Consider the following 57671-nt stretch of genomic DNA (forward strand, 5'->3'; position numbering starts at 1 on the left):
GAAATCAAGAGAAGAAGCGGAAAGCTCTCCATTGGAGAGATCCTTTGCAAACAAATGATAATCGAATAGGCTGAAATCTTCTTTTCTATTCCTGAATACCTGTAGAACCATCGGGTAATTCAGCGTGGAAACAGCATCATATTCGCTTTGTGAAAGCGATAGAAGCTGATCACACAAAGCCCCCTCATCCTGATTAAGCATAATGGGTTTCCTGTCAGTCGGTATACAGGCCCCACCGTAGGGGAATAAAAAACCGAGCGGATAGGCACAGATAAAGGTTGTTTTACCCCTTGGAACCTGAATGGAGACCGAATGCACATCTTTACCGATATAACGCTTCTGCACACCACCTGACCCATCAGACCAACAGAGGGTGTACCAAAGACTTTTCGTTGCGGCATCTTCCCAAGGGTGTTTGCCTGCAAGTGTTACTTGTATGGAAAACAGGGAGATTGGGTCCAGACTACAGCTACAGGTGACAAAAAAAATAAATAAAAGTAGAATTTTTTTCACAAAGAGAAGAGAAGAAAACAAAGCTATATCGCTTTAATGATAGCCTAAAACCTATTACACATAGCAATTTTATCTATTATAACCGATTCTCAAGCATTCGAAGTTGCTGTAGATAATCGTTTCTGTAGCGCTCGAAAAGGGTTCTAAAGGCTTCGGTTCTATAATCAGCATAGGTCCAGGGAAGTGCATTGAAACAGTGTCCATGATAGATAAGGGTTGTCTCGGCATAGATCCCGTCATGAAGGGGAATCCTATGGGATCGGTTTTTAGTGGTAGCCAGGATAAAACTTCCGGCAGAGAGAATCCCGGGATCGAGATTGATCTTTCGATTACCCTTGTCTGCAAATAGTTGCTCGATCTCGTTGGTTTCAAGCTTTATCGTTGCCAGCAAAGAAGGGTCGACAAGGTCCTTAAACACAATAAAACAACGAAAGGGTTGCCCTCCCATTTCCTTGTTGTAATAATCGGTAAACAGGAAAGGAACGTGTTCGCTTTCCTCCTGTATGGGACCGAACCGCTGCACGAGTGTCTCGATGAGACGCTCATGCAAGGATTCGTCGGAGGACAGTACTCCCATTACCAGCTTTTGGAGTTCAAACTGGCATAACCTGCCCATTTCAAAGAGCCGCCGTAAAGGTACCGAGGACCCGAGCCGAGGAACAGCAACCCTTCAATTCATCCAAGGCAATTGTAAAGGCGCCTTCCTCCCCAAGCTCAGTCTCGACGAAGAAGGAGTATTCCCACGGCTTTCCGGGAATCGGCCTCGATTCCAGTTTCTTCATATTAAGGCCATGCTTGGAAAGAATGGACAAGGCTTCAAACAGAGCTCCCGGATGATCACCTACGGTAAACTGGAGCGAAGCCCTGTTCACTGGGGCAGCAGACCGGAAAAGGGAAGCGTTCTCCTCCCTGCAGATAATATAAAACCTTGTATAGTTACGGGGGTTGCTTTCAATCCCTTCACTCAAGATTTCCATATCATGGAATCTGGCAGCCGGTGCTCCGGCAATAGCAGCTTTTGTCGGGTCGAGTGTCTTTTTCACGAAAGAAACAGACCCAGCGGTATCGAAGAAGGGCACAGCCTCTGCCCAAGGCATCTCGTTTTTCAAGAAATCTGCACACTGGGCAAGCCCTTGCGGATGGGAATAGATATGGGTAATCTGCTCCTTCTTTGTACCGGGAAGGACAATGAGGTTATGAATGATGCGAACCTGTTGCTCCCCGACCACCTGTATTCCTGGATGGCTGATGAGCAAATCGAGGTTATCGTTGATTGTTCCCCCCAGGGTATTCTCAACAGGGACTACCCCATAGGCAGCTTTTCCCTGCATGACTGCATCAAAAACATCGGCAAAGGATTTACAAGGCAGAACCGATGATTTCTCGTCGAAAGCCCTGCGAACGGCAAGTTCACTGTATGCACCACGTTCCCCCTGGAAGGCTATGGCTTGGTTGAAAGTAGAATACGCTTCTCCCTGTTTCTGGGTAAGGGAAGAAGGGATAATGCGTGGAATTCTCTCAAGCGATTTCCCGACAACAGGGGCAAGCGCCTGGATATCACGCATCAGTTTCTCAAACTGAGAGGGATAAAGAGACTGGGGACCGTCACTGAAAGCTTTTTCAGGATGGTCATGCACTTCCACGATAAGGCCGGAAGCTCCACTGGCAACGATGGCAAGACTCATAGGATTAACCATATCCCTGAGACCTGTAGCATGGCTGGGGTCCCCGATAACAGGCAGGTGTGTCATTTTCTGGACTACAGGGATGGCACTACAATCGAGCGTATTTCGGGTAGCACGCTCAAATGTGCGGATACCCCGCTCACACAGGACTATCTGGTCAGTCCCGCTAGCCATGAGGTATTCTGCGGCCATGAGCCATTCTTCGAGCGTTGCGCACAGGCCCCTTTTCAAGAGGACCGGCATACCTGTCTTTCCGACTGCCTTGAGCAATTCGAAATTCTGCATATTCCTTGCCCCGATCTGGAACATGTCAATATAGTTTTTCATGAGGTCAACATCGGAAGGACTCACGATTTCTGTGGTTACCGGCATGCCGTACTTTTCGCCGGCTTCCTTGAGGTATTGCAGACCCTCTTCACCAAGACCTTGGAATGCATAGGGGGAAGTCCGGGGTTTGAACGCCCCACCTCGTAAAATTACCGCACCGGCTTCACGCACCAGACCGGCAATGGTAGAAATCTGCTCACGCGACTCGATGGCGCAGGGACCTGCCATGACAGCAATCCTGTTTCCCCCGATCTTCACGTTACCGACCGTTACGATGGTGTCTTCTTTTTTCAGTTCCCTCGAGGCAAGTTTATAGGGTTTGCTGATAGGGACTACACTCGCAACACCGTCAAGCATCTCTACTTCACGGATATCGAGACCGCTCTGACCTACTGCCCCGAAGACAGTCTCTTCCTGTCCAATGATTTCCTTTACAGTATAACCTTTGTTTTCCAGAAAGGACCTGAGGCTCTCGCGTTGTGCTTCATGTATATTTTTCTTGAGTACGATAATCATGGGACAACGCTAGAATGTATCAAAAAAAAGGTCAAGGGAACATTGCCTTTTTCAGCTCATCATGGTATCAGAATTATCATGGAAGACCAATATTGGGTAGATTTGTTTTCCCGCTTTGGGTCAACGATCAAGAAGGAAGGAGGGAAACTCCCTTCTGTCTCGGCAATTGCCTTGGAAAAACAGGACCCTTTCAGGGTTCTTGTCTCTACGCTCATATCACTGAGGACCAAGGATGAGGTGACCTTACAGGCAAGCAGGAAACTTTTTTCCCTCGCAGATACACCTCATGCCATGCTCTTGCTTGGGCAAAAAGCCATCGAAGAAGCTATCTACCCTGCCGGTTTCTATAAGACGAAGGCAAAGAACCTACTTGCCATAAGCGAAATCCTGGAAATGACCTACAATGGGAAGGTCCCCTCTTCCAGCGAAAAACTCCTTCAGCTTCCGGGGGTAGGGATAAAAACGGCAAACCTTACGCTGAACCTGGGATTCGGGATCGAGGCAATCTGCGTGGATTGCCATGTACACCAGATTGCAAACAGGATGGGCTGGGTTGCTACAAAAACGCCCGAGCAGACAGAACAGGCCCTCCAGACTGTCATGCCAAAGCGTTTTTGGATTCCACTCAACGAACTTTTGGTCGTTTACGGACAATATATCTGTACCTCGGTAAGCCCTTGGTGCAGCAAGTGCAGCGAAACGGCAACCTGTTTGAAAAACGGGGTAAAGAAAGAGCGGTAAGCTTATGCCAAAGCCTTCTTGCATACCTCATAGGTGGCAAAAAGAACTATGAGATGATACATGAACATCTCTATCCAGGAAATCCAAGATTTGGCATCATATCCACGAAACCCCGGTGCAAAATCGGCAAAGAATACTATGGCAACCCAGATTACCAGAATCGCAATCATGCCACCTTTTACAAAAACAGGGGAAAGACCTTTGGCAAATAAGGGAACAAAAAGAAGGATGCCCCCTAGAAGGACTACCGTAGACAAGATATAGACCATTGCATCAGAGTCAAAGGCATTGAAAAGACTTCCGATAGCTTCAGAACTTCCCCCGTTGACCAAGCCCTGAAGACCCATGCTGATATACAGCAGGGCAATTACGATACGCAGCAGAACCGAAGAAGTTTTTTTGTCAGCCATTAAGAATCTCCCTGTTTGAACATATGATTATCGGTCAATACACATCCTTGACTACACGGGACACAGACTCTGCCTTGCCAAGGGTGTAAAAATGAACTCCGGGAACTCCGTTGGCAATAAGGTCGGTAGCTTGTTTCTTGCACCAATATACCCCAACCTCCTTCACATCCTGCAAGGTTTTTGCCTGGGAAAGCAAATCTACCAGTTCAGAGGGAAAATCCACGTGAAAGGTCTGGGGTATGGTCAAAAGGTCCCTTTTGCTTCCAATGGGCTTTATCCCTGGAATAATGGGGACCGTAATGCCGGCTTTCCTAGCTTCATCGACAAAACGATAATATACCGCATTGTCGAAAAACATCTGGGTAACGATATAACCGGCCCCGCAATCAACTTTTCTCTTGAGGTTTGCCATATCGTTGCTAAGGTTCGGGGCCTCCCCGTGTTTTTCAGGATAGCCTGCAACGCCAACACAAAAATTGGTTTTCTGCGGGTTTTTCAACTCATGGTCGAGATATATTCCGTTATTTAGGGCAATGATCTGGGAAACCATCTGATCGGAATGGTCGTATCCGCCCTCAACCGGGACAAACCGCTTCTGCCCTACAGGGGGGTCTCCCCTTAAAGCAAGCACGTTGTCTATGCCAAGAAAGTTCAATTCGACCAAGGTATCCTCAATCTCGTCCGCATTCATGCCACCGCAGATCAGATGAGCGACAACTGGGATATTGAACGTGTACTGGATCAACGCAGAAAGGGCAACGGTCCCTGGACGCTTATGCACCGTTTTCCGCTGCAACAGCCCATCGGGACGTTCGATATAGACGACTTCCCTCTGGTGGTTCGTAACATTGATATATGCCGGCTCGAAAACACTGAGTTGCCTTACGGTGTCAAGCAAGGTCTCTGCATTCCCCCCTTTAAGGGGAGGTACAAGTTCAAAGGTAAACAAAGGCTTTTTTGCCTGGCTGAGTATGTCTGTTACTTTCATGTTAGTTATTATTCCATACCTTGAAGGATTGTGGCAAGGTCAGGGGCGGAAAGCCCTTTTGCCTTGGCATACTGGTCAAGTTGTTCCTGCGATACGTTTCCGACACTGAAATATCTAGGGTCATCGCCCCCGAACACCATGGCACAGATACTTGAAGAAGGATCCATGGCAAAGTTCTCGGTCAAACGTACCCCGATTGCATCGGTAGCCCCGAGCAAATCAAAAATACCCTTCTTTTCACTATGATCGCTCCAAGCAGGATACCCAGGGGCCGGACGAATGAAGCCCAGATTCTTTGAACCCCACCGGTCTGCGAGGAACCGCTCGGTTTTTTCGGCGAGCACTTCCACCAACCGGTCACAGATCAGCTGCAAGGACAGTGCGCGGTAGTCATCCCCCTTCTCTTTGAGTTCCTTCAGATATTCACCGATGGAAAGGGAAGAACTCACCACAAACAACCCGACAGTATCAGATTCCTTTGCCACATAATCGGCAAGGCACAACCCTGTCGACTCATTGCGGAGAAAATGAAATTTTCCTGTACCGGCCGAGACAGTCATGCGGTCGCTTGTTGCAGGGAACAGTCCACATACAGCCTTGCAGCCGGATTCGAGAAGCCGGATGATTTGAGGATCGGCTAACATTTCCAAGGCATCGCTTATCAGTTTTTCAGATTCACTGGTTCCAACAGGGACTTTCCAGGAAGTGCTGTACATCTTCCAGTTAACCAACGGAAGCAATTCATCAAGGGCAAAGTGGTCGATCGTAAAAATCCCATAATTCTTTGCAGGTGTGCCCAAAGCTTTCTGCTGCACCAAAGAAAGCGCTTGGGTATACCCTACGGAAGGCAAGGATACGGCAGTCCTCGGATATCGGGCAAAAAAAGTATCGTTGCGTAACAGCTCATACCGTTTTGAGAGTTCAGCTAGATACTCACCTTTTTGGGCACCCACGACTTTCTGGGCTGCAAGGGCCATGGAAGAAGCATCCTTGGTCTGGATAACCGCGCTGCTATACAAAGGTGCCAGTTTCACGGCAGTGTGCAATTCGCTGGTGGTAGCTCCCCCTACAAACAGGGGAATGGTGCAACCATTGGCCTCAAAAAGGGAGACAACAGAGGCCATCTCTTTCAACGAAGGGGTTATCAGGCCACTGAGACCTACCAGGTCAGCTTTATGTTCCAAGGCAGATGCAAGGATTTTCTGGGGAGGAACCATAACCCCAAGGTCGATAACTTCAAAGTTATTGCAGGTAAGGATGAGATTGACAATGTTTTTCCCAATGTCGTGGACATCCCCTTTTACCGTAGCCATAACCGCAATCTTTTTCTTTTGAAAGCCTATTTTATTGTTTACATCAGTCAAATAGGCAGTAATCCTAGGTTCTAGGATATCAACAGCGAGTTTCATCGTTCTTGCACTTCGGACAACCTGAGGCAGAAACAGCTTGCCCTCGCCAAAGAGCTTCCCAACTTTTTTCATGCCATACATCAAAGGCCCCTCGACAAGTTGTATGGGATCCATGCTATCCAAGGATGCCAAGTCAGTCTGGAGGAACGTGTTTTCACCATGAAAAATGGCTTCAGCCAACCTCTCTTCCGGACCGAGTGACTTCCATGCCTCTTCCTTTGTCTTTTCCTTGGTTTGCGTAGGCTTGGTAAGTTCCCCGCTCAGGGCAAGGTCAATGAGATTTTGCCGCGCTTGGGCAGCTTTTGTATCCTCAGGAAGCAAAGCTTTTCCAATAATTGCCCGGGCATGGGGAGGAATTGAGTCAAGGTTTCTGTCTGCTCCTGGATTGATGATGGCCATATCCAGTTTCGCGAAAGCAAGGAACATGGCATGCATTGCATTTCTCAAGACATCGTTTCCCCGGAAGGAAAATGAAAGATTGCTGATTCCTCCGCTTGTATGGGCAAACGGAAGATTTTCCTTGATCCAGAGAGAAGCCCGGATAAAATCCTTGGCATAGAGATCATGTTCATCTATCCCGGTCGCTATGGAAAGTACATTTGCATCGAAGATAATGTCCTCGGGCTTGATACCTGCCTGTACCAACAAGTCATAGCTGCGCTTGGCGATCGCAATTTTGCGTTCATAATGGTCAGCCTGTCCTTTTTCATCAAACAACATGACTACCATTGCGCACCCATAGGAAGCAATGAGGCGGGCATGGGAAAGGAATTTTTCCTCTCCTTCCTTCAGGCTTATGGAATTCACAATTCCTTTACCCTGGATTTCCCCTAACGCTATTTCAATGACCTCCCAATCCGAAGAGTCAATCATAACAGGGACTTTTGAAACCGAAGGATCACTGGCCACCTGACGAAGAAAAGCGACCATGGCCTTCGGGGCATCTAACATTGAGGCATCCATGCAGATATCAATGACCTGTGCACCCTGTGCAATCTGGTTCCGGGCTACAGAAAGCGCTTCTTCCCAGTTCTCTTCCTTGATCAGTCGGGCAAATTTTTTCGAACCGGCTACATTGGTTCTTTCCCCTATAACCAGAAAGGACCCATCCCTGACTTCGAGTCTCTCCAACCCGGAGAGGACAAGAACCGGGGGCCTTTCGTTTTTCACATGCACCTTGGCCCTATTGGTGGCCTCTTTGAGAGCCTGTATGTGCTCAGGGGTTGTGCCACAGCAGCCACCAACGATATTCAGGCATCCTTTCCCTAGCACGGGAGCCATCTGGTCTGCCAATTGCCTTGGGGTCAAGGTATAGTGACCTTCTTTGTCAGGGAACCCTGCATTGGGGTGCGCACTTACAAAAAATGGGGATATTGCGCTCAGTTTTTCAATAAGGGGAACCATCTGCTCTGGGCCGGTTGAACAATTCAAACCAAGCGAGAAAATCGGGAAAGGAGCCAAAGAAGAAACAAAGGCTTCCAAAGTCTGTCCGCTCAAAGTCCTTCCGCTCAAATCGCTGAAGGTTACGCTTACCATGACAGGGACTTTGCGTTCCTTTTCTTCCATTGCTTTGAAACAGGAACGTATGGCAGCCTTTGCTGCAAGGGTATCGAAAACAGTTTCGATGAGAAGCAGGTCGACACCACCGTCAAGCAAAACGCCAGCCTGCTGCAAATACATTTCCTCGAAACCCTTAAAATCGCTTTTCCTGAAAGAAGGGTCATCGACATCAGAGGAAAAGGCGAGGCTTCTGTTGGTAGGTCCCAGGGTTCCTGCAATGAATGCGTACTTTTCCTGGGTACGTTCAAAATCGGCAGCAGCCTCCCTTGCTATTTCACAGGCAGCCCGGTTCAGGGTTTCCACTTCACTTGAAAGCCCATACTCCTCGAGGTTGAAACTATTGGCACAGAAGGTATTGGTAGTAATGATGTCGGAGCCTGCCTGCAGGTACTGTGTATGGATGTCAAAGATCACATCGCCCCTGGTGAGGGAAAGCAGTTCATTGCATCCGACGGCCTTTATGTCCTCCAGGTAAAAATCCTCATCTCTGAGACCTTGATTCTGAATCATAGTCCCCATGGCTCCATCGAGAACCAGAACCCGCTCAGAGAGGAGTTTCAAAAGATATTGCTGTCTATCCATACTTAGGTACGTACCTCCAACTGGCCGCAAAGAGCCAATTTGTCATCAAGTAACACAACTGCCGATATGATATCGGGCAGCTGATTCATTTCATTGCAAATTTCCTGTACATCGCGGGGGGTCTTTACCCTGTTGCAGAAAGCTGTTGCATAGGCATCGGCAAGGGCTGCATCGAAACAGGCTACCATAACGGCATCGGCTTTGCCGAAACTGTAGGAATGGCCTATCTTCCCCGATGAAGTACAGATACCAATAGGACTGTGAAGAGGGTCTACAACCAGAGAAAGCTTGCCTGAAAGTGCATTACCTGGTGCAAATAGTTTAACAGATAGCTCTTCCAGGACATCAATGTATAAATCCCCGCCATTCTCCACAACAATTTCCGTTAGCGCAAACCTTTCTTTCAGATAGCTGCCAACAGATTGCGCCACCGCCCCAGCCACGCTTGCCATGGGACCAGTCCCAGAGGCAAGGGAAGCCCTGAACATGGAACTAAGGAAAGGAGTTGCCACCCCTTTCTGGCTAATTGGGCTATAACTCGTCAGAAATGTTTTATCAGGATAATTGATAATCTCATTTCGGAGTTTCCTCAGGTACCTTGCCGCTTCCAAGGTAAAAGAATGCGAATCTACCGAAGATGGTTGAAATCCGATCCAGAGATCGCTTTCCCCAACTGAAAGGGAAACTGAATTGAAACGGGTAGCACCCATCCTCTGGCGGTAGGTTCGACTCTCATACATGCTTCTATGCCTCTTTCTCCGTCGAAAGTGCAAAAAGCTTCATGGGGCAGGCATGGACACAAAGTCCGCAGACCACACAAAGCGAAGCATCATAGGCAAGGTGCCAATCTTTGTCCATCGACAATGCTTTGGAGAAACAGACGGCAGTACAACTACCACAGTTGATGCAGCCAGCCTCTTCAAAGATGAGTTCCTTGACCATCTCGGAAACGGTTACGCCAACTCCCAAGAGCCATTGCACACTATCGCCAATGGCCTTCTCCGTTCCGGAGAGTTCGACAATAAGCTTTCCGCCCTTTCCTGAGGCCACATCGGCATTCAGTATATTGATGTCAACATCGTAGGTCCTGACAAGTTTCCCGACCAGCGGCAGCTCTACCAAGGTAGGTGAAAATCTCAAAGCATAGCGTTTTTTCATTGCATACCACCTTCACGGGGAATCAAGGGTTTGACAAAACTGTCCTGTGGAAACATTTTAACCGGTTCGCTGAGGAAGAATTTCCTGTCCCGTATCCAGCCGTTCAACTCTTCGGCAATTTTCCTTGCCTTACTCAACGAGGACATAGGAGCTGTCTTAACTTCTTTTCCATTGAGCAGAACAGAACCACTCTGCAGCTGCTTGTAGGTTACCTTACCCACAGTGGCATGGTCTGGAGTCCCATAGTCACTGATGACTGTTTCAATCTGGCTGTTATTGATAGCAAGGTGTTTTGCCATGGCAACGTCCAGGACAGGAATGGGAATCCCGATTCCTACAAACATCGAGACACCATATTTCTCGTAGTACGCAGAACGGATATATTCGGTGGACATTTCCTTGGCGTTCCCCACGACAGCAAGGGTAGCCCCGCTTCCGACTGGAATCCCGAATTCATTTCGGGGACGCTTCATATTGAACTGGGTTCCGTTCCAAATTACATATCCTTCTGTCCCACCAAGGAAGATTCTCGTTCCAAGGCCGATAGTCTTGAGATAGGGGTCGTTGAGAAGGGGACTCAATTCTCCACTGGTTGAGTAGGTTATGTTGTTATTGTTTGGCAGCAAACAGCCCATATACGTATACTTCATCTTGCTGGTACTGTTTGTTGCGGCTGCATAGTTCTGATAAGCATTACGAGGATTGAACAAGTAGAATTCGTTTACCGTATCTTTGTTGATCCAGGTATCGATTTCCTTGGTAGGATAACAATCAGTGCCCTTTCCCCGTGCATGGAGACGGACTTCCTTTCCCGCTATCAAATCCTCTATGACGTTGGCACCACCATAGGTGCAATCGAATTTCGACTCTGCGGTAGCCCCTATATAACTGTCTACAGCGGCAAGTCCTTCATAGATATTGACCCCGTTGAGGGTAATCTCTTCCATACGGATCCCAGGGGACCAGTGACCAAAATTAATCATGGCACCTGACGAACACATGGGGCCGAATGTTGCAGTGGTTACGATATCGACTTCTTGCGCAAGTTGCTCGATATCTGTTTTCTCAGCCATCCGGGAAAATTCCTCGGCTGTGACTACAACGACCGTTCCGGCTTTGATCTTTTCATTAATCTGGGCAACCGTTTTTGCCATAGAAACTCCTTCGATTGATACAATAGGCTTTCACATTGACAAACCGTCAATTGTCATTACAGGGATCAAATGGTAAGCGGGGACTTCGTAGGGATGGGCTTCTAACATTGCCTGGACGGCCGATGCCACATGTTCTTCATCCACAACCAATTCTAACCGCCACTCCTCAACTTGTTCAAGCGCCCCGACCTCTCCAATGAAGGGAGAACTACCTTTACAGGGCATAAACTGACCGGTTCCGAGTGTTTGCCAGCTGCATTGCTCATATCCGCCGAGTATTCCGGCCCCTGCTGAGAACAAGGCTTCCTTTACACATTGCAGGTGGGTTTCGGGAACATAACAAACAAGAACATACATCTTTTTCTTTCCCCTTTATTTAGATACTATAGCGATATGGTAAAACTAATCGTATTCCTCGGCAACCCGGGAAAGAACTACTCCAATACGCGTCATAACGTAGGGTGGATGCTAGCTGACCGGATGTACCCATCTACACTGTGGCAACAGAAATTTCATGCAGAGACTGCATCTGAAGGGGCTTTCCGCCTTATCAAACCCCAGACCTATATGAATGAAAGCGGGATCTCTGTCCGTGCCTGCTGTGATTTTTTCCAGATCAAGGCAGAAGAAGTTGTGGTTGTCCATGACGACCTTGAACTTCCCTTTGGTACGGTAAGAATCCAGAAAGGCGGGGGGCTTCAGGGCCACAATGGCCTCCGTTCGATTAAAACCCATCTTGGCAGTGACTGTTTTCTCAGGCTTCGCATAGGTATAGGAAGACCGCAGAGAGGGGATATTGCAACCTTTGTCCTGACCCCCTTTTCGAAGGAAGAGGCTCCGGTGTTGCCCTTGATACTTGGTAAGGCAGAAAGGCTTCTTACAGGTGATTTTTCAACACTTCCGGTAACAGATTCTTTAGAATAACCTCTCCACTTTTCAACAAAGGGGTTACAACATGTATATTGCATGATATACTTTTTGAGGAAACTTTCTCCCTATATGTGAGAAAACCACCATAAGTTGGGAGGCGTGAATTGATAGCACGAGACCTTCGCATTTCAATCCGTACACGGACTGAAATGGATTTTTTTTTAGCATTGTTTCCTTCAAATTCCGGTTTGGATGGCTTATATAAACAGGCAAGTGAATTGGCCCATACTTACAATTCCATGGTCCACAAACGACAGGGAAAAGAATACCTGTCAGCTGGAAGACTGCATGCAACTGCAGTTCTTCATCTAATCTACCAAACGGTATTGAGCAGATATCTTGAAGAGACCGAACCTGATTTCTTCACCCGACTGACAACGCTGGTTTCCAAAAACCATGCAACCCAGGATGTGCTGGCATTCTATGTAAAGGAATTCCCATCCCCTTTACTCATCGAGCAGGAGCCGCCCCTTACTTTTTACATGGAAGAATCCCTACGGGGTTACTTTGTGCACCAGGTAATGATAGAAAACCCCGCACTGGTAAAAGCGGCAAAGCCTTTTATCAGTCCTGAAGGTCTCTCGTTCCCCCGTGCATCCCAGGCCCTGACGGCCCTTCTTGGCGGTTATTCCCAAGGGGCTGCCCAGATGACTAACAGCGAAGAGGATATTTTCTCTTTTTTGACCCATCCTGCGAAACTCTATCCGGATTCGCTCACTGAACAGATCCAATTCATTTCAGAAACCTGGGGTGATTTCCTACCCTTCGAAATGACACAATTGCTTTTAAGGTCCATCGATTACGTACAGGAAGAGGATAAACCCCATTTCTTCCCAGGGCAGGACGCTGGAGGGAAAGGCACTACAGAAGTTCCCGACTATAGCATCATCATGGAGGAATACGAGGCTTTCTCCGCTGACCGGAACTGGATGCCGAATGTTGTCATGATTGCAAAAAGCTCGCTGGTTTGGCTCGACCAGCTATCCAAGTCGTATGGGTACCCAATTACTACCCTATCAGACATACCCGACCAGGAACTGGACCGGTTGCACCAGCAAGGATTCACGGCCTTGTGGCTGATCGGTCTCTGGGAGCGTAGCAATGCGTCCAAGAAAATCAAGAACCTTTGCGGAAACCCTGAGGCTGAGGCTTCAGCCTATTCCTTGAAAAACTATGAAATAGCCAACGCCATTGGGGGATGGCCTGCATTGGAAAACCTACGTCAGCGTTGTGCCGAGCGAAACCTCAGGCTTGCAAGTGACATGGTTCCCAACCATTGCGGTATCGATGGGGACTGGGTCTTTGAACACAGCGAATATTTCATTCAGCAAGATACCGCTCCCTTCCCTTCGTATACCTATAATGGGCCCAACCTTTCAGATAATGACCACATCGAGATCAAACTCGAAGACCATTACTATGATCGTACCGATGCTGCCGTGACGTTCCGCAGAAAAGACCTGCAAACAGGAAAAACCAGCTATATCTACCATGGTAATGACGGGACTTCGATGCCTTGGAATGACACTGCACAGCTCGATTACCTTAATGCTGAAACCAGAGAGGCTGTCTACCAACAAATCAAGCATGTAGCAAAAAACTTTCAGATCATTCGTTTCGATGCTGCCATGACCCTTGCAAAGAAGCATATACAGAGACTCTGGTACCCAACCCCTGGAAACGGCGGAGATATTGCAGGAAGGGCGAACTTTGGGCTTAGCGACAGAGAGTTCAATGAAAGGATTCCCCACGAATTCTGGCGAGAAGTCGTTGACAGATTGAGTGAAGAGCTCCCGGATACCTTGCTTTTAGCTGAGGCCTTCTGGATGATGGAAGGTTATTTTGTAAGAACCCTGGGAATGCATAGGGTCTACAACAGCGCATTTATGAATATGCTCAAGAACCAGGAAAACCAGAAATACAGGGAAACTATCAAAAATACCATTTCCTTTGAACCGGAAATACTGAAACGCTTCGTAAATTTCATGAACAACCCTGATGAAGATACTGCCATTGCCCAGTTCGGGGATGGAGATAAGTACTTCGGGGTATGTACGTTGTTGTCAACGATGCCAGGCCTTCCCATGTATGGCCATGGCCAAATCGAAGGCTACAAAGAAAAATATGGGATGGAATACCGCAGGGCCTATTGGGACGAGAAACCCAACCAGAACCTCATTGAAGAACATAGACGGAGAATTTTTCCTCTCTTGAAAAAGCGCTACCTGTTCAGCGGTATCGACTATTTCCAGTTATTTGACCTAGTCGACAATTCAAAAGTCCAGGAATCGGCCTTCTGCTATATCAACGGTACGGAAAACGAACGTGCAGTCGTGCTATTCAACAACCAATATGAAGCTGTCGAGGGGTGGATAAAAACCTCTTCCCCCAAAATGGTGAAACATAACAACGGGGAAAAATATACCGAAGAGGTTTCACTTGCTGAAGCTGTAGGGTTGACCGTTGGGGGACGGAGATATGTTTTATATGAATCCTTCCCAGAAAAACTCACCTACCTGAGACCCTCCCTAAGGGTTTTTGACGAGGGAGCACAGATTCATCTCAATGGCTACGAGGTCAAGATTTTCCTGCATATCAGGGAAGTGGAGGATATCGATGGAACCTACGGGGAACTCTATGCCTTGCTTGACGGAAAAGGAATCGCAAATATTGAACAGGAAATTCTGGCTCTTCGCCTGAGACCTGTTTTCAAAGTCATGGAACCTTTGCATAGCGAACAATTTTCAAAACTTTTGGTTGCCAGCATCCAAGGCAAAGCAACCCCCCAGCATGAAAGAAAGTTGATATTGACCCTTGCCGAGGTCTATACCCATCTCAATGCAATCGTTGAGACGCTGCATCCTTCCGCAATAAAGGCTCTGCCCTGTCTTCCCCTGGAAATAAACCCCTCACAAATGCTTGCAGAAATCCAACGGTTCACTACTCTCTTCAAGAAAGGGATCGAAAGTTCCTATTTTTGCCAGGGAGCCGCTATCATGGACGAGTTTCCGACGATTATGGCTGCATCGATGTTTCTCAAACCCTTCATTAAAGAAACTGACAGCATAGCTGATGCAATGAAAGCCAGCGACCAGCTGTTACTGCAGAGATTTTTCTCTGATTTCTTATCTGAGGCTGGATTTAGGGATTCACAGGCAAGAAAAGCCTGTCATAGTGCCGCAATCCTTGCCTCTGCAAGCTACGTTATCGCAGACACGGAAAACGACCCGAAAAAAATACTAGGGATATTACTGGAAGACGAAGCACTGAGAACGTACGCGAATTGCAATGAGTACCAAGGAATAACCTGGTACAAGAAGGAGGCAATGCAAGAGATTATTTTTCTAACGGCCCTGTCAATGCAGGTACTCAAAGGGAAAAAGGATACTTCAGCTTTTGTTCGGGTATTGACTGAAGCAGAAACCTCTGCCGAATACCAGCTCAACAAGTTGCTCAGTTAAGGTCCGATCAATCTGTGTTTATCCTCTTTGGCCTATGTTTGATTGACTTGACGCTACTGATAAGATACTCTTGGTAACTATGAAGACGTGGATAACTTATCTGGCTGCAACTGCCTTGGGGTTGGCTGCAACACTATTATTCGGGGATATGGAGACATTCAGGCAAGCGATGTATACCATCACTGCCCTTTTTGTTCAGGTTGGTGGATTCGTTTTGATTCCACTGGTTTTTTTTGGATTCTCATCAGGAATCGCTTCCTTGCGAAAAGATGCAAAGGGGGCGGTATTTGCCCGAACGTCCATACTTTGGAGTATTATCTCTACTCTCTTGCTTGCAATCTGCGGGGCTTTGGCATTTAGGCTTTTCCCTGTATCCTTCCCTGCAAGCAGCACAGCAGGTACCGATCCATCGGTAATAAAAACGGTAGCTAGCCAATCAATCTCGACGCTTTTCAATTCCATGCTTCCGGTCAACCCTTTCTATTCCCTGTCTTCTGCAGAAAGCTTCCTTCTTCCCGTCCTCGTGATCGCATGCATCTTTGGCTATTTTTTGAAGCCAAACGTTGAAGTTATCAGGCCAGCCTACGTAACCATGAATTCCCTCAGTGAAACAATGTTCCGTCTTGCCAGGTCCTATGCAATGATTGGCCATTTCTTCATCTTTTTCGCTTCTTCCTACTGGTTCTCCCGATTGCAGGCAGAAGGTACCATTTTTGTTTCTGCAAAATTTCTCCTGCTTCTGATGATTGCCACAGTAATCGTTGTCTTGGGGATATTGCCACTTCTCTTTTCCTTATTGACGAAATTCAAGGTTAATCCCTACAGATTGATATACCGGATGCTTTCACCTGCAATAGCGGCACTCTTTACCGGAAGCATTTTCTTTACCAGCCCCATGACCATCTCTCTTTCAAGGCATAACCTAGGGTGTCAGAAACGAGTCAGTGCCACGGCAGTCCCCTTGTATACACTTATTGGACGGGGAGGGTCGGCTATGGTCGCAACGGCAAGCATCTCATCCTTGCTCTATGCTGCCCTAGGGACAATACCTACTGGCAAAGTCCTTTTGTTCGTAGCCCTTTGCTGTGCAGGAGTCTCCTATGCAAGCTCTCTTTACCTGGGTTATGAGGTGTTCTTCATTGCAATCATTGCGTTGAAATGGCTGAAGATCGATCTATACGGTGCCGAAATGACACTCATTGGGATTATGCCTCTGTTGAACGGCATTGGGGTATTGATTGATTCCTTTGTTGCTGCACTGGGGACCAGTTATACGTGTCAGAGGATGGGGACCAGGGTTGAGACCGCCTACCCTGACATAATCTAAACTAAAATGGCAAAAAACGTTCGTTTCGTGTTATTGGCTATCCAAGGGATACTGACAATACTCTTTATCCTACTCATTTCCTATTCCCTGTATCTTGCCTTCGCTCAAGGGACGGAGGTTATGTCTCTGCTTCCATATTTTATCCCCGCCTTGATCCATTTGCTCATCACCTTTACCGCAGCGCTTTTGCTGAGCCTTTTCTATAGGACAAACATAGGGGCAGAAGCCCAATTCCTCCCGATATTGTTCTTGGTAATTGCATTGGAGAATGTAAAGATACTTCCGATATTTTTCAATTCTACCCATTTTTTGATGCTTAATTACGAGTGGATCGCTATCGTTTTCCAGTTTTGCTTTCTTTTTTCATCCTTCCTGTTTCTTGCCTCAAGCTTATTCATCCAGAACATGAATGCGACAAAGATGGGTCAATATGTATTCGTAGCGGCCTCTTGGTCACTATTTCTTTCCATAATCGTGCCTATCTCCACAAATGCAAGTTCCTATTACAAGGTAATCTCCATAGCAAGCAAACCGTTTGTAGCCGTTGGGGTATTTATAAGCCTTCTGGCTATCATGACGTTCTTGCTCTCATTCGTCCGGGACAAAGACCAGAGACATTTCCTCGCACGCTGTGTTTCATTTGCCTTTATCATTGCAGGAAACACTACGATAACGCTTGCCCAGAACCTGCCTACCATGATTATTGGTCTGGTATTATACACCTTCGGTATCATTACTTTGCTTCTGATTACTCGTACCTACCATATCTGGGCATAACGTATCATTGCTCTCGGTCAGATACATACCATTCAATAACAAAGATTCCATTGCCCTGGCAAATAAAGAGTAGTCTTGTACAAAAAAGAAAATCCTTCCTTGATGCAAGGAAGGAAAAACAGTGGAAGATAGCTACGTTTCTAGTATTGGAAGAGTATCAAGAAAGCGTAGCATTATCTGGAACTTTACCTTTTTGCTTTGCGCGAAAGGTGATCAGCGAGAAGACACACAGGGCAATTACCAATCCAGCAATATCGGCAACAGGGTCGGGAACCAGGAGAAGAATCGCCGTAAAGAACATCAAAACCCGCAATCCAAGGTTGAGGGGTAGCATGCACCAGCCTTCAAAGGAAGAAGCCATGAGCAAGACAGCAAAGACAGCAATGGCGATTGCATAGAGAGTCGCCCCTATTGATGTTTCCACTATCAGCAAGCCGGGGTAATAGATAAACAGGAAAGGAATGATAAACCCTGCGATACCAAGCTGAAAAGCCTTCATCCCGGTTCTCATAGAATCAGACTCGGCAATACCTGAGGCTGCATAGGCAGCCATGGCTACCGGTGGGGTGATAAACGAAATGATTGCAAAATAAAACACAAACAGGTTGGAGGCAAGGAGACCTATACCCGCTTGCAACAACGCCGGGGAGGCGACAGTCGCTGCAATGACATAGGCAGCGGTTGAAGGCAATCCCATCCCAAGGATGATACAGGCTATCATAGTCAAGAAAAGCATCATAAACAGGTTTCCATGCGAGAGCTGGAAAACAATCTGCGCAAAACGGACCCCCAGACCAGTCATACTGACAATTCCGATAACAATCCCTGCCGAAGCACAGGCAATGGTTACCGGTACAGAAGACTTTGCCGCATGTAGGCATACAGCCTTCAATTCTGCCCAGGGAAACCTGTGCTCATGGGCAAGGGTTCTCACTATACCGATTATCAAGATGGAACCGATGGCAAACAATGCGGAATAGCTTGCGGAAAAACCAAAACCCAACAGACAGAAAATCAAGACAGCCAAGGGCAGAAGGTGAAAATACCCTTGTTTCATAATTATTCTCGCGTTCAATAGTTTTGCATTTTTTTCTGGCTGGATCCCAAGACGGCCAGCTTCAAAATAGACAGCCGCACCCAGACTGAGGTAATACAATATACCGGGAACCAAAGCAGCAAGGATAATAGTCGAATAGGCAATCCCTGTCATATCGGCCATGACAAAGGCTGCGGCGCCCATAACTGGAGGAAGAATCTGACCCCCTGTCGAAGCAACGGCCTCCACGGCACCTGCATATTCCTTCGAATAGCCGACTTTCTTCATCAGGGGAATGGTGAAAGTCCCGGTCGTCACGACATTAGCTACCGCAGAACCATTGATAGACCCCATCAGGGCGCTGGATAAAACAGAAGCCTCAGCAGGGCCTCCTCGCATTTTTCCGGTAAGTGCATAGGCAAGGTCAATAAAAAACTTACCTGAGCCGAATTTATCCAGCAACTCCCCGAAAATGATATACAGCACTACAAAAGAAACGGCAGCCCCGATCGGCGTACCGAAAATACCTTCATTGGTCCAACAGACATAGCTGGTGATATATTCAAGGCTGTACCCGCGATGGGCGATTACATTCGGCAGATAGGGACCAAGTACCGCATAGGAGAGAAATACCAGGGCAATGACCGGAAGGGCAAGGCCGATAGCCTGACGGGAGGTCTCCAAAATCAGGAGAAGCAGCAGGAACCCTACGACCATATCCAGTGAAGTTATGCCCCAGATGCCTTTCTCACGGATGACATCGGGAGTTGTCTGTGTCAGGTAATAGACCCCGAGGGCCAAGACAACCAGTAAAAATATTGACGAAAAGATTTTTTTTCCGATAGGTTGTTCTTTCTGGAGGCGATAGAGATACCAGACAAGCATCAGGGAAAAAAGATGAATTACCCTGGACTGCATCACACTTACTGAGGTGTTCATGGTAATGTACAGGTGAAAAAGACATATTGCTACAGAAAGGATAAAAAGGATATGCCGCAGGGTTTTTCCTTTTACTGATTGCTGGTTTTGCACGGATACTATCTCCATTAATGAGAAAACTCAGAACAAGGGTAGTCCCTGGATTTCCTTAAAGGAATATCCAGGGCAACCCCATACCAGTTCGAAATTACCGGGACTCGGGGGGTATCAAGCTTTGATCAATGGTGAAGCCTTTTTCCCTGAAATAGGTAAGGGCACCGGGATGCATAGGTACAGAAAGCTCTGCAAGCGCAGTATCAAAGACAACCTGTTTTGAAACAGAGGCCGTGACACTACCCCATTCCTCTCTGTTTTCCCAGATAGCTTTCACCATCCGATATACTTCATCTTCGCTGAGGCCTGCTTTTGTCGATGTCAGCATGATAATCCTGCTGATAGGAACAGTAATTACCGAATCTACATTGGCATACGTTCCGGCGGGAATCTCAAAGCGAGTCCAGAAGGGGAACGCCTCATAGAAAGCGGGATCGGTAAAGGAAATCATCTTCACTTTTGCAGAGGTGGTGAGATCCATCAACGCGGCCGATTTAAGAGGGTGTGTACAAATGAATGCCGCAATCTTATTATCTTTGAGAGCCGAAACTGCCTCACTCTCAGGAATAAACTGCGGTTTGATATCATCGTACGACAAACCGTAGTAGTCAAGGATCATCCTTGCTGCCATTTCCCCGCCGGAACCGGCAGCCCCAACACCAATTGCCTTGCCCTTAAAATCCTGTATGCTGTTAATAGGACTATCGCTCAGGGCGAAAACCTGGATATAACTGTAGATGGTACTGAACAAGGACCGAAGATCATCTGCTTTCCGCTTCTCGAAATCCCCCTTGCCATTGAAAGCAAGCCAAGCGATTTCACTTTGCGAAATTCCCATCGCAAGTTTTCCAGAGGTAAGGTTCCTGACGTTTTCAACCGAGGCAGCAGTTGCTTCACCGGTACAGGCAATCCCCTCGACATGCTTGGTAATGGTCTCAGCCATAGCCACCCCCATGGGATACAAAGACCCTGCAGTCCCTGCAGTCCCTATGGAAAGCCTCTTTAAAGATGATCCTGCAACGGTAGAGGAACTCTCCTGTCCTCCCTGTGCAAAACCCCCTGTAATACAGAGCAGAAAAACCAGAAGTACCGAAAATAGTTTTTTCATGAAAATCTTCTCCTTTTTTCTAGATGCATTGTATGTCAGCATTGAGCGAAGTCATCAATTCAAAGAAGTTTGGGAAGGAAACAGCAGCATATTCGGCATTCTCAATTTCCGACGTTCCCTCGGCAATCAAAGCGGCAACAGTAGATGCCATTACGATACGATGGTCATGATGCCCTGAAATGGCTGTACCATGGAGATGAGAATGATAGATTGTCAGAGAATCAGGGGTCTCCTCAAACCGCGCACCCATCTTAGTCAATTCTTCCTTGATGGATTTGGCCCTGTCAGTCTCTTTCAGGCGACAGGCCCCAATGTTCTCAAGAACCGTCTTTCCCTGGGCATAACACCCAAGCACAGCAAGAATGGGGACTGCATCAGGTGTTCCGCTACAGTCAATCGTGATACCCTGTAAGGGATTTCCCCCTTCGATCACGATACCGCCCCTACCGTTATCAATAACAGTGACAGAGGCACCCATATCTTTAAGTATTTGCACAAAAGCAGTCTCTCCTGCGAAATCCCCAAGGTCAAGACCTTTGAAGGTAACTTTCGACCCTTTGGTTATGGCAGAGGCAATCATAGGGTACCCAGAGGAACCCCAATCGCCAGGAAGCGTATAGGTAAAAGCTTTGAACTTTTGATTCCCCCGGACAAAGAACTCGTCATATCCCCTGTTCTCAACCTCAATGCCGGCAATTTTCAGCATTCCAATGGTCATATCCACATAGGGGCGCTCAAGCAAATCGGTTTCTTCGATGGTCGTATCACCTTCAGCTAGGGCACAGGCACAGAGAAAGGGAGTCATCCACTGGGAGTTTACCCCAGGCAAGGAAACCCTCCCGCCTTTGATGGGACCCTTGACTACAACAGGCGCACTACCCGTACCACGGGTAGAGAAGGCTTTTCCACCGAGGGCATTGATTGCGTCAAGCATAGGCTGGGCAGGACGATAGCAAATCTGGTAATCACCGGTCAAAACACTGTATCCAGGGATTAGGGAACAGAGAGCGAGGACAAAATAAAAACCGGTACCGGAGTTCTCCGCGTCAAGAACACATGCAGGCACAGCCAGGGTTCCTCCGGTACCTTCAATAATCCATTTCGTATTGTCACTTGTATCAATTTTCGCCCCAAGGGCTCGCATCATGTTTACTATCGAGAAACTGTCTAAATTGGTAAGGGGATTGACCAAGGTCGAAACTCCTTCAGCAAGAGAACCGAATATGATTCCGCGGGCAGTTCCCGACTTGTTTCCTGGTATGGTTGCTGAACCCGACAGAGTTGAGGCTTTGACTATAAATTTCAAAATTACCATCCTCCAAAACTTCAATTGATTAACGTTTTCACTTAACAAACACAATCATACCACAGAGTTTGTATCTGTCAAATTAAATAAAATTTATTTTATTTTATTATATATTAATAATTTATATATTTTCTACTGCATTTATATTGAAATATATTCAGTTGAAAATAAAAGAACATATCGTAATTTTAAATAATATTGATTAACATTTCCATTATTTAATTGAGTGTTTCATTGTTCTTGTGTATACTATATGCCATGAGCAATACAGAAAAACCCCTCTATTCCATCAAGGACATTTCCAGACTCAGCGGAGTCTCTATCGCTACCTTATCCAGATATTTCAATGGCCAGTCCATTAGGCTTTCCAACGAAGAGAAAGTGAAGAAAGTGCTTGAAGAAACAGGATATCGACCGAGTATTGCGGCTCGTTTCATGAAGGGGAGCTCATCAGGGGTAATTGGATTGATCGTACCGGAGATTAACCATCCTTTCTTTGCCATGATCGCGGAAGGTGTCATGCAGGAAGCAAGGAGCAAGGGGCAATTGGTTCTCTGTGGTTCAAGTGCCGGTTCCATCGATATCGAAAGACAGGTAATCGACCAGTTTTCCCAGTCAATCCTAGATGGATTGATTTACATACCGGTAGCAAAAGCAGAAAACCTACCTGCAATCGAGAATTTCAGGAATCTTCCCTTGGTCATTACCGCCAGAAAGAATATCATCAAGGGGGTACCCCATATTTATCATGACGGGGAAAAAGGCGGCTATCTTTCCACTCGGTACCTCATCCAGCTGGGAAGAAAGCGAATAGGGTTTATTGCAAGCTTCTGGGACCCGCCTTGCGCAAACACCGAGCTACTCTCTTTCATGGAACAGCCTGCAAGCAACACCTTTTCCTCTGTCGACCGTTTCAGGGGATATGTAAAGGCCTTGAAGGAAGCAAACATACCCTATGACCCTGATCTGGTTGTCGTAACCGGCTACGGACATAAAAGCGGCGTCGATGCGGCAACCTCCCTCATCGGTCGTTTTTCAGGATGCAACGGGATCATTGCCATGACCCAGGCAGTGGCAAACGGTTGTGCCTCCCAGTTCAAGAGACAAGGGTATACAATCCCTTCCGATATTTCCATAATCCTCTTTGATGCAAACGAAAGCAAAGCAGACTATACGTTCACCAGTATAGAATTGCATTTGATTGAGATGGGAAGGGAGTCAGTAAGATCGCTTAATGGCCTCATAGAAGGGAAACCGGTAAGCAGCATCTGCCTTGACGTAGAGCTTTGTGTACGTGACACCACTGCAATATTGAAACACACCTAAAGACATTTCAACAATCTACCAGAAGGGAATCAAAAAGAAGCTTCTTGAATTTTTGCCCATCAATCTTTTCGATTATGGTGGCATTGGAACTTTTTCCCAACACATTCTGCCAGTCGATGACCAATTGTCCCTGGGTTACCGAGTCATCGCAGCTCATCTGGCAGAAAGCCTCTCTTTGCTTCTCAATAATGGATGGATGCAAAAATGCAATCATTGCCGTAGGATCTGGAAGGTCGAATCCAATACGCCCCCAATATTTAGCATTGAGTTCCACAAGGGTCTTGTTGCACCTTAACGCAAACCGTGAGGTCTCAGATCCTTTTTCAAGGGTTTTCATGTCCTTTTCGTTTAAAAAGGTCTCATCGGTACTCACATCCCATCCAATAAACTGTGGTTTCAGGTTTGCATCAAGGACAATCTGGGCGGCATGGGGATCAACAAACAAATTGAATTCTGCAACTGGGGTAATATTACCGATCTTGCTACCGGCTCCCCCCATGACCCACACACTTGACAGGAGGGAAGAAAGGTTTGGCTCCAAAATGGCAGCAAGGGCCAGATTGGTCAGGGGACCAAGGGTTATCAAGTCAATCTCACCGGGATATTTTCTTGCCAAGCTGACAATGGCATTGGCGGCATGTTCCTCCTGGGCAACCCCCTTTTGACTGGGAAGCAGCATTTCTCCCATTCCATCTGAACCATGGACATACTCTGAGGTGAACAACTCCTTACACAAAGGCTTTTGCGCCCCCATATAGACCGGAGGCTCATAGGTTCCAGCTTTTTCAATGCTGACAAAGGCATTCTTTACACAAAGTTCCAGAGGGAGGTTTCCCGCAACAACGGTAATAGCCTCAATCACAACATCACTTTGACGCAAGGCATACAACAAGGCAACCACATCATCAGATGCAGTATCAGTATCAATAACAATCCGTCTTCTCTGCATACTTCTCTCCTTTTCGACTGTCTTATGGTACAGTATTAAGGAATCTGAGAAAAACCTACAGGACATTTGTCCCAAGAAGGATCAATAGCATGGAAATCCCGGATCGTACGGCAACCTATGCATTTGGAAGACTTTTACAAGAACGGTTAAAATCAAGGCATTTTCTTCCAAACCAAAGAATTATTACAGAAGGCGAGAAGCTTGGACAGGTATTCCTCCTGTGCTCAGGCATAGTACGAGTGTCCCTTATTACCAGCCAGGGAGAATCGGTAGTACTCAGTATCGAACGTCCTCCAAGTGTTTTGGGAGCCATGGAGATGCTACAGGGAAATCTTTCCCTCTCATCAGTCGAAGCAGTCTCTGAAGTGACTTGCCTTTCCATGTCAGAAGAAGCTTTCCACCGATACGGGAACAATGACCTACAATTTCTCTCTCTCCTGGCAAAAGACCTCTCAGGGAAACTCTTAAAAACATCAGACCTTTCTGCAAGGAAAAACACGCCGGTACGCAACCGGGTCGCCTGGTATCTGTTGCATTCCTTTGACAATGGGGAAGTCCAGCTCAATAAAAATGATATGGCTTCATTTCTAGGCACCACGGAACGGCATCTAAACCGCCAGTTGAAATTCTTCAAGGACAGTGGGGTGGCCTGTTTTCCTACAATCCTGGACAAAGAAACCTTACAATCCTTTACCCAGGATGTATGAGTCCTATACTGACCAAAAAGGGTCATCCCGCTTCCACGGGACAACCCTTTTGGTCAGTTATTTAGCAAATATCACCCTACTTAGTTCAGGTTGATAATACTCTTGTCGTAATCCTCAGGGGCATCATATCCCATCAAGTTCATACAAGTAGCAGGAATGCTGCTGATTCCCAGCCCTGCATTCAGTTCCTTGGAGTATTCTCCATTGTATGCACTGTCAACGATGATACAGGGAACAGGGTTGAGCGAATGGGAGGTCTTCGACTGGGGATCCCCGTTTTCCTTGAACTTCACATCGCCGTTCTTTGCATGTTCAAACATATCGTCGGCGTTTCCGTGGTCTGCAGTAATTACCATGACCCCGCCAGCCTTCGATACAGCCTGGTAGATACGGCCGATTTGCAAATCCATGGCTTCCATGGAACAGACAACAGCCTCAAAATTCCCTGTATGCCCGACCATATCACCGTTGGGGAAATTCAATTTGATAAAGTCCCATTTTCCCGCTTCCACCTCAGCGATAACCCGGTCTGCAATCTCTGCACATTTCATCCAGGGCCTTTGCTCGAACGGAAGGATATCCGAAGGAATCTCTACATATTCTTCCAGCTTATCATCAAACTTTCCGCTCCGGTTGCCATTGAAGAAATAGGTGACATGGCCGAACTTCTGGGTCTCACTGATAGAGAATTGTTTGACAGAAGAGGCACACAGGTATTCTGCCATGGTCTTGTCAATAGCCGGTGGCTGGACAAGGTACTGGGCAGGAAGATGCAAGTCCCCGTCATACTCCATCATACCTGCATACTCAACGGCAGGACGGCGCTTGCGGTCGAACTCGGTAAGGTTTTCAGCTTCAAAGGCCTTGGTAATCTCCAGGGCACGGTCACCGCGGAAATTGAAAAGGATAACACTATCGCCATCTTCGATGGTACCAACCGGTTTCCCGTCTTTTGCAATGACAAACGGAGGCAGGTCCTGGTCAATCGCGCCGGTTTCTGCACGCAAGGTATTTATCGCCTCATGAGCGCTTGAAAAAGAACGGCCTTCACCAAGGACATGGGTTTCCCAACCTTTTTTCACCATATCCCAATTTGCATTATAACGGTCCATGGTGATTACCATTCTTCCACCGCCACTTGCGATCATGGCATCAAAGGATTCGTCGCTTAGTTCCTTCAAGAAAGCTGCGAACGGATCAAAGAACTCGAGGGCACTGAGTTCACCTACGTCGCGACCGTCGAGAAGCGCGTGGACCCTGACCTTTTTTACCCCGTCCGCCTTTGCCTGCAGGACCATTGCCTTGAGGTTCTCGATATTCGAGTGAACGTTTCCATCGCTAAGCAAACCGATAAAATGCAGGGTTGAGTTCTTGGTCTTGGTATTTCCGATCAACTTTGTCCAGGTATTGCCTTGAAACATAGCCTTGGTTTCAATGGAAGAGGCAACAAGCTTTGCCCCTTGGGCAAAGACGCGACCGCAACCCATGGCATTGTGTCCCACTTCGCTATTTCCCATATCATCATCGGAAGGGAGCCCTACTGCCAAACCATGGGCTTTCAGTTTTGTCCAGGGGGAAGTCTTGTACAATTTATTGAGGTTGTTCGTCAAAGCAGCGGCAACGCCGTCGCCTTCCTTATATTTTCCAAAGCCAACGCCATCCATGATGACAAGGACTACCGGACCCTTGCGGGAAATTTTCCCGTTCTTTTTCAATGCATCAACCATATCTGAGACTCCTTGTTCTTTTAGTTTTATTCTATAGGGGAAGCGTCGAAGCCCTCAAATACGCCTGGGCCTCAGCATCTACCAAATCCTTCAATTCTTCAAACACCCATTGGTGGTACTGGTCCACCATGGAAATCTCCATCTTACTGAGCATAGCCTTGTCTATCAATTTGCGTTCCAACGGACAAAGGGTCAATACCTCAAATCCATAGAACTGGCCAAACTCAGTTTTCACATCTTCCTGGACAACTACAAGGTTTTCTATGCGAATCCCATGTTTGCCTTCCTTGTACAGTCCGGGTTCATCACTGAGTATCATGCCGGGCTTCAAGGGGATATCGATGGGTTTTGTATTGATTACCTGGGGTCCCTCGTGCACATTGAGTCTAAACCCTACCCCGTGGCCTGTACCATGGAAATAAGTCATCCCATTCTGCCACAGGAATTGCCTGGCAAGGATGTCGAGCTGATAACCACAGGTTCCCTGGGGAAAGCGTACGGAGGCCAATGCCAGATTTCCCTTCAGCACCAATGTATAGTCGTGCCTCTGTTCTTCTGTAGCCTCACCAAAGAGAATGGTCCTGGTTATATCGGTCATGCCGAATTCATACATTCCACCGGTATCGAGAACAAGCAGGCCGTTTTTCTCAATTTTGGCTGAACTTTCTTTGGTAGCACTGTAATGACACATTGCCCCATGTTCACCAAAACCGGAAATAGGGCCAAAGGATTCACCAATACAGCCTTTATTCCGGAGCCTTTGTTGCAAAAGCAAATCAGAGACTGCTATTTCATCATACTGGGGGTTTTCAGTATCGAGACGTGCAAAAAAATTCACCATTGCAACGCCATCCAGCAGATGAGCCCTTCGCATACCCTCAAGCTCAGTCTCGTTTTTACAGGCTTTCAGGTCGGTCGTAAAATCCCTGCCTGTTACAATTTTAGCCTTCCCCAAAGCTGTGGAAACCAACATATTGGTCTTTTCGGGATTACAATACACTGTATCGCTTTCCTTGATGACCGAAGCTATTGTTTCACTGGCTTTTTCGTAGGGAACAATAGTCAAATCCTCCCCGACAGAAGCGAGAAGATCGGGGGAGAACCTCGAAGGATCGGTAAAAAGCCAGGCTTTATCTGTTCCGAGAAGCAAATAGGAAAGGAAGACAGGGCTATAGGAAATATCATTCCCCCTGAGGTTCGTTACCCAGGCAATATCATCAAGGGATGAAATAAGTGTATAGGTACAATTCTTCTGGACCATCGCCAGTCGGACCATGGTGGTCTTCTGCAAACGGGTGAACCCAGCAACCCCTGCCTCGAGTTCAAGAAGCGCTGTATTGGGCACTGCAGGTCTATCAAGCCATATTTCATCGAGATAGTCAGGACAGGAAATCAGCTCTACACCCCTTTCAAGGAAAGCCATTTCCATTTTTTCCTTTGCAGAAACCATCAGAGTAGCACCGTCGATGCCTACCTTGCTCTTCTCGTCCATTGTCTGGGCAAGATAGGAAACAGGGTCGAGCACGTTGGGAGTATCGAGTTTCATGAGGGTAAAACAGCTGTTTTCAATCTGTTTCGCTCCTTGGATAAAATAGCGGGAATCGACCCAAAGAAGCGCCTGGTCCTTGGTTATGACCACAGTACCGGCACTGCCGGAAAACCCACTTATCCATTCGCGACTTCTCCAGCGGGGGCATACATATTCACTCTGGTGAGGATCGGTTCCATTGACAATCCAAGCATCCAAACCTTCACGTTCCATAATCAAGCGTAATGCCTGAACCCTTTTATCTATAGTCTGCATCCCATTCTCCTTGTCTGATATCATACAGTTTTTTGAGATTTGTGTTTCAGCAAAACAAGGAAACCAATCCCAAAAAGAACCATTGCAAGACAAAATAACTGTCCCATAGAAAAATTAAATACCGATTGGAAGAGAGCAATATTGCTATGCTCTTTCCCCAAAGCCAGAACATACCCGATGTTTTCATCCGGAGACCTGAAATACTCCAGGACAAACCTCACAGCCCCATACCCTATAAGGTAGGAGCAAAAACCAAAACCGTGGGGTTGTTTTGTTCTTTTCGGGCGGATAACGAACCAAAGGAACAAAAACAGCAACACCCCTTCAAAGAGTGCTTCGTATAATTGGGAAGGGTGACGGGGCAAATTCAACAATTGACCCTGGGTATAGGGGATGGAAAGCGTATCGGCAATCTCCCTTACCCATGCATAATTTGTGGAAAAGCGCGAAGCCCCAGGAAATACCATTGCCCAGCTTTTGGTGGAAACCCTGCCAAACAGCTCACCATTGATAAAATTTCCCAGCCTGCCAAACGTATACCCCAATGGGACAGCATAACAGACAGTGTCTGCCAGATGCAAAAAATCCAACTTGTTTTTCCGTTTGAAAACCCAAGCCCCAACAACGGCCCCGACAAGTCCCCCATGGTAACTCATACCAGGCAAGCCTACGAAACTACCGTTCGAGAAAGGCCAGAAAATCATCCAGGGATGGGTCCAGTAATACCAGGTTCCATCATAGACCAACACCGAGAACAGTCGTGCACCGACAACAAGGCCGATGATACAGGAAAGAACCAGGTTCAAGGACTGGTCACTATCGAGGTTGATTTCCTTTTTCTGTGCCTGCAAACGAATTAAACCATAGGAAATCGAAAACGCAACCACATACATCAAGCCATACCATCGAAACGGCAAACCAGGGATTATTTCCGGGGAAATCCAACTGGGAAAGGTAATAAATAGGGTCATGCGGCAAGTGTAATGTGCAATACACACGTGGTCAATACTGCAAAGAGTAGCCACTTTTGCTATATTCATGTATATTTGGAAGTATGAAAAGAAATTCAATACCGAGTCTATGCCTCACTCTCTTATTGATCCTTACAGCAATTCCGGCTTTTTCAACCGGAACTTTGGAACAAGTAGTGGCATCACCGGTCAACATGACCCAGCAAGTGGTAACTGATGACAGGATCTCGACTGATATACAATCGATTGAACGCCTCTACCGATATGTCGACAGCATCTATTATGAGGATGTCGACAAAGAAAAAGTTTTTGAGGGCCTTGCTTCCGCTATGATTGCCTCACTGGGCGATCGCTATTCATTCTACATACCTCCTTCGGAGGCCGGTGATTATGAAGAGGGAAACATTGGCATTTATGGGGGGATCGGAACCTATCTCAACAAACCCTCCCCGGAATTCATGGATCCCAAAGACCCCTCATCCTACATGATCACTATCATAACCCCGTTCCCAGGGTCCCCGGCCCAAAGGGCAGGCTTGATGGCAGGAGACCTGATTAGCCATATCGATGGGGAAAAGGTAGATGATCTGACCAGCAGCGAAGCCAGCAAGAAGCTCAGGGGAGAACCAAACACTGAGGTAACGATAACTGTTTACCGGAATGGCTCATCCTTTGACCTGACGCTGAAAAGGGAAAAGATTTCGACCCCGACTGTGGAAGGCGAAGTCATCGACGGGGATATCGGGTATATAATCCTCTATGAATATACTCCCCAGACCGGCGTACAATTGCAGAAAAAAGTTACCGAACTAACCAAAAAGCAGATAAAAGGCCTCATCATTGACGAGCGCAATAATTCAGGCGGGGCTGTAGACGGAGCCTTACAGTCTGCAAACATTTTCTTGCCGGCAGGAAAAACACTGGTAACCATACAAGGCAAGAAAGGTACCAATAATGACCAACGCTATATTTCCACAGGTACCCAGAGTTTCCCTGAGGACATACCAATAGTCATTCTTACCAATGGAGGTTCGGCGTCGTCCTCGGAAATCTTTGCCGCTGCCTTGCATGACAACGATAGAGCCACTTTGATCGGTACAAAAACCTTCGGCAAAGGAATTGTGCAGGATGTGTTCAAATTCGGGGAAGGCTTCGCCCAGATCACTACAGCCCATTACTACACCCCTGATAATAAAAACATACATGGCCTTGGCATCGAACCAGATATCCTTGTCGAAGGCATTGAACTGAAAGACGAACAAATACCAGCGTATGAACAGCTGATGAATGACAAGGTTATCGCTAACTTTGCAAAAGAACATCCTGATTTTACCGTAGAGAATATCAGGTTGTTTGCAGAACAGAACAAAGATAGGGGAATAGACTCAGACATTCTCTCAATACTGATGAGAAATGAATATTATTCGAAGATCCCCTATGACAAGAGACCTCTCGGTGACTTGGTTTTCGATACCCAGCTCAAGCGCGGTGTCGACTTTTTAAGGACAGGTAAATGAGGCAATACCTCCTAGGGCCTTCCTTTTCGGGACAAACGACATTTACCGTTTCCAAAAAGGAAAGCCAGTACCTGACCAGGGTTTTACGAATCAAGGAAGGTCAATGCTTTGCCGGCATAGACCGTAACGGGACAATCTGGGACCTGCAGATGGAATCGGTCGGCAAAGAATCCTGCACTCTTTCCTGCCAGAAGGCAGCAGAGGGAAAAGCAAAACAGACAACCGATTCCATGCCTTCCTATGGAGGTCCCTTTCCTAGGATTTTTCTCTACCAATGCATTTGCAAAGGCAAAAAGATCGAACAAATCGTTCGGCAGGCAACTGAGATTGGGGTAGAGGAAATCACGTTGGTCCAGAGCAGATACTGTGTCAGTGATTTTTCCAACAAAACGGAAAAAACTGTCTCTGTCAGGGGCGAGCGCCTTGAAGCACAAATCAAGGAAGCCATACAGCAGAGCGGATCACCGATTGCGACGCATATCGGTGAGAAAACGATCAAACTGGAAGATCTCCCAAAACACTGGAATGACAGAGGCCTTGCGATTTTTTTCCATCAGAGTGAGATATCCCAGCAAACCAGCCTTGGAAAACTTCTGGAAACGGTCCCGATTTCGACCCCTATCGCTGTAATCATAGGCTCAGAGGGAGGATTCTCTGACGAAGAGTGTCTGTTTTTGGAAACCTCAGGTTTCAAACCGGTTTTATTAAAAACAAATATTCTCAGGGCTGAGACTGCTGCAACCTATGCCATTTCCGCCATACAGGTTTTACTGACTGAAAAAGAAACCCAATAAGAAAAATAAACCGTGACACCTCTCCTTGTTGTAGTGTAAATTTTTCCGTAACATTTTTAGAATATTTCCCAACGGGACCCCCTAGCAGATTAATATCTCATCACCTGGCAATTACCAAGGGAATCCCTCTGTATATTCAGGAGATTTGAAATGTCATGTATTATCATTTCAACGGATTGGAGATTCAAGGAGAAATTCAAGAACCGCTTTCCAAAAAACTTTCTCATAGCTTTCAGTTTGGCTACAAAATTGATTCAGTCGGCGGAAAGAGGTTTATTTGACGGTGACGACTATATTGTCGTAGATGAAAAACTGGGGAATTACAGCCAGACTTTCCTGATAGGAGAGCTGCAAAAGGCACACAACACCACAGAAGTCTTCCTTTTCATTGACAAGGGGAACCACGGCCCTGAACTTCCATTGGTAGACTTCCCTATAAAAATAGTGTTCAAGGACTCCCTGGATTACCCTAAGTTTTTCGAATCCCTGGAAGCATCCCGCGCTTCAACAGGCCAGAGGGCTGAACAAACCAACCGATGTTTTCGTAATTGCCTGATAGGCGAAAGCGATTGCATGCATGAAGTCCGGGAAAAATTGGCTTTGTACTCCATTTCCCCCTGCTCGATACATCTCTGTGGCGAAACAGGAACCGGCAAAGAAATTGCAGCAAACTCAATACATTCGGCAATGTATCCGTCGAGAAACATAGTAAGTATAAATAGTTCCCTACTGGGAGGGTCTCTCGGGGATTCTATATTTTTCGGCCATGCAAAAGGCGCTTTTACCGATGGAAGAACCGAAGTCCAGGGACTTGTAGAGGAAGCCAACGGTTCGAGTCGTTTTTGGATGAAATAGAGAACCTTTCCTTAGGTTCTCAGGCAAATATGCTCAGGCTTCTGGAAACGGGACAATACCGAAGGCTGGGAGACCCCCAGATACGATATTCCTCCTTCAGGCTCATTACGGCATCAAACAAGAATCTCCAGGAATTGATTGAAAGAAACCTCATCAGGAGAGATTTCTTCTATAGGATTACCGACACAACAATCAGGCTTCCCCCCTTACGGGAACATAGGCAAGATATTCGGGAACTGACAGATTTTTACCTACAAAACCATTTCCCTGAAAAATTTCTCGATAACGAAGATTTGATGCTTTTCGAACGGTATAACTGGCCTGGCAATGTACGGCAACTCTTCTCCACACTCAAACGTTGCGGGGTAAGAAGCGGGGATAAAGCGAGGATAGAAGTAAGCTTTGAAGACTTCGTCTAGCATTGGATTATCCACCAGTTATCCACAAGCCAAATTAGTTTGTCATAAGTTCTTAGATGATATTCCCTTGTTTTTAAATACAGTGTCACCAAGAATTATCTCATACTGAAAGTAAAAGGACAGCTTGTGGATAACTTGTTAACAACTTATGAAAGCAACACTTCTTACAAACCTTTCCAACCTACTAAAAACCTAATAATAATTATATAGAAACTAAAGCAAATCTGTTACAAATTAAAATAATTAATTCTTTACAAAGGAATTAGTTGTCACTTTACCTGTATGAGTCAAAATAAAGCCATTGGTTATGCTCTCCTTCTGGCTGGGAAAGGGTCTATACAAGGTGTTATTTTTGTCTTGTGGATAACCTGTGGATAAGTATAAAAGATTATATAGGAACTCTAGTAAAAACAGGGACTTACAATACCTTTTCAATAGCAAGACCAAGACCAAGGAGTTTCTGGGAAAGAGCTTCGTATCCCCGTTCGATCTGGTATATATTCTCAATCCTGGTGACTCCCTCAGCACAGGAAGCCGCAATGACAAGAGCCATACCTGCCCGGACATCGGGACTTGTCACAATTGAGCCATGCAACCTACTCGGACCATTCACCACAGCACGGTGAGGATCACACAAAATGATATCGGCACCCATACGAATCAGCCAGTCGACAAAAAACATTCGTGACTCGAACATTTTCTCATGTACCAGGATGGAACCTTTCATTTGTGTCGCACAGACAGTAATGATGCTTAAAAGATCCGGGGGAAAACCCGGCCAAGGGGAATCATCGACTTTCCCCGTATGTCCACCGACTTCCCTGTATAACAAACGTTTCTGCTTTCGGGGAATAAGAATTGAGGTAGGCCCGTCGATGAGAAAATCCAACCCTATGCGTTGGAAACCCAAGCGAATCATCCGAAGATGTTCAACTTGGACACCCCTAAGCAAAATTTCTCCGCCGCTTGCACCTGCTAAGCCGATGAACGACCCGGTTTCCATAAAATCGCTACCGAGGGTAAAGCTACAGCCATGCAGTCGTTTCTTTCCTGTGATTCTCAGCAAATTCGACCCTATACCTTCGATCTTGCAACCCATCAGGTTCAACATCATGCACAGGTCCTGGACATGGGGTTCACTTGCAGCATTCAAGACAACGCTTTCCCCCTCGGCAAGGGATGCAGCCATTATCACATTCTCGGTAGCCGTAACAGAAGTCTCATCAAGAAAAACGGTATTTCCTTTCAACCTGGAATGATTTGCATGGATATATAAAGAACCATCTTCCTCGAGACTGCAGGTAGCATCCAACGATGAAAGACCCAGAAAATGGGTATCCAACCTCCGCAATCCGATAACATCTCCCCCCGGAGGGGTCAACCTCGCCTCTTGGCATATTGCCAGCAAAGGACCGAGGAACAGGATGGAACCTCTTACAGCCTCTACAAGCTCTTCACTGAGAAACCCTTTGCGTGTACCGCTGGTGATGTCCAGGGTGTGGGAATCGACAACTACTACCGAAGAACCGATACCTTTGAGAAGCTTACACATGACAGAGACATCCTCGATGTCAGGTACATTGCAAAGGCGGACGGTATCGTCGGTAAGCAACGTGGCGGCAAGACAAGGCAAGGCGGCATTTTTATTGCCACTTATCGTTATTTCACCACTGGCAGGTTTACCACCCTTAATTAGATAGGCCCCCATCGTTATCCCCCAGACAATGGTACCTTCTCAGCTAGGAATTAACAAGGCCGATGTTGCTACAATTCATAAAAGGGTGGTACTATACCTATACATGAAGCAAACGGAAAAAAGGGTCTATGGCATTGGCAACCCCCTCATTGACATCATAGTTAGCGTCGAAGAGCAAGATCTTGTAGATCTGGGGATCCATAAGGGAACCATGGCTCTGATCGGTGAAGAAAGGATGAAAGAACTCCTTGCTTTCAGCAAAACAAAAGAAACCTCATTTTCATGCGGGGGTTCATGCCCGAATACAATCATAGCACTTGCTTCACTGGGGATTGAAACCACCTTAGCCGGAAAAATCGGGAATGACGAGAATGGCGAAATCTATGAAAAGAAACTGAAAACCTTGCAGGTCAAGGATGAACTGGTGAGGACTGACAAGCAGCCAACAGGTTCCACCGTCATTCTGGTAACCCCGGACAGTGAACGGAGCATGAACACATTTCTCGGGGCAAACCGCCTTTTCGACGAGAATGATGTAAACACAGAAACGGTAGGACAAGCTGATTTCTTCCATTTCACCGGGTACATGTGGGACACGGAAAGCCAGCAGCGCTCCATACGCAAAGCCCTTGCCATTTCCAAGGAAAACAACACAACCGTATCATTTGACATTGCAGACCCCTTTGCGGTAGGGCGATATCGTGAAACGTTCCTTTCCCTTATCAAAAACCAATGCAATATTGTCTATGCAAACAGGGAAGAGGCCAGGATTCTCTTTGATAATTACGACCCCTACGAATGCTGCAGGTCAATGGGGAAACTCTGCGAGACTGCAATTGTAAAGAATGGAAAAAAAGGTTCCTATGTCTGCCATAACGGTTTAATCCATACTATTCCGGTAAAAGGTCCTGTGATACCGGTGGATACTACAGGCGCAGGTGATGTCTATGCAGCAGGTTTCCTCTATGGTCAATGCCATAACCTAAGCATTGAAGACTCAGCGCTTATAGCATCGATCCTCGCTGGACAAATCATTACCCAAAGGGGTGCCCAGTTCTCAACAGAACAGGCAAAGGTGCTGAGAGAAATGCTAGATTCAGGATTTTGGTGCGACCTTTGAAAAAGGCTTTGCCAGGAAAAGTACCGACAAACAGCCAAAACCCGAAACCAAAACCCAGTACAGACTGATAGAACCCCATTTCAAGACAGCTAGGGCCACCATTGCAGCAATCAGGCCCCCAATTTGCATCAGCATGGAGTTAAGGCTGAGGGCGGAGGAACGTACCGAAGAATCGAGAGCAAGGTTGAACAAGACACCCCCGACAACGGAGACTATGCCAAGCAGAAAATATATCAGGGCATAGGCGATACAGAAAGTGACAACATTCCCACTTACAGCAAGTATCATTTCCATTCCAAACGTTAAAAACAAACCAATCAGGAAAAGACAGTTCGCCCGACTTTTTTTCAAAAGGACCTTTGCCGAGAAGGCCCCTGCAACACTTGCTACAAAAACCATGCCTCCAACCAAGCCAAGGACCCAGAGCTTTCCATTACTGGCAAGCAGCCCCTTCAAAAATGGTTGCCAATAGCTTTCAAGGGAAGCAAGCAATAGTCCCTGCATGCCTGTATAGGTGATAAAATACACAAGGAAAGGTTTCCCCTTTACCTGTAAAAAAAGCAGGGAAGCCTGTTCTCTAAGTGCAACGCGAGGAAGTCTCGGATTCTGGTCCTTTTCGATCAGAAAACTCACAAGGATGCAGTTGAAAAAAAGCAGAGCCATCCTTACGACCAGGACCAGGTCACATAGATGGGCCCCTTCCCTTCCCTTGGCAAGAAGATACCCTCCGATAAAGGAACCTACAGCCAGGGAGACACTCGTACAGATATCCATTGCTACCATTGCATTCTCGAGTTTCCCATTATTACCCAGTTGGTCCTCTATAAGCAGGGCATCGAGGCTTCCGCTTCCAAAAGCCCTCCCAAGACCAGTGAGTGAGAATCCCAAAAGAAGAAATCCAACCGACGGGGAAAAGATACAGAGGGAACCAAGCAGAGATAAAACCTGCCCGGCCTGATAGCTGTTCCTTCTACCTTTCGCATCACAGAATATTCCACTGGGAACTTCAAACAGGAGCATTGTCCCCGAATAGCAGAGCATGGCTAATCCAAGGTAGAATAGTGAGTACCCTTTGCTTACCACCAAGAGACCCATAGCGGGAATCAACAATCCTGTAGCAACCGACCCAAAGGAAAGAACCAGAAGGTACGGTCCTATCGTATTGCGCCTAACCATGGTACAGCACCAAGGAGTACACAAAAGGAATGGTTTCCTTGTTCTTCTCTTCATGTTTTTCTATGAATGATTCAATGATCTCATTCAAGTGATCTGCTTGGCTTTGGGTAAGATGCAGGACACCTGTTTTAATATCAGCCGAAAAGTGACCGGAATCTTGGTCAAAATCCTTTATTTTCTTGAAAAAATCATCCTGGACTTCCTTCAGCAGATTCTGGGTTACCACTTCCCTCTCATCCCCCTGCAAACCTCCGAGGCTGACTGTGACCAGGGTTTTCCGGTAATAGGTGGCAGTAATTCCATGGATCAATTGCTGGCGGTCCAGCTCGACAATTCCCAGTTCCACAAGTTTGAGGATATGGTGCTTTGCACTCGAGCTGGTAATTTCCAAGGCATTGGCAACCATTTTAGGGGTCATCGGTCCATTCACGGAGAGAAGCTGAAGAATTTTCTGACGGGTGGGTTGCATGAAGATTTTCAACTGTTCTGTAGTCGTAAGGGTTATTGTGTTCATAACAATATATATAACATAACATTTATTGTTATGTAAAGAATAATGATGCTTCTTTTTGTTTTTATATACAATTTCTACCACTGTCTAAAAATAAGGTCTAAAAATAACGTTTTTTTACTTGCATTAATCACTATATCTTGTTATCATCCCAACAATGACGTCGATTTGACAGCCTCCCGGCTTGCAGACGTCAATAAAGAAACTTGCTAAAAGGGGAGCGCGGTCTATTTCCGCCATATATCCCCCTTCCGCAGTTCCTAAAGGAAGGGTTTCATGTTAGAAAAAGGTTCTCATATCTTCACTTCGGAATCAGTAAGTGAAGGACATCCCGACAAAGTCTGTGACCAGATTTCAGATGCAATTCTCGATGCTTGCCTTGCAGAAGACAAGAATAGCAGGGTAGCCTGCGAAGTATTTGTCACTACAGACAGGGTAATCGTCGGAGGTGAAATCACCACCAATGCAAAACTTGATATTGAGACAATCGTTCGTACGGTAGTCAAGGAAATCGGATATACAGAAGAGGGGATAGGATTCGATTACAAGACCCTTACGGTCGAAAATCTCACCAAAACACAATCAGCAGATATCTCTATGGGCGTTACCGCAAGCAGCAGTCTCTATGGGGAGCAAGGCGCAGGCGACCAGGGAATGATGTTTGGATATGCCTGTGACGAGACTCCGTCCTTGATGCCTGCCCCTGTGGTCTGGGCCCATGAGTTGCTTAAAAAGGCTACCGAGCTGAGGAAGTCAGGCAAAGCCCCGTTCTTACGTCCCGATGCAAAAAGCCAGGTTTCCGTTGTCTATTCAGACGGCGTTCCCGTTCGTATCGACACTGTTGTCATCAGCCACCAGCACTCAGAGGAGGCCACAAGGGAACAATTGACTGAGTTCCTAACCGAACAGGTTATCCAACCAATACTGGGACCTACTGGGATGCTCGACAAACAAACAAAATTTTTGATCAACCCCACTGGAAGGTTTGTTATCGGAGGTCCCGCCGGGGATACTGGTTTGACCGGTAGAAAAATCATTGTCGACACCTATGGCGGGATGGGAAGGCATGGCGGTGGAGCTTTCAGCGGCAAAGACCCCTCAAAGGTAGACCGGTCTGCAGCATACATGGCACGTTTTGTCGCCAGAAACCTGGTGGCAAACGGTCTCTGCCATCGTTGTGAAGTACAATTTTCCTATGCCATAGGCGTTCCTTATCCGATTTCGATCTATGTAGACACCTTCGGGACAGGGGTTATGGACGACACAGAGCTTGAAAAACTTGTGAAAAAGAATTTCGATCTTTCACCTGCAGGTATTATAAAAACCCTGGACCTAAAGAGACCAATCTACCGTGCAAATGTCAATTATGGGCATTTCGGCAAGAAGGATGTTCCCTGGGAAGAAACTATCACTTTGAAAAAGTAACGATAGCCCCCTGGAAAATCTTGAGTTCATCTATCCATCCCTGCACCTCGAAACAATCAGGTGCAGGTGTATGGATTTTTTTTTCCTCATCCTTCTTGTAACAGGCAGGGAGCCTATACCGATTCAGGCGCCAGAGAGGAACCTTTGGCATCTGGCAGGCAATCTTGCGCAAATCCGTTTTCCCCAAGGTAGGGGCAACCGTTGTCCTCGTTTCCCAACAGATGTTCGAACCCTTTAGTAAAGAAAGTGATTCTATGACTGTTTGGGGCCTTGCCCCTTTTCCACAGATTTCACCATATCTTTCCCAAGGTGCCTTTACATCAAGGGCAATATAGTCGACCAACTGTAAAAAAAGCAGTTTCTCCAGAACCTCCGGAGAGTTGCCATTGGTGTCAAGTTTAACCAAAAACCCCTTCTCCTTGATCCAGGAACAATAGTCGGGCAAATCGGGCTGAAGGGTTGGCTCACCACCGCTGATGACCACCCCTTGCAGTAAATCTTTCCTTGAGTCCAGAAATGTTCCCACCTTTTCTTGCCCGAGCAAAGTTCCCTTGGAAGCAACCAATTCACGGTTATGGCAATAGAAACAATCGTAGGAACACCCTTGGGTAAATAACACACAGGCAATTTTACCCGGATAATCCAGAAACGTAGATTTTACCATTCCGCCTATGTTCATTGCGCTTTCACCCTATAGGTTTTACGTTGGCGATATTCTTCCCGCTTGCCTTGGTGGAAATCCCTCACGGGTCTCAAATATCCTACGACACGGGTCCACACCTCCGTCTCTTTTCCACATATCGGGCATGTTTCCTGTTCACCTACCAGATACCCATGCTCTTCACAGGTGGAAAAGGTTGGGGTAATGGAAATATAGGGAAGTTTGTAGCGGGTAAAGACAGTTTTAATCAGGGTTTTTGCGATAGTGATATCATCGAGTCTTTCCCCAATGTACAGATGTAAAACCGTTCCCCCTGTATATTGGCACTGGAGGGCATCCTGTTTTTCCATTGTCTCGAAAATATCATCTGTATATCCGACAGGCAACTGGGTTGAATTTGTGTAATAGGGGATTTCGTCACCCGCTGTGATAATCTCGGGATATTGTTTCTTGTCGAGACTTGCCAGATGATAGCTGGTACCCTCAGCAGGAGTTGCCTCAAGGTTATAGTAATGTCCGGTAAGGTTCTGATAGGATTGAATCGTCTCTCGGAGCAAGGCAAGTGTCCTTAAGGCAAACTGCTGTCCTGATTCCGTGGTAAGGCTCCCCTCATCACCAAAAAGGTTCAATCCCGCTTCCTCCATACCGACCAACCCAATGGTGCTGAAATGGTTTGCCCACCAGCAACCTTCCCTGTCTTTGATGTCCGACAGGTACCGCTGGCTAAAAGGATACATTCCCCTTGCAGTCTCCAGCTCGATCACCTTTCTTTTCAACTCGAGGCTTTCTCGGGCTAAATCGGCAAGCTGCACCAGTTTTTCCCTGAATGCAAGTTCATTCTTTGCTTCATAGGCAAGACGTGGGAGATTCAAGGTCACTACACCCACAGACCCTGTGAGGGGATTGGAACCGAATAAACCTCCCCCTCTCTTGCGGAGCTCAGAGGTGTCGAGGCGAAGCCGACAACACATGGAAAGGGCATCTTCGGGGGAAAGGTCGCTATTGATATAATTTGAAAAATACGGGATCCCATACTTGCAGGTCATTTCCATAATGGCATCTGCAACACATCCGTCCCAGGAAAAATCCTTGGTTATGTTGATTGTAGGGATGGGGAAGGTAAAAACCCTTCCACTTGCATCGCCATCCATCATCACCTCACAGAACGCAAGATTGAACATATCCATTTCTGGCTGGAAATCGCCATAGGTTTCCGCTTGGGCGATTCCACCGATGATTACACTCTGGTCCTTCAAGGTGGAAGGAACTTTAAGGTCGAAGGTAAGGTTGGAAAACGGACACTGGAAACCAACCCTGGTAGGGACATTGAGATTGAATACAAATTCCTGGAGGGCCTGCTTTACCTCCTTTTTTGAAAGTCCGTCATAGCGGATAAAAGGAGCGCAGTAGGTATCGATGGAAGACCAAGCCTGGGCCCCTGCACTTTCCCCCTGGGTCGTGAAGGTAGAGTTGACTATTTGGCCTAAAAACGAACGAAGGTGTTTTGCTGGTTTTGAAGAAACCTTGCCACTGATTCCCCCGAAACCCATCGAGAGAAGCTGTCTGAGATCCCAGCCACAACAATAGGGCCCAAAAAAACCAAGGTCATGGATATGGAAGGCGCCTTGCACATGGGCTTCCCTGATTGACTGGGGATACACCTCATGAAGCCAATATTGTTTGGTAAAGGTTTCCCTGATGTAATTGTTCATCCCGTTGACCGATTTCCTGGTGTTGGCATTTTCCTTGATCAACCAGTTCTCGTCATCAAGATAGGAACGGAACAGGTTTGTAGTGGCATCTACAAGTACCTGGCCTTCCCTGATTTTTCTTCGTTGTTCACGATAGAGAATATAAGCCTTTGCGGTGCTGGCTGCATCGCTTTCGATAAGCTGTTCTTCTACCAAGTCCTGGATGGTTTCGACATCAACATGGTCTTTGCCCAGTAGGTTTGCCTTATGCAGAACCTTTTGTGCAAGAAAATCCGCATCAACTGTTTCACCGGACGCTTTTGCAGCCTTTCCAATTGCAAGGGAAATTTTCTGTCCATCGCAGAAAACAACCTGCCCGTCTCGCTTAACAACATGGGTAAGCATGGGTTCCTCCTGCCGTGACACAGGACAGACGTGGATACAGGTATCCACGCCGTTGTCATGCATCGTGACGGCGTGTCTGCATAGGGAGGTCTTCTGGCTCAGGTTCCTCAAATTTGGCTTCCTTCCCAGATTTCTCCAGTGGTTCTTGCCAAATTCTCACCTTTACAGCGGCGGGACCGCGTGGGCATTCATACCCAACTTCCCTTTTCCTATACACACAACATATAGTGTTTTGTAATCAAATATACGCTATTAACAGTAGCTTGTCTGGTATCCTTTGTCAATTGAGTTTTTTAAGGACAGCGCTTAATCGCAAAACAAGCGATGCTCTCGCATCGCTTGCCTGTATCGTTCGGAAGATTTTGAAGCTTATTGCATCATGGGAATTCCGTTATCCCTTTTACTGGAAATACGAATCTGTTTGTAAAGGCCATCGCCTTCGCTCTTTGTATCCACTCCGCCGAAATCATTGAGAGCTGTATGTACAAGTCTCCTTTCATACGGGTTCATGGGTTCAAGCAAACGACTTCTTCCGCTTTTTTTGACCTGTTCAGCCGTTTTAAAGGCCATTCTGATCAACTGTTCCTCATGTCTCATCCTATAGTTTTCACTATCGACAACAATCTTCTGGTCTGGATCGATCTGCCCTGCAAATACATTTGCCAGTAACTGGATTGCATCAAGGTTCTTTCCCTTGCGTCCGATAATGATACTGGAATTCTCACTATCGATATTCAGTCCAAGCTTTCGTTCTTTGCGGAAACCAACCGTAACCGACGCTTCATAGCCCATCTTCTGGATCATGGTAGAAACAAAATCGATAACCTTCTGTTCCAGTTCACTATTGATTGGGGCATCCCCTTGGGCGATATCTGCAACCGGACGGTTGTACATCTGGTTTTCAAGGCCATTGCCTTCATCAAAGTGAATCCTGATCTTTACATTGCTTTTTTTGAAAAGTCCCTTTCTGACGGGCTCGACGATTTCTACATCGAAATCTTCACGTTCGATATGCAATTCTTCAATTGCTTTCGCAATTGCGTCCTGCTCGGTACGTCCTTCGAATTCTTTCATCATATATTATCTCCGTATTGGGAGGGACAACCCCTCCCAGTGTTAAAAATTTCTTTTGGAACGGGGCTACCTCCGTTTTCCCTTGGAACCTTTGTTCGTGGGAAATTGTTTTACTTTGCTTGGCTCTGGTGCCTTTTCGATTTCATTCTTCCGTTTATGGTTGGTATACATCTGTTGAAAAATGGAAAGGGCGTTCATTACCGACCAATACAGGATCAACCCAGAAGGTGCACTATAAAGGACAAAGAAGAACATGAGAGGCATACCATAGGTCATGAATTTCATCATACCCTGCTGGGATCCTGCCGTACTTGCATTCTGGGTAATCTTCATGGAGTAAATCATACTGACCGTGTAGATTATCGGAAGAAGGTGCAATTCGTTTCCAATGAAAGGAATGGTAAAGGGGAACATGAATACCGTATCAGGCATGGACAAATCTGGAATCCAACCGGGGATAAACATGGCACCGCGCAACTCAAAGTGTTTGTTGAGCAACCCATAGAAAGCAATCAGGATAGGGAACTGGACCAACATGGGAAGACAACCGCCCATTGGGTTGATTTTTTCCTTCTTGTAAAGGGCTGCAGTCTCTTCATTCTGCTTAGCAGGATTATCCGGGTACTTTGCCTTGATTTCTTCCATTTTCGGACCGAGGGCGGACATCTTTGCAGTAGAGTCCATACCTTTTTTTGAAATCGGGTACAGTACCAGCTTCAAAAGGAAAGTCAAGATAATGATACCGACACCATAGTTGGGAATTATCTTGTAGAACCAGTTGAGGAGGATCTTCAAAAAATTCTCCAGCCATCCAAGCCAGGAGCTGCTATCGAGTGCCTGCTCAAGGTCTAGGTTTGCAACCTTGAAGCTGTTTGAATCAGCATCATTGTAGATAACCATATCTGCCTTGAGCTGGGGCCCTGCATAGAACCTGAAGGTATCGTTCTGAGAAGAACTCTTGATTGCCGGTCTGGAGAAATACATATTTGATTGCATAGCTATGGAACCTGTCGAGTCCTCGTTGAGACTCAACTGGTAAGAAGCTGCATCAGGAATTGCAATCATGGAGAAATACTTACCTGCCAGGGCAACCCAGGAAAGGGGTTTTGAAGTAGTATAGTTTCCATTGCTGAGTTTGATTTGTTTCTTTTTCGCAGAACCGTCTTCCTTGATATAGAATCTCCGATAATTGTAATTGTTATTGGGGAGACTGCTGAAGGAGGGGCCTATCTGGGGTTCAAACCCAAGGGTATAGGCAAAATTCTCATAGGACAAAGGAATTGATTTGTTTTCGCTGTTTACCAAGGCGATATCAAGCTGGAAAAGATAGTCAGCGTCTCCAAAGGTAAATGTCTTAGATAGGGTAAAAGGTTTACCGCTTACATTTCCCTCAGAATCGAGAATCTCGAAATCCTGACTGAAGACCACTTTTTTTCCGATTACCTTATAGCGGAAGGTAGCATCGATGGGATTGGTCTTGTCATTGCCGGCATAGAGGAGAAATGCATCGTTTTCCTGTGGGCCTTTGAATAACAGTTCGACGGGTTCGCCGTTGTCAAGGTGCTTGTTTAATTTAAACGAGGAGACAGAGGCACCGACCGGATTGAATTCAATGGTAAACACATCTGTCTTAAAAACAAATTTCCCTGTAGAGCCTTGATCGCCGACAGCTACCAAAGAACCAGGGAGTTTAGTATTCCACGCAAGATTTGAAGATATGAGTGCATTTTCAGCCGGAGCAAGATTTGCAGTTCCTGCTGTCGAGGGAGTTATAGTTTCGACAGTTTCTTGATAATCAGCCGTTGGGGCAGGGGTAAAAAAGGATGTCTGAATTGTCATACCAACTGTTATGACAACTACGGAAAGAACAATGGCAAGTATGGTGTTTTTGTCCATATCTACTCCTGAGTTTTATTTTTCATGAGACAATTATCACAGGAAAGATACATTTTTCGAAGGTTTCTACACAAAAAAGAATGGGAATTAGACTATAGGAATATCTTCCAGCTGAAGAAAGACCCCCGCTTTTTCACAAAGAGATATGAGTTGCTTCGTTTGGATTTCATTTTCAAGAACCTTTCCTGGATATACTACAAATGCGAAATCGTAACCGGGGATCATACGTGGTTTTTCTTTTCTCCAAATTTCCTTGATTTGTCGCCGAATCCTGTTCCTCTGTACGGAATTACCGAAGTGGCGAACAGGAATAACAACAATTCGATCCAAACCAAGATCATTCTTCGATACAACCAATTTCAAGCCACGGCAAGACTGTGTCTTACCTGTTTTGAAAATTCTGTCAATCTCCGGTTGTCGTTTTACAATTTCGTTTTTAGTAAGGTTTCTTCTCATCACAGACACTAAGCTTGTGCCTTCCCTTGGCTCTTCTTCTTGCCAATATGAGACGGCCACCGACCGTTGCCATTCTGGCGCGGAATCCGAACTTTCTATTTCTCTTAACTTTACTGGGCTGATAGGTCCTTTTTCCTTTGTAACTCATGAGATAATCTCCAATTTTTCATCGCTTTACGCGGATATTTTCTATTCTATTCGGAGGATACTCCCCCGAGTGGTGCAGTATATAGAGCAAGTTCCCTTACGTCAAGTAACTATGTGCTGAGAATCTGAAGCTCCTTGACTGCAAGGGAAGGATATTTTCTATTTACAGTTAAAAGAATCTTCTTTTGTTGCATCATCGCTATCTGCGCCCAGGAAGGATGGTCTGCCCTTAAAACAAGTGTTTTTCCCTTTATATCAACAATCTTTACGTGAGGGAACAACCTAGGACCTATGATTTCCTGCCATTTCATCCCGATAGCAGCCTTTGGGTTATCCAGACTGATATTCAGTTTCCTCAGTACTAAATTCAAAACCTGCTTGGAATCGATGGGGTCATTCGTTTTGCAAACCCTTGGGGTTTTATCCTTCATGGTCTGAAAACCTCCCGTTTTCAACATCATACACCAATGCCTCTTCCCCTGCTAGAGAGGGAAAGTAATGTTCTTCGGGAAGAAAGGTAAAAAATGCCTGACAGTAATTCTCCATGAGGTGCAAAAACATTTCCCTTTTTTTAAAATCCAGTTCCAGAAGTACGTCATCAACAAGCAACAAGGGTTGCCTGCCTGTTTTCTTCTGGTAAAAAGCCATTTGTGCTGTCCTGAAAATCAAAGAAGCCAAACGCAACTGTCCTGTTGATCCGGTCTGCGAAAATAAGCCGTTGTTATCCACCACATTGAAACGGTCGCGGTGTACACCGCTTGTAGTAGTCCCCAACTTCAAGTCCCTTTGCCTGGTCTGGGCAAGATGACTGATAATTTCGTCTTTGCTTGCACATTTCGACCAAGAGGGATTGTACTGGATATGAATTTCTTTGTCAGTCTGGGAAACCTGGCAATACATACCCGGGAATATCTGGTCAAACTCATAGACGGCCCGGGTCCTCTCCTGCTGGATGGAGAGACCATAGGTTGCAAGCTGTATGTCATATACATCCAACAAGGAATACCGTTCTTCCTTGATGGCCTGGTTCCTTTGTTTGAGAATCGAACGATACCGTCTCATGTCATCGAAAAACAGGGGGTTGTACATACTCATAGTCTGGTCAAAAAAGCGTCGCCTTTCTTCAGGTTCTCCCCGGACAAAGGAAATGTCATCATGGGAAAAAACAATACAGGGAATATTATATATCAGTTCCTTCCTGTCTTTGATTTCTCTTCCATCAAGAAATACAGAACGTTTGGAATCTTTGTATTCAAGTTCCAGACGATGTTCCAAAGAAGCATCATCGCGATACGTACCTTCCAGTTTGAAATTCTTTTGACCATGTGTTGCGAGTTCTCGCATGTACACAGTCCTGAAGGAAGATCCATAGCAGAGCGTGTAAATAGCTTCAAGAAGATTTGTTTTTCCCTGTCCGTTTGGACCTACAAGAAATACCTGTTTGCGGTCAACAGGTATTTCTTGTGGTGCAAGATTTCTGAATTGGATCGTTTTGAGAGAAGTGAACCGCATCAGGCATTAGGCTGCATGGGCATGATGATATGGAAATAATCACGCTCTGCTTCTGGTTTGACAGTCATTGCCCTGGTTGGTTCTGTAAAATTGATGGAGAAATATTCACCCTCCATGACTTTCAAAGGATTGAGCAGGTAGACAAAATTCAAAGAGACCTTGCTTTCGGGACCCTCATATTTGCAGGGGATAATTTCCTTTGCCTCGCCAAGCTCACTTTCGTCGCTGGTTACCAGCACCCCTGCCTCGCTGATATCAAGGAAAATTCTCTTTGCCTTGTTTTCGATAAGCAGTGAAACTCTTTTGAGAGCGTCCAGCATATCCTGTATGCGCATAGTTGCAGCATATTTCTGGGTCTCAGGGATTACCCTTCTGTAGTTCGGATACTGACCCTTTATCAGGTTGGAATAGAAAAACCTGTTTCCAATTTTTGCATAGATCAGGTTTTCGGTGATACACAGGTCAAGGAGTCCTTCATCGGACGAAAGTTTTTTCAATTCAATGAAAAATTTCGAAGGGATGATTACCGGGGGAAAGGAAGGGATTTCCTCTGAGAATTTTCTTTCTACGATGGATAGTCTTCTTCCATCTGTTGCAACCATGTTCATGCCTGTAGAACTTCTTTCGAGATACAGCCCGCAAAGAAAAAATCTGGTTTCATCTTCGCTTATAGAAAAAATTGTCTGGGTCGCCATCTCATTGAAATCCCTTTGGGAAACAGAGAAAAATGGAGTTTCGCCGATTGTCTCCATTTGGGGAAACTCGTCTCCGCTGATGGTTCTCAATTTAAAATCAATGGTCTGGTTGGTAGGCTTTATGGCAAGCATTCCGTCCTTGGTTGAAAATTGAATTTCTGAATTTGGCAGAGAGCGGAGAATATTGAGAAACCTGTCACAGTAAACGGTGATGGAACCATTCTCGATTGTCTGTACGGCAATCTCTGTACTGAAGCCGATTTTCTGGTCAGTGGCCCTGATAATGAGTTTGTCGTCAAAGGTCTCCAGATAGACATTCGAGGTAATGGAAAGTGAGTTTCTCTGACTGGTAAAATCCATTGAATATATTATCTCGTTTAGGATCGTTTCTTTGTTACAGGCGAATTTCATAGACTACTCCTAGTTTATTATAAAAATTAGTAATAATAGTAATAATAGCACGATTTCTGTGGATAACTCGATAATTCATTATACAATAATCGCTTAAATTTTGCTATCTTGTGGACAACTTCCTGAGTTATCCACAATTGATGCACAGGCAAATTTGGCTATCCACAGGCAGAAGTACTTATCCACAGGCTATCCATAGGTTATCCACAGGAAATTACTTCTTACTATTTGTTAAGTCCCTCTTTAATTTCTGGATGGTATTGCTGAAGGCTTCATCACCTTTCATCAATGATACGATACGAGCAAAAGCATGCATGACTGTGGTGTGATCCCGTCCCCCGAACTCGGTTCCTATCTCGGTTGTAGAGAATTCAGTAATGTCCCTGGAGAGATACATTGCAATCTGTCTCGGCTGTATAAGGGACTTGTTTTTCTTCTTTCCCTTGATCTCGAAAGAGCTGACATTGAAGTATTCTCCGACCACTTTGATTATGGTGTCTATCGAGAGCGCTTGGTTCCCGTTCGCTGCAATGGAAGGAAGGGTGCCCAGTAATTCTTTGGCTTTTTCCAAGGAAAGATCCTGGTCGAGTAGTTCGCTGTAGGCAATGAGCTTCGTAAGCGAGGACTCGAGATCCCTTACATTTGTACATACGTTCACGGCAATGTAATTGAGAATATCCTCACTCATCGCACTGGCTCTCTTTTTTGTCTTGCTTTTCAAAATAGCCATTCTTGTCTCATAATTCGGTGGCTGCAAGTCTACATTGAGACCTCTTTCGAACCTTGAGCTGAGTCGGTCTGTAATGTTTTTCAATTCGCTGATAGGTCTATCACACGTGAAAACCATTTGCTTTTTCGACTCGTAGAGATTGTTGAACGTATGGAAAAGTTCCTCCTGGGTGCTGTCTTTTCCCTGGAGAAAATGTATGTCGTCTATGAGCAAAACGTCGACTTTTCTGAATTTGTTTTTGAATCCCTGGGTCCTCTGGGCCCCAATGGATTCAATGAATTCATTAGTAAACATTTCGGCGGTGACATACATGACTTTCAATTCCGGGGTATTATCGATGATATAATTCCCAATTGAATTGAGTAGGTGGGTTTTTCCCATGCCTACCCCCCCGTAGATGAGACAAGGGTTGTAGCTGACCCCAGGGTTTTTTGCAATTGCCAGGCTGGCATTGTAGGCAAACGTACTGTTGTCACCGATTACGAAATTTGAAAACTCATAGGAAGGGTTGAGGTTGCAATCGGTTTTCATTTTCAAATTTTTTTCAACCGAGATTTTTTGTTTCGGAATCTGTATTACAGGGGCTTCCTGTCTTGGTGCTTTTTCTCCGGGGTCTTGCTTTTTCCTTTCTTCAATTTCCACCCGGGACTTTACGATGAAATCGACACTGACTTCCTCACCGGTCAATTCGCTGAGCGTATTGACGATCAGATCCCTGTACCGTGAGATTACCGTATCGAGAATAAATTGGCTTGCACCGGCTAAAATGACCTTCCTGTCATCTGACCCGATGTAGACGATACGATTAAACCAGGTCGTATATTCCTGTTCCGGAAGAGTCTCTTTTATACGTGAGGCTGTCTCTTGCCAGAATTCAAAATAGTTGCTTTTTGAATCAGTCATGGGACCATTTTACTCTCAAGGTCAACACCTTGCAATACTAGATTGGCTACCTTGTGAAAACGATTATTAAATATATATATTATAACTAATTAAAAATGGATGTTTATTTTATGGTCCTATTGCAAAACCCTCCTTTTTCTGGTATGATTGATAAGAATCGGCGTAAGCCTTTTTTTATTATTGCATAAGGATATAACGAATGAGTGAAGGGAGCTTTGCCAACGAATCTTTCCAGCCGCCTCTGCACCACAGTGCTGTGAGCGCGGATGGTTCTCCAAATACCTATTCAGCCGGGAGCATTCAAGTCCTCAAGGGGCTTGAAGCTGTTCGAAAGAGACCCGGAATGTATATTGGGTCGACTGGCATCGATGGGCTGCACCACCTTGTTTATGAAGTGGTAGATAACAGTATCGATGAAGCTATGGCCGGTTATTGTACGGATATCCAGGTTTTTCTCGATTTGAACGAACAGGGCAAGGAAGTTTGCACTGTTGAAGATAACGGTCGTGGAATTCCCGTAGAAATGCACCCGACGGAAAATAAAAGTTCTTTGGAAATTGCATTGACCCAACTGCATGCGGGAGGCAAATTCGATAAGAATTCCTACAAGGTTTCGGGTGGTCTCCATGGTGTCGGTGTTTCCTGTGTCAACGCCTTGTCCGATTGGATGGAAGTCCTCGTTTACCGTAATGATGCAGTTTTCAGCCAGGTGTATAGCAAGGGGATTCCCCAGCACGAAGTGAAAAAAATTGGCGATTCCGACCGAACCGGTACCGTCGTGAGGTTTTCCCCTGATTACACAATCATGGAACCGAATTCCTTCAGCTATGAAGTGCTGGTAAATCGCTTCAGGGAGCTTTCTTTCCTGAATAAGGGCATTACCATTGCCATCACAGACCGCAGGGGGCCCTCGCTTAAAGTCCAGAGTTTCCATTCCGAAGGTGGAATAAGTCATTTTGTCAGTTATCTGAACGAATTCAAGAAAGTCTTGGTCGACCCTCCGATTTCTATCGAGGGGGAGAAAGAAAACATCAGGGTTGAGATTGCCTTGCAATACAACGACAAATATGATGAAAAAGTACTTTCGTATGTAAACAACATCAATACCCGTGAAGGTGGTACCCACCTTTCCGGATTCAGAAGTGGTCTTGCCAGGGTTATCAATACCCAGTTGCAGAAAAATGTCAAATTGCTAAAGAAATACGGGGAGAAACTTGAACAGAGTGATATTTCCGAGGGACTGACCGCAGTTGTCTCGGTAAAGATCCCTGAACCACAATTTGAAGGCCAGACCAAGATGAAGCTCGGAAATTCCTCGGTTGCCGGACTTGTCCAATCTTTGGTCTATGAGAAGCTCGGCAATTACTTTGATGAGTTTCCTTCTTCTGCAGAGGTTATCCTTGAAAAGATAATCGGGGCTGCCCTCGGGCGCGTTGCTGCCCGTAAGGCCAGGGAACAGATCAGGAAAAAGAACGAAGGTGGCGGGCTTCCCGGAAAGCTTGCTGACTGCTCGGAGAAAGACCCTGCCAAGTGTGAGGTCTTCATCGTGGAAGGTGACTCAGCAGGCGGTTCTGCAAAACAAGGTCGTGACCGTAAGTTCCAGGCTATCCTCGCCCTTTGGGGAAAAATGCTCAATGTCGAAAAAGCCCAGGAATATAAGGTCCTCGGAAATGATAAGCTCCAACCGGTTATCGCCACTATCGGAGCCGGGTTGACCAGATATAACAATATGGCAGGTGATGGTGAAAATTCCATTACGTTTGACATTACGAAAGTCAGGTACCATAAAGTAATTATCATGGCTGATGCTGATGTTGACGGTTCCCATATCAGGACCTTGCTTCTGACCTTCTTTTTCAGGTATATGCGGCCGCTTATTGAGGCTGGGTATGTCTACTTTGCAATGCCGCCGCTCTATAAGATAACCTTTGGGAAGCGTGTAGAATATGCCTATGACGAAGAAGCCCGGGTCAGGATTTTGGCAGAAAACAACGTTACCGATTCTTCTAAGGTTCCCATCCAGCGTTACAAAGGTCTCGGTGAAATGAACCCTGAACAGTTATGGGAGACAACCATGAACCCCGATACTCGCAGGATCAGCAAGATTCACCTTGAGGATGCCGAGGAGGCAGACAGGGTTTTCTCCATGCTGATGGGTGAAGAAGTTGAGCCCCGTAGGGCTTTCATTGACGCTAATGCCGTTTATGTGTCGAATCTGGATGTATAGGAAAGGATAGTACCGTGGAAGAACCAAACGAAAGCAGAATAATTACGGTAGACGTATCGAACGAGATGCGTACTTCGTATCTAAACTATGCTATGTCCGTAATAGTGAGCCGTGCTTTGCCTGATGTTCGTGACGGCTTGAAGCCTGTTCACAGAAGAATTCTCTTTGATATGTATGAAATGGGCCTCAGGGCGAACACCAGTTACAAGAAGTGTGCCCGTATCGTAGGTGACGTTTTAGGTAAGTATCACCCGCATGGTGATGCTTCGGTCTATGACGCCCTTGTGCGCCTTGCCCAGGATTTTTCCCTCAGGTACCCAGTGGTAAACCCCCAGGGGAACTTCGGTTCCATCGACGGCGACCCTGCAGCAGCAATGCGATATACCGAAGCCAAGATGAGTAGGATTGGCGAGGAGATGATGTTCGACATACAGAAAGAAACTGTCGATTTTGGGCCCAACTATGATGACTCCCTCCAAGAGCCCACAGTGTTGCCTGCATCCTTTCCTTTCCTGCTGGCAAACGGAAGCAGTGGTATTGCAGTCGGCATGGCCACCAATATGGCTCCCCACAATCTGCAGGAGATCTGTGACGCAATCTGTGCAGTCATTGAGAATCCGGATATCACCATTGATGAATTGATGGAATATATTAAAGGCCCTGACTTCCCTTCGGGGGCAATTATCTGTGGCATGAAAGGGATCAAGGATGCCTTCACCACCGGTAGAGGTAAGATTGTCATGCGTTCCTGTTATGAGATCGAAACCCACGACAGGGGACATGACCAGCTGGTGTTTACCGAGATTCCGTATCAGGTAAACAAGGCCGACCTTGTCAAGAAAATCGACGACTTGCGAAAAGATGGGGCAATCCCCTCCATTTCGACGGTCCGCGACGAATCTGACCGCAAGGGTATCCGCATTGTCATTGAGTTGAAGATGGGGTCCGAACCTATGGTCACGCTCAACCAGCTTTTCGCCAGAACGGCCTTGCAGACCAATTTCAACGTAAACAGCCTTGCCTTGGTAGATGGGAGACCCCGGTTGCTCACACTCAAGGAAATGCTTGTTTACTATATTCGCCATAGGGAAGAGGTTGTCACCAGGCGTGCCAGATATGATCTGAGAAAAGCCCAGGAACGGGCCCATATTCTCAGAGGGTTGAAGATCGGCCTGGATAATATCGATGAAGTAATCAGGATTATCAAAGAATCCAATGACAATACTGTTGCCGCTGAACATTTAATGGGTCGCTTTGGCCTCGATTTGTTGCAGGCGCAGGCGATAATCGATATGAAACTGGGAAGGCTTTCCCATCTTGAGACATCAAAAATCCTTGAGGAGTTGGGAGATCTCGAACAGAAGATTGCCTATTACCAGGATTTGCTTTCCGATGAGAAAAAAATTCTCAAGGTTGTGGAATCAGAGACCAGGGCAATGCCCGGCAGCCTTGCACCGAAAGACCACAGGCTTACGAAAATCCTGCGGGAGGAAATCGGACAGAGCACCCTTGAGGATTTCATCAAGGACGAGGAAGTTGTTGTCTTGATAAGCAACAAAGGTTTTGCCAAGAGAATCCCTTCTGAGGAATATGAAGCCCATGGGCGTGCCGGCAAGGGGACGAGGACTACAAAGCTTCAGGATGGAGATTTTGTAGACCATATGTTTGTTGCCTCGACCCATGAGTATGTCATGTTCGTCACTAATGCGGGCAAGGCTTACTATACCAAGGTGTTCGAGATTCCTGAGGCTTCGAAGACAGCCAAGGGAACCAGTATCAAAAATATTCTCCAGGTGGATACCACTGAGAAAATCACTTCGATTATCAGTTTCAAGGAATTCAGCGAAGACACCTATCTTATGATGGCTACCCGCCATGGGGTTATCAAGAAAGTATCTTTGAATAATTTCCGCAATGCAAAGACAAGGGGAATCATTGCCCTGAATCTTGATGAGGGTGATGAGCTCTTGCAGTGTGAGTTTGTCCAGGAAGGCGATGAGGTTATGCTGATCACCAAGAATGGCCAGGGGCTTCGGTTCTCCCAGAGTGATGTAAGGGCCATGGGGCGCGCATCTCACGGAGTCAGAGGCATAAGGCTGCTGGGCAAGGATGAGGTTGCTGGGCTTTTGAAAGTCGATTTTAACAAGCGGATTCTGATGGTTACCGAAAATGGCCAGGGAAAGCAAGTCACCTTTGACAGTTTCTCTGTACATGGGCGTGGGACACAGGGTCAGAAAATCTATCGCATCGGTGGAAAAGCATCCTGTATCGTCGGAGCTTTGGCAGTCAATGATGAAAACGATGTAGTATGTGTGACTCTGATGGGACAGACACTGAGGATTCATGTCAACCACATTTCCATCCAGGGAAGGAATGCCAGCGGCGTGAAAGTCGTAACGATGAAATCTGCAAAGGATTGTATCGTCGCAATTGCATCGACTTCCGGGGAAGATGATGATAACCCTGAGGATGTAGAAAAGGCCTTCGAGACTGATTCCATTCCAGGTGTTGTAGAGGAAATTGATTCCACTCCAGAAACCGAATAAAAGGTTTTTCAAGACAAGTAATGGCCATCCGGGATTATTCCGGATGGTTTTTTATACGATTTTCAAGTAAGAAAATCTCACATTAATCTGTATTGATGTATAGAAACACCAGTTAAAAACATGCATCTGGAGCTTTCAAATGAGGTTTTTCAGGGATAAAGGAAATCTTTGAAATGTTTGGCGAAAAACCAACCAGAATGAGATAGGGGAGCTTTTTCAGAACCTTTTGAGAAGTGTTTCCATGAGTCTGCAAGGACAAAAAAAATACGTTTCACGTGAAACAGTACTCTCCGTGAAACGTAAAGATAAAACAACAGATAGATCTAAAGATCAGTATTGTTGACAACCGTAAGTTTGGGGTCGACGAAGTTTCTGAGATATCGTTCAACACCGTTTTTCAAGGTCATCTGGGACATCGGGCAGCCTGCGCATGCGCCTTTCAGACGGACCGTAACGTCATTGCCGACCAAGCTGATGAATTCAATATCGCCTCCGTCATTCTGCAAAGAGGGTCTGATATCCTCTATTGCCTTTTTGACTTTTTCTTCCATAACTTTCCTCCATAGGGTAATTTGAAGATACAATAGAGAGACTTAAGGGTCAAGGAGTAAACCTTTTTAGGTGACAATTGCTTTTGTTTTCCGTATAGTAGATATATGAGTGTGAAGAAGATCATATTCCTTAATCAGAAAGGCGGTGTGGGGAAAACCACAACAGCAGTAAACCTTGGCTCATCATTGGCTCAAATGGGAAACAAAGTCCTTTTGGTTGACCTGGACGCGCAAGGAAATCTCACTAGCGCAGTCTCGGGAGACAATAGGATAAACGGAACCTATGAGGTAATCGTGGGACAATGTCCTGCTACGGAGGCTTGCCAGAAGACCTCAATACAGAATTTGTATGTCATGGGTGCAAATATCAATATGGCAGGCTTGAATATCGAACTGGTTGACCAGGAAATGAGGGAGTCTTTTCTTAAGAAGGCTTTAGCCCCCCTTGAGGATCAATGGGACTATATCCTTGCGGATTGCCCCCCTTCCCTCGGACTGGTGACCATGAATGCAATGTGTTGGGCCCAATATGTGATAATCCCCATGCAGTGTGAATATTTTGCCATGGAAGGCCTGAACCTCTTGATGAGGACAATTTCGAATATCAAAAAGTCTCTCAATCCTTCACTCCAGGTTCTTGGAATACTCTTTACCATGTATGTCAAACGTACAAAGCTTGCAAATGATGTAGTCGAGGATATATCCTCATATTTCAGCTCACTGGTATTTTCTACCCTGATCCCCCGTAATGTAAGGATTGCCGAAGCCCCTTCCCATGGTCTTCCGATAAACGTATACGATATGCAATGCAGCGGGGCAAAGGCATACCAGAAACTGGCCCAGGAGGTTGTAAAACGTGTCGCAAAATTTGAATAAAAAACATGGGCTTGGAAAAGGCATCGGATCTCTTATGACAGATTACACCTTTGATTCTGTCCTGGAGAATGCCTTGGGGGTCTTTCCGGAAAAAAGTAATGAAACCTCCGACCCAAAGGATAAGATCTTCCAGGAGATTCCCTTGGCGCAGATACGGCCAAACCCCCGTCAACCCAGAAAGGATTTCAATGATTCCAGTCTCAAGGAATTGTCGGAGTCGATAAAGAGTCAGGGGGTTCTCCAGCCGATTCTCGTGGAGGAGATTTCCCCAGGCGAATACAGTATCGTGGCAGGTGAGAGAAGGTACCGTGCCTCAAAGCTGGCAGGTCTTGAAAAAGTCCCTGTCCTGGTGAAGACCTTTTCTGACATGCAGAGACTTGAAGTCTCGCTTATCGAGAATATCCAGAGGGAAAACCTCAATCCAGTAGAAGAAGCGAAGGCCTATGCCTATCTCATCCAGGAAGCTGGGATAACCCAAGATGAACTGGCAAAGAGACTGGGAAAGAATCGTTCTACGATCAGCAATAGCATACGGCTCCTACAGCTCTCCTCCCCTATGCAGAATGATTTGCTTACTGGAAAATTCTCTGCCGGGCAGGCTAGGGCACTGCTCTCTGTGGTGAATCCAGCAGACCGGGAAATCCTGTACAGGACTGTCCTTGAGAAGGATCTTTCCGTACGGGCCACTGAACAACTGGCTACGCAGTTTAACAAAGGAAAGCGTGTAGCTTTCCAGAATAAGAAAAAACGATTAAAAAAATCCTTGGAAAAATCAAGGGAAATTGTTACTGTCGAAGACAAGTTTTTGCATGCCTTCGGATCTCAAGTAGAAGTAAAAGGTTCGCTGGAAAAGGGCAAGATTGAAATACCCTACACAAGCAGCGAAGAATTGGAAAGGCTTTATCAGTTGCTGGCACCTGGTCAGGACTTATTTGAAGTATAATTATTAGGAGAAATTCATGGAAAAGAAAGAACTCGCAGACGGGCTCTATGCCGTTATGCATACTGCTAAGGGAGATATCCTCCTTTCACTCGAGTATAAGAAAACCCCGATGACCGTAGCAAATTTCATCGGGCTTACCGAAGGGACGCTGAATATCAACAATGAAGGGAAGCCCTTCTATAACGGACTTACCTTCCACCGGGTGATCGAAAACTTCATGATCCAGGGTGGTTGTCCAAAAGGTAACGGGACCGGTGGTCCGGGATATACGTTCCCAGATGAATTTGACGATTCCTTGAAACATGTTGCCCCTGGTTGTTTGTCCATGGCCAATGCAGGGCCTGGAACCAACGGGAGTCAATTTTTCATCACGCATGTCGCTACCCCTTGGCTTGATGGAAAACACACAATCTTCGGGCATGTCTTGGAAGGTCAGGATATTGTCAATGCAATTGCACAGGGCGACAAGCTCACTTCCGTAGAGATTCTCAAAGTCGGAAGCGAGGCTGAAGCCTTCGAAGTTTCACGTGAAACATTCTCCAAGCACGTTGCTGCTGCAGAGGAAAAGGCAAAGGAACGGGAAAAGAAAGAATCCTCCAAAATCGAGAATGAACTTAAGAACCGTTGGCCTGATGCAATCGTAACCGAAAGTGGTCTTCGGTATGTGGTTACCTGCAAAGGTACCGGAACGAAAAACCCAAAGAGAGGGCAGACCGTTACCGTTCACTACACAGGAACCTTGCTCGATGGAAGGGTTTTCGATAGTTCTGTCCGTAGGGGTACCCCGGCCCAATTCTCCATCGGAGAGGTAATCGAAGGATGGAATGAGGCATTGGTTACCATGACTGCTGGAGAAAAGAGAACATTGATTATCCCTCCTCAGCTTGGATATGGGACCATGGGGTATCCTGGTGTAATTCCCCCCAATTC

At 46.2% G+C, this 57671-nt stretch carries 48 protein-coding genes, 1 pseudogene and 1 riboswitch (2 of these 50 cut by a window edge); of the genes and pseudogenes, 18 read left to right on the forward strand and 31 right to left on the reverse strand.

Annotation, left to right across the window (positions count from 1 at the left end; translation table 11 throughout):
• The 3 genes from SPIGRAPES_RS09340 to aroF form a co-directional block, all read right to left on the reverse strand.
• Window positions 1-513, reverse strand: the 5' portion of a protein-coding gene (locus SPIGRAPES_RS09340) for a hypothetical protein (protein WP_014270517.1). Its footprint begins 231 nt before the window's first position; 513 of the gene's 744 nt are visible here — the first part of the coding sequence; its start codon is at window positions 511-513; its stop codon lies off the left edge, out of view.
• A gap of 76 nt (window positions 514-589) precedes the next feature.
• Window positions 590-1129 (reverse strand): DUF4416 family protein, encoded by a 540-nt coding sequence (locus tag SPIGRAPES_RS09345; RefSeq protein ID WP_014270518.1) that lies wholly within the window; start codon window positions 1127-1129, stop codon window positions 590-592.
• Between the two features lies 1 nt (window position 1130).
• Entirely contained in the window at window positions 1131-3041 is a 1911-nt protein-coding gene (gene aroF / locus SPIGRAPES_RS09350) for a 3-deoxy-7-phosphoheptulonate synthase (RefSeq protein WP_014270519.1), read from the reverse strand.
• A gap of 78 nt (window positions 3042-3119) precedes the next feature.
• On the opposite strand from aroF, the gene SPIGRAPES_RS09355 reads away from it, so the two are divergent.
• Window positions 3120-3782: an endonuclease III domain-containing protein gene (locus SPIGRAPES_RS09355; protein WP_014270520.1), complete on the forward strand. Its 663-nt coding sequence runs from the start codon at window positions 3120-3122 to the stop codon at window positions 3780-3782.
• 2 nt (window positions 3783-3784) lie between these two features.
• On the opposite strand, the gene SPIGRAPES_RS09360 is transcribed toward SPIGRAPES_RS09355, so the two are convergent.
• From SPIGRAPES_RS09360 to SPIGRAPES_RS09390, 7 genes are read right to left on the reverse strand one after another with little or no spacing between them, the layout of a single operon-like run.
• Window positions 3785-4192 carry a hypothetical protein gene (locus tag SPIGRAPES_RS09360; protein WP_014270521.1) on the reverse strand — a complete coding sequence of 136 codons (408 nt, stop codon included), beginning with the start codon at window positions 4190-4192 and terminating at the stop codon, window positions 3785-3787.
• Between the two features lie 34 nt (window positions 4193-4226).
• Window positions 4227-5180: a methylenetetrahydrofolate reductase gene (locus tag SPIGRAPES_RS09365; protein WP_014270522.1), complete on the reverse strand. Its 954-nt coding sequence runs from the start codon at window positions 5178-5180 to the stop codon at window positions 4227-4229.
• Window positions 5181-5188: 8 nt separating this feature from the next.
• Window positions 5189-8731 carry a methionine synthase gene (metH, locus tag SPIGRAPES_RS09370; RefSeq protein WP_014270523.1) on the reverse strand — a complete coding sequence of 1181 codons (3543 nt, stop codon included), beginning with the start codon at window positions 8729-8731 and terminating at the stop codon, window positions 5189-5191.
• Window positions 8732-8733: 2 nt separating this feature from the next.
• The gene (locus SPIGRAPES_RS09375) at window positions 8734-9471 is read right to left on the reverse strand and encodes a UPF0280 family protein (protein ID WP_014270524.1); all 738 of its coding nucleotides are present in this window, start codon (window positions 9469-9471) and stop codon (window positions 8734-8736) included.
• 4 nt (window positions 9472-9475) lie between these two features.
• Window positions 9476-9889, reverse strand: coding sequence for an NIL domain-containing protein (locus tag SPIGRAPES_RS09380; protein ID WP_014270525.1), 414 nt, complete (start codon window positions 9887-9889; stop codon window positions 9476-9478).
• Window positions 9886-11043 carry a homocysteine biosynthesis protein gene (locus SPIGRAPES_RS09385; RefSeq protein ID WP_014270526.1) on the reverse strand — a complete coding sequence of 386 codons (1158 nt, stop codon included), beginning with the start codon at window positions 11041-11043 and terminating at the stop codon, window positions 9886-9888. Before SPIGRAPES_RS09385 ends, SPIGRAPES_RS09380 begins: the two co-directional genes overlap by 4 nt.
• Window positions 11044-11073: 30 nt before the next feature.
• Entirely contained in the window at window positions 11074-11400 is a 327-nt protein-coding gene (locus SPIGRAPES_RS09390; protein WP_014270527.1) for a YqfO family protein, read from the reverse strand.
• 36 nt (window positions 11401-11436) lie between these two features.
• Here SPIGRAPES_RS09390 and pth point away from each other — a divergent pair, with 36 nt between their 5' ends.
• From pth to SPIGRAPES_RS09410, 4 genes are all read left to right on the forward strand, one after another.
• Window positions 11437-11967 carry an aminoacyl-tRNA hydrolase gene (gene pth / locus SPIGRAPES_RS09395; RefSeq protein WP_014270528.1) on the forward strand — a complete coding sequence of 177 codons (531 nt, stop codon included), beginning with the start codon at window positions 11437-11439 and terminating at the stop codon, window positions 11965-11967.
• Between the two features lie 110 nt (window positions 11968-12077).
• Window positions 12078-15434, forward strand: coding sequence for an alpha-amylase family glycosyl hydrolase (locus SPIGRAPES_RS09400; protein WP_014270529.1), 3357 nt, complete (start codon window positions 12078-12080; stop codon window positions 15432-15434).
• A 79-nt stretch (window positions 15435-15513) separates the two neighbouring features.
• Complete coding sequence (locus SPIGRAPES_RS09405; RefSeq protein WP_014270530.1) at window positions 15514-16761, forward strand: cation:dicarboxylate symporter family transporter; 1248 nt, start codon at window positions 15514-15516, stop codon at window positions 16759-16761.
• Between the two features lie 6 nt (window positions 16762-16767).
• Window positions 16768-17538, forward strand: a complete 771-nt coding sequence (locus tag SPIGRAPES_RS09410) for a hypothetical protein (protein ID WP_014270531.1) — start codon at window positions 16768-16770, stop codon at window positions 17536-17538.
• 157 nt (window positions 17539-17695) lie between these two features.
• On the opposite strand, the gene SPIGRAPES_RS09415 is transcribed toward SPIGRAPES_RS09410, so the two are convergent.
• The 3 genes from SPIGRAPES_RS09415 to aroA all read right to left on the reverse strand — a co-directional run bounded on the left by SPIGRAPES_RS09415 (window position 17696) and on the right by aroA (window position 22020).
• On the reverse strand, window positions 17696-19606 hold the full coding sequence (locus SPIGRAPES_RS09415; RefSeq protein ID WP_014270532.1) for a TRAP transporter permease: 1911 nt from the start codon (window positions 19604-19606) through the stop codon (window positions 17696-17698).
• A 94-nt stretch (window positions 19607-19700) separates the two neighbouring features.
• Complete coding sequence (locus SPIGRAPES_RS09420) at window positions 19701-20714, reverse strand: TAXI family TRAP transporter solute-binding subunit (RefSeq protein WP_014270533.1); 1014 nt, start codon at window positions 20712-20714, stop codon at window positions 19701-19703.
• A 19-nt stretch (window positions 20715-20733) separates the two neighbouring features.
• Window positions 20734-22020, reverse strand: a complete 1287-nt coding sequence (gene aroA / locus SPIGRAPES_RS09425; protein WP_014270534.1) for a 3-phosphoshikimate 1-carboxyvinyltransferase — start codon at window positions 22018-22020, stop codon at window positions 20734-20736.
• A gap of 258 nt (window positions 22021-22278) precedes the next feature.
• On the opposite strand from aroA, the gene SPIGRAPES_RS09430 reads away from it, so the two are divergent.
• Window positions 22279-23346 (forward strand): LacI family DNA-binding transcriptional regulator, encoded by a 1068-nt coding sequence (locus tag SPIGRAPES_RS09430; protein ID WP_014270535.1) that lies wholly within the window; start codon window positions 22279-22281, stop codon window positions 23344-23346.
• 7 nt (window positions 23347-23353) lie between these two features.
• On the opposite strand, the gene SPIGRAPES_RS09435 is transcribed toward SPIGRAPES_RS09430, so the two are convergent.
• Entirely contained in the window at window positions 23354-24295 is a 942-nt protein-coding gene (locus tag SPIGRAPES_RS09435) for a nucleoside hydrolase (RefSeq protein WP_014270536.1), read from the reverse strand.
• Between the two features lie 89 nt (window positions 24296-24384).
• On the opposite strand from SPIGRAPES_RS09435, the gene SPIGRAPES_RS09440 reads away from it, so the two are divergent.
• The gene (locus tag SPIGRAPES_RS09440) at window positions 24385-25002 is read left to right on the forward strand and encodes a Crp/Fnr family transcriptional regulator (RefSeq protein ID WP_014270537.1); all 618 of its coding nucleotides are present in this window, start codon (window positions 24385-24387) and stop codon (window positions 25000-25002) included.
• Window positions 25003-25082: 80 nt separating this feature from the next.
• On the opposite strand, the gene gpmI is transcribed toward SPIGRAPES_RS09440, so the two are convergent.
• Genes gpmI through lgt form a run of 3 tightly spaced genes read right to left on the reverse strand, consistent with a single transcriptional unit; the run spans window position 25083 to window position 29504 of the window.
• A complete protein-coding gene (gene gpmI, locus SPIGRAPES_RS09445) occupies window positions 25083-26729 on the reverse strand; it encodes a 2,3-bisphosphoglycerate-independent phosphoglycerate mutase (RefSeq protein WP_014270538.1) in 1647 nt (548 codons plus the stop codon).
• Between the two features lie 31 nt (window positions 26730-26760).
• A complete protein-coding gene (locus tag SPIGRAPES_RS09450) occupies window positions 26761-28533 on the reverse strand; it encodes an aminopeptidase P family protein (RefSeq protein ID WP_014270539.1) in 1773 nt (590 codons plus the stop codon).
• 20 nt (window positions 28534-28553) lie between these two features.
• Window positions 28554-29504: a prolipoprotein diacylglyceryl transferase gene (lgt, locus tag SPIGRAPES_RS09455; protein WP_041384578.1), complete on the reverse strand. Its 951-nt coding sequence runs from the start codon at window positions 29502-29504 to the stop codon at window positions 28554-28556.
• An 83-nt stretch (window positions 29505-29587) separates the two neighbouring features.
• Between lgt and SPIGRAPES_RS09460 the strand changes: the two genes are divergently transcribed.
• From SPIGRAPES_RS09460 to SPIGRAPES_RS17635, 4 genes and pseudogenes are all read left to right on the forward strand, one after another.
• Window positions 29588-31021, forward strand: coding sequence for a S41 family peptidase (locus SPIGRAPES_RS09460; protein ID WP_014270541.1), 1434 nt, complete (start codon window positions 29588-29590; stop codon window positions 31019-31021).
• Entirely contained in the window at window positions 31018-31815 is a 798-nt protein-coding gene (locus SPIGRAPES_RS09465) for an RsmE family RNA methyltransferase (protein ID WP_014270542.1), read from the forward strand. The genes SPIGRAPES_RS09460 and SPIGRAPES_RS09465 overlap by 4 nt, the downstream gene beginning before the upstream one ends.
• Before the next feature lie 573 nt (window positions 31816-32388).
• Window positions 32389-32804 (forward strand): annotated as a pseudogene (locus tag SPIGRAPES_RS17630) (sigma 54-interacting transcriptional regulator); the annotation flags it as partial.
• Window positions 32805-33089, forward strand: coding sequence for an AAA-type ATPase lid domain-containing protein (locus SPIGRAPES_RS17635; RefSeq protein WP_483475680.1), 285 nt, complete (start codon window positions 32805-32807; stop codon window positions 33087-33089).
• A gap of 418 nt (window positions 33090-33507) precedes the next feature.
• Here SPIGRAPES_RS17635 and murA read toward each other — a convergent pair whose 3' ends face one another.
• Window positions 33508-34797, reverse strand: coding sequence for a UDP-N-acetylglucosamine 1-carboxyvinyltransferase (gene murA / locus SPIGRAPES_RS09475; RefSeq protein ID WP_014270544.1), 1290 nt, complete (start codon window positions 34795-34797; stop codon window positions 33508-33510).
• Between the two features lie 91 nt (window positions 34798-34888).
• Between murA and SPIGRAPES_RS09480 the strand changes: the two genes are divergently transcribed.
• Window positions 34889-35905: an adenosine kinase gene (locus tag SPIGRAPES_RS09480; protein WP_041384580.1), complete on the forward strand. Its 1017-nt coding sequence runs from the start codon at window positions 34889-34891 to the stop codon at window positions 35903-35905.
• Here the strand turns inward: SPIGRAPES_RS09480 and SPIGRAPES_RS09485 are convergent.
• The gene (locus SPIGRAPES_RS09485) at window positions 35882-37081 is read right to left on the reverse strand and encodes an MFS transporter (RefSeq protein ID WP_014270546.1); all 1200 of its coding nucleotides are present in this window, start codon (window positions 37079-37081) and stop codon (window positions 35882-35884) included. The genes SPIGRAPES_RS09480 and SPIGRAPES_RS09485 overlap by 24 nt on opposite strands.
• Window positions 37074-37595: a winged helix-turn-helix domain-containing protein gene (locus tag SPIGRAPES_RS09490; RefSeq protein WP_014270547.1), complete on the reverse strand. Its 522-nt coding sequence runs from the start codon at window positions 37593-37595 to the stop codon at window positions 37074-37076. Before SPIGRAPES_RS09490 ends, SPIGRAPES_RS09485 begins: the two co-directional genes overlap by 8 nt.
• A 273-nt stretch (window positions 37596-37868) precedes the next feature.
• Between SPIGRAPES_RS09490 and metK the strand changes: the two genes are divergently transcribed.
• Entirely contained in the window at window positions 37869-39017 is a 1149-nt protein-coding gene (gene metK / locus SPIGRAPES_RS09495; RefSeq protein ID WP_014270548.1) for a methionine adenosyltransferase, read from the forward strand.
• Here metK and SPIGRAPES_RS09500 read toward each other — a convergent pair.
• From SPIGRAPES_RS09500 to dnaA, 10 genes are all read right to left on the reverse strand, one after another.
• Window positions 39001-39696: an anaerobic ribonucleoside-triphosphate reductase activating protein gene (locus tag SPIGRAPES_RS09500; protein WP_014270549.1), complete on the reverse strand. Its 696-nt coding sequence runs from the start codon at window positions 39694-39696 to the stop codon at window positions 39001-39003. The two genes, metK and SPIGRAPES_RS09500, sit on opposite strands and share 17 nt — an antisense overlap.
• Window positions 39693-41774, reverse strand: a complete 2082-nt coding sequence (locus SPIGRAPES_RS09505) for a ribonucleoside triphosphate reductase (RefSeq protein ID WP_014270550.1) — start codon at window positions 41772-41774, stop codon at window positions 39693-39695. The genes SPIGRAPES_RS09500 and SPIGRAPES_RS09505 overlap by 4 nt, the downstream gene beginning before the upstream one ends.
• A 66-nt stretch (window positions 41775-41840) precedes the next feature.
• Window positions 41841-42023: riboswitch (cobalamin riboswitch) on the reverse strand.
• A gap of 120 nt (window positions 42024-42143) precedes the next feature.
• The gene (jag, locus tag SPIGRAPES_RS09510; protein WP_014270551.1) at window positions 42144-42851 is read right to left on the reverse strand and encodes an RNA-binding cell elongation regulator Jag/EloR; all 708 of its coding nucleotides are present in this window, start codon (window positions 42849-42851) and stop codon (window positions 42144-42146) included.
• A 63-nt stretch (window positions 42852-42914) separates the two neighbouring features.
• Window positions 42915-44744, reverse strand: a complete 1830-nt coding sequence (yidC, locus tag SPIGRAPES_RS09515; RefSeq protein ID WP_014270552.1) for a membrane protein insertase YidC — start codon at window positions 44742-44744, stop codon at window positions 42915-42917.
• 87 nt (window positions 44745-44831) lie between these two features.
• Complete coding sequence (gene rnpA / locus SPIGRAPES_RS09520; protein WP_014270553.1) at window positions 44832-45200, reverse strand: ribonuclease P protein component; 369 nt, start codon at window positions 45198-45200, stop codon at window positions 44832-44834.
• Entirely contained in the window at window positions 45181-45348 is a 168-nt protein-coding gene (rpmH, locus tag SPIGRAPES_RS09525) for a 50S ribosomal protein L34 (protein ID WP_014270554.1), read from the reverse strand. The genes rnpA and rpmH overlap by 20 nt, the downstream gene beginning before the upstream one ends.
• Before the next feature lie 109 nt (window positions 45349-45457).
• Entirely contained in the window at window positions 45458-45778 is a 321-nt protein-coding gene (locus SPIGRAPES_RS09530) for a DciA family protein (protein ID WP_014270555.1), read from the reverse strand.
• Window positions 45768-46859: a DNA replication/repair protein RecF gene (gene recF / locus SPIGRAPES_RS09535; RefSeq protein WP_014270556.1), complete on the reverse strand. Its 1092-nt coding sequence runs from the start codon at window positions 46857-46859 to the stop codon at window positions 45768-45770. Before recF ends, SPIGRAPES_RS09530 begins: the two co-directional genes overlap by 11 nt.
• On the reverse strand, window positions 46859-47965 hold the full coding sequence (gene dnaN, locus SPIGRAPES_RS09540) for a DNA polymerase III subunit beta (RefSeq protein WP_014270557.1): 1107 nt from the start codon (window positions 47963-47965) through the stop codon (window positions 46859-46861). Before dnaN ends, recF begins: the two co-directional genes overlap by 1 nt.
• Window positions 47966-48179: 214 nt before the next feature.
• Window positions 48180-49598, reverse strand: coding sequence for a chromosomal replication initiator protein DnaA (gene dnaA, locus SPIGRAPES_RS09545; protein WP_014270558.1), 1419 nt, complete (start codon window positions 49596-49598; stop codon window positions 48180-48182).
• A gap of 199 nt (window positions 49599-49797) precedes the next feature.
• On the opposite strand from dnaA, the gene gyrB reads away from it, so the two are divergent.
• Entirely contained in the window at window positions 49798-51825 is a 2028-nt protein-coding gene (gene gyrB / locus SPIGRAPES_RS09550; RefSeq protein ID WP_014270559.1) for a DNA topoisomerase (ATP-hydrolyzing) subunit B, read from the forward strand.
• A 65-nt stretch (window positions 51826-51890) separates the two neighbouring features.
• A complete protein-coding gene (gene gyrA / locus SPIGRAPES_RS09555; protein ID WP_050805810.1) occupies window positions 51891-54371 on the forward strand; it encodes a DNA topoisomerase (ATP-hydrolyzing) subunit A in 2481 nt (826 codons plus the stop codon).
• 323 nt (window positions 54372-54694) lie between these two features.
• Here gyrA and SPIGRAPES_RS09560 read toward each other — a convergent pair whose 3' ends face one another.
• A complete protein-coding gene (locus SPIGRAPES_RS09560; protein ID WP_014270561.1) occupies window positions 54695-54922 on the reverse strand; it encodes a NifU family protein in 228 nt (75 codons plus the stop codon).
• A gap of 105 nt (window positions 54923-55027) precedes the next feature.
• Here SPIGRAPES_RS09560 and SPIGRAPES_RS09565 point away from each other — a divergent pair, with 105 nt between their 5' ends.
• The 3 genes in view from SPIGRAPES_RS09565 to bamJ are tightly spaced (at most 16 nt apart) and all read left to right on the forward strand, a layout consistent with a single transcriptional unit that may run on beyond the window.
• On the forward strand, window positions 55028-55798 hold the full coding sequence (locus SPIGRAPES_RS09565) for a ParA family protein (protein ID WP_014270562.1): 771 nt from the start codon (window positions 55028-55030) through the stop codon (window positions 55796-55798).
• Window positions 55779-56741 (forward strand): ParB/RepB/Spo0J family partition protein, encoded by a 963-nt coding sequence (locus SPIGRAPES_RS09570; RefSeq protein WP_014270563.1) that lies wholly within the window; start codon window positions 55779-55781, stop codon window positions 56739-56741. The genes SPIGRAPES_RS09565 and SPIGRAPES_RS09570 overlap by 20 nt, the downstream gene beginning before the upstream one ends.
• Before the next feature lie 16 nt (window positions 56742-56757).
• Window positions 56758-57671, forward strand: partial view of a BamJ family beta-barrel-assembly machinery protein gene (gene bamJ / locus SPIGRAPES_RS09575; protein ID WP_014270564.1) — the 5' portion only. 37 nt of this gene lie beyond the right edge of the window; only the first 914 of its 951 coding nucleotides appear in the window; it begins with the start codon at window positions 56758-56760; its stop codon lies beyond the right edge, outside the window.

Source organism: Sphaerochaeta pleomorpha str. Grapes (genome assembly GCF_000236685.1).
Taxonomy (GTDB): Bacteria; Spirochaetota; Spirochaetia; order Sphaerochaetales; family Sphaerochaetaceae; genus Sphaerochaeta; species Sphaerochaeta pleomorpha.

What these genes read in the sequence shown, in the direction of transcription:
- SPIGRAPES_RS09345 (WP_014270518.1), bottom strand. Translation starts at nt 1,129, where the DNA reads ATGGGCAGGTTATGCCAGTTTGAACTCCAAAAGCTGGTAATGGGAGTA.
- aroF (WP_014270519.1), bottom strand. Translation starts at nt 3,041, where the DNA reads ATGATTATCGTACTCAAGAAAAATATACATGAAGCACAACGCGAGAGC.
- SPIGRAPES_RS09355 (WP_014270520.1), top strand. Translation starts at nt 3,120, where the DNA reads ATGGAAGACCAATATTGGGTAGATTTGTTTTCCCGCTTTGGGTCAACG.
- SPIGRAPES_RS09360 (WP_014270521.1), bottom strand. Translation starts at nt 4,192, where the DNA reads ATGGCTGACAAAAAAACTTCTTCGGTTCTGCTGCGTATCGTAATTGCC.
- SPIGRAPES_RS09365 (WP_014270522.1), bottom strand. Translation starts at nt 5,180, where the DNA reads ATGAAAGTAACAGACATACTCAGCCAGGCAAAAAAGCCTTTGTTTACC.
- metH (WP_014270523.1), bottom strand. Translation starts at nt 8,731, where the DNA reads ATGGATAGACAGCAATATCTTTTGAAACTCCTCTCTGAGCGGGTTCTG.
- SPIGRAPES_RS09375 (WP_014270524.1), bottom strand. Translation starts at nt 9,471, where the DNA reads ATGTATGAGAGTCGAACCTACCGCCAGAGGATGGGTGCTACCCGTTTC.
- SPIGRAPES_RS09380 (WP_014270525.1), bottom strand. Translation starts at nt 9,889, where the DNA reads ATGAAAAAACGCTATGCTTTGAGATTTTCACCTACCTTGGTAGAGCTG.
- SPIGRAPES_RS09385 (WP_014270526.1), bottom strand. Translation starts at nt 11,043, where the DNA reads ATGGCAAAAACGGTTGCCCAGATTAATGAAAAGATCAAAGCCGGAACG.
- SPIGRAPES_RS09390 (WP_014270527.1), bottom strand. Translation starts at nt 11,400, where the DNA reads ATGTATGTTCTTGTTTGTTATGTTCCCGAAACCCACCTGCAATGTGTA.
- pth (WP_014270528.1), top strand. Translation starts at nt 11,437, where the DNA reads ATGGTAAAACTAATCGTATTCCTCGGCAACCCGGGAAAGAACTACTCC.
- SPIGRAPES_RS09405 (WP_014270530.1), top strand. Translation starts at nt 15,514, where the DNA reads ATGAAGACGTGGATAACTTATCTGGCTGCAACTGCCTTGGGGTTGGCT.
- SPIGRAPES_RS09410 (WP_014270531.1), top strand. Translation starts at nt 16,768, where the DNA reads ATGGCAAAAAACGTTCGTTTCGTGTTATTGGCTATCCAAGGGATACTG.
- SPIGRAPES_RS09420 (WP_014270533.1), bottom strand. Translation starts at nt 20,714, where the DNA reads ATGAAAAAACTATTTTCGGTACTTCTGGTTTTTCTGCTCTGTATTACA.
- SPIGRAPES_RS09430 (WP_014270535.1), top strand. Translation starts at nt 22,279, where the DNA reads ATGAGCAATACAGAAAAACCCCTCTATTCCATCAAGGACATTTCCAGA.
- SPIGRAPES_RS09435 (WP_014270536.1), bottom strand. Translation starts at nt 24,295, where the DNA reads ATGCAGAGAAGACGGATTGTTATTGATACTGATACTGCATCTGATGAT.
- SPIGRAPES_RS09440 (WP_014270537.1), top strand. Translation starts at nt 24,385, where the DNA reads ATGGAAATCCCGGATCGTACGGCAACCTATGCATTTGGAAGACTTTTA.
- gpmI (WP_014270538.1), bottom strand. Translation starts at nt 26,729, where the DNA reads ATGGTTGATGCATTGAAAAAGAACGGGAAAATTTCCCGCAAGGGTCCG.
- SPIGRAPES_RS09450 (WP_014270539.1), bottom strand. Translation starts at nt 28,533, where the DNA reads ATGCAGACTATAGATAAAAGGGTTCAGGCATTACGCTTGATTATGGAA.
- lgt (WP_041384578.1), bottom strand. Translation starts at nt 29,504, where the DNA reads ATGACCCTATTTATTACCTTTCCCAGTTGGATTTCCCCGGAAATAATC.
- SPIGRAPES_RS09460 (WP_014270541.1), top strand. Translation starts at nt 29,588, where the DNA reads ATGAAAAGAAATTCAATACCGAGTCTATGCCTCACTCTCTTATTGATC.
- SPIGRAPES_RS09465 (WP_014270542.1), top strand. Translation starts at nt 31,018, where the DNA reads ATGAGGCAATACCTCCTAGGGCCTTCCTTTTCGGGACAAACGACATTT.
- murA (WP_014270544.1), bottom strand. Translation starts at nt 34,797, where the DNA reads ATGGGGGCCTATCTAATTAAGGGTGGTAAACCTGCCAGTGGTGAAATA.
- SPIGRAPES_RS09480 (WP_041384580.1), top strand. Translation starts at nt 34,889, where the DNA reads ATGAAGCAAACGGAAAAAAGGGTCTATGGCATTGGCAACCCCCTCATT.
- SPIGRAPES_RS09485 (WP_014270546.1), bottom strand. Translation starts at nt 37,081, where the DNA reads ATGGTTAGGCGCAATACGATAGGACCGTACCTTCTGGTTCTTTCCTTT.
- SPIGRAPES_RS09490 (WP_014270547.1), bottom strand. Translation starts at nt 37,595, where the DNA reads ATGAACACAATAACCCTTACGACTACAGAACAGTTGAAAATCTTCATG.
- metK (WP_014270548.1), top strand. Translation starts at nt 37,869, where the DNA reads ATGTTAGAAAAAGGTTCTCATATCTTCACTTCGGAATCAGTAAGTGAA.
- SPIGRAPES_RS09500 (WP_014270549.1), bottom strand. Translation starts at nt 39,696, where the DNA reads ATGAACATAGGCGGAATGGTAAAATCTACGTTTCTGGATTATCCGGGT.
- SPIGRAPES_RS09505 (WP_014270550.1), bottom strand. Translation starts at nt 41,774, where the DNA reads ATGCTTACCCATGTTGTTAAGCGAGACGGGCAGGTTGTTTTCTGCGAT.
- jag (WP_014270551.1), bottom strand. Translation starts at nt 42,851, where the DNA reads ATGATGAAAGAATTCGAAGGACGTACCGAGCAGGACGCAATTGCGAAA.
- yidC (WP_014270552.1), bottom strand. Translation starts at nt 44,744, where the DNA reads ATGGACAAAAACACCATACTTGCCATTGTTCTTTCCGTAGTTGTCATA.
- rnpA (WP_014270553.1), bottom strand. Translation starts at nt 45,200, where the DNA reads ATGAGAAGAAACCTTACTAAAAACGAAATTGTAAAACGACAACCGGAG.
- rpmH (WP_014270554.1), bottom strand. Translation starts at nt 45,348, where the DNA reads ATGAGTTACAAAGGAAAAAGGACCTATCAGCCCAGTAAAGTTAAGAGA.
- SPIGRAPES_RS09530 (WP_014270555.1), bottom strand. Translation starts at nt 45,778, where the DNA reads ATGAAGGATAAAACCCCAAGGGTTTGCAAAACGAATGACCCCATCGAT.
- recF (WP_014270556.1), bottom strand. Translation starts at nt 46,859, where the DNA reads ATGCGGTTCACTTCTCTCAAAACGATCCAATTCAGAAATCTTGCACCA.
- dnaN (WP_014270557.1), bottom strand. Translation starts at nt 47,965, where the DNA reads ATGAAATTCGCCTGTAACAAAGAAACGATCCTAAACGAGATAATATAT.
- dnaA (WP_014270558.1), bottom strand. Translation starts at nt 49,598, where the DNA reads ATGACTGATTCAAAAAGCAACTATTTTGAATTCTGGCAAGAGACAGCC.
- gyrB (WP_014270559.1), top strand. Translation starts at nt 49,798, where the DNA reads ATGAGTGAAGGGAGCTTTGCCAACGAATCTTTCCAGCCGCCTCTGCAC.
- gyrA (WP_050805810.1), top strand. Translation starts at nt 51,891, where the DNA reads ATGCGTACTTCGTATCTAAACTATGCTATGTCCGTAATAGTGAGCCGT.
- SPIGRAPES_RS09560 (WP_014270561.1), bottom strand. Translation starts at nt 54,922, where the DNA reads ATGGAAGAAAAAGTCAAAAAGGCAATAGAGGATATCAGACCCTCTTTG.
- SPIGRAPES_RS09565 (WP_014270562.1), top strand. Translation starts at nt 55,028, where the DNA reads ATGAGTGTGAAGAAGATCATATTCCTTAATCAGAAAGGCGGTGTGGGG.